This window comes from Micromonospora sonchi (assembly GCF_014646235.1).
Classification (GTDB): Bacteria; Actinomycetota; Actinomycetes; order Mycobacteriales; family Micromonosporaceae; genus Micromonospora; species Micromonospora sonchi.
On record NZ_BMNB01000009.1, the window covers coordinates 1 to 57,349 of the forward strand.

Genomic DNA, 57,349 nt, shown 5'->3' on the forward strand with positions numbered 1-57,349 from the left:
CCCGCGTTGATCATGAGGTTAGCGGCAGTTCAGGAGATCGACATCGCCGCTAACCTCATGATCAACGCGCTTCAGGGCGGGTGTGAGGTGGGGGGTGTGGGGGGTGGGTTAGAGGGTTTGGGCGACGTTTAGCCAGCGGGAGAGGGTGCGGGCGGCGGCGCCGGAGTCGATCGACTCGGCGGCGCGGTCGAGGCCGGCCCGCAGGGCGGTGGTCAGGTCGCCGTCCAGTGGGCCCTGGGTGGCCAGGGCAGCGGCGGCGTTGACCAGCACGGCGTCGCGTACCGGGCCGGGCTCGCCGGCGAGCAGGCGCCGGGCCACGTCGGCGTTGTACGCGGCGTCACCGCCCCGCAGGTCGTCGAGGGTGGACCGGGGTACCCCGAGGTCGACCGCGTCCACCACGGTCTCCCGGACGGTGCCGCCCGCGGCGATCCAGAACCGGGTCGGGGCCGCGGTGGTGAACTCGTCCAGCCCGTCCTCGCCGCGCATCACCAGCACCGAGTCGCCCCGAGCGGCGAAGACGGCGGCCATCACCGGCGCCATCGTCGCGTCGAAGCAGCCCACCGCGCCGGCCGGCGGGCGGGCCGGGTTGGTCAGTGGGCCGAGGAAGTTGAACGCCGTCGGCACGCCCAGCTCCCGGCGGACCGGGCCGGCGTGCCGCATTCCGGGGTGGAACCGGGCCGCGAAGCAGAAGCCGATGCCGGCCTCGGCCACGCACCGGGCCACCTGGTCGGGCTCGAGGTCCAGCGGTACGCCGAGGAATTCCAGCAGGTCGGCGGTGCCGCAGGAGGAGGAGGCCGCCCGGTTGCCGTGCTTGACCACGCGCACCCCGGTGCCGGCGACGACCAGCGCGGTCATGGTGGAGATGTTGACCGTGTGGGCGAGGTCTCCGCCGGTGCCGACCACGTCCAGCGAGCTCGCGCGTACCTCCTCGGGCAGCGTCACCGGGACGGCCCGGCTGAGCATCGCCTCGACCAGCCCGCTCAGCTCGGCCGGGGTCTCGCCCTTGGCGCGCAGCGCCATCGCGAAGCCGGCGATGCGGGCCGGGGTCGCCGAGCCGGAGATGATCTCGCCCATGGCCCAGGCGGTGTCGGCGGTGGAGAGTTCCTCCCCGCGCAGCAGCGCGGTGAGCAGGTGCGGCCAGGTCCGTTCGCCCATGGCGGGCCTCCCGAGCGGAAGAGTACGGGTGGGACGGGACCGGCGCCGGCTCGCCCGGCGCCGTGGCGGTGCCGGAGTGGGACGTCAGGCGGGTGCGTCCGTCCGCAGCAGCTCGGCCACCGTGGCGGCGGTGGTCACCGGGTCGAGCGGATGCACCAGGGTGGCGTCGACCTCGGCGTAGGCGGCGAGCCATCGGTCGGCGGCGCGGGCGATCACCACGCAGGTCAGGGGCGGCTCGTCGAAGTCGTCCTTGATCTGGCGGGCGATGCCGATGCCGCCGCCGGGGCTGGCCTCACCGTCGAGCAGCAGCAGGTCGATCTCGTAGTCGTCGACCAGCCGGACGCACTCGTCGTAGCCGGACGCCTCGACGAACTCCAGGCGCAGGTCGGGCGCCGGCCGGGTGCCGACGGCGAGCCGCATCCGGTCCCGTACCTGCGGGTCGTCGCTGTAGAGCAGGACGGTGCACAGACGATCGCTCATGCCGACAACTCCGCTTCGCTTCCCTGCCGTTCGGGCCGGCCACCGCGGCGAGCCGGGGGCCCGTCCGCGGTTGGCTTCGAGACGGCTATCACCTCGTAGCTGCGCCGCCGATCGTACCGGTCGGCGTGGTTCGGGTGACACGCCGCCCCGTGCCCGCCGGGGCGCAGCTCAGGCGGGCGACTCCGTGGCGCGTTCGCGGGCCTCCTGGCGGTCCAGCTCGCGGTCGATCCGGCGGGCCTCCCGTTCGGCCTGGCGCATCCACTGCACCACCAGCACGGCGAGCATCGTCACGCTGACGAACTCGCCGCCGGCCCAGAGGATGCCGCCGGCGAGCACCTGGTCCTCCCGGGGGTCGGCCCAGCTCAGCCCGAGCGACGGGTACCAGTCGCCGCCGAAGAGGGTGCTGCTCTGCATGATGGTGAGCCCGAGCACGGTGTGGAAGGGCACCGACAGCAGCATCAGCAGTGCCCGGCCGGGGTAGGGCCAGCGGCCGGGCAGCGGGTCCAGGCCCAGCAGCGGCCAGAAGAACACGCAGCCGGTCAGGATGAAGTGGGCGTGCACCAGCTCGTGCGCCCAGACGTGCTCCAGGGTGTGGCGGTACAGGTCGGTGAAGTAGAGCGCGAACGGGTTGACCACGAAGATGGCGAACGCCACCAGCGGGAAGGTGTAGACCCGCGCGACCCGGCTGTGCACCACCGCGAGCAGGCGCTTGCGCGGGCCGACCGGCAGGGTACGCAGGGCCAGCGTCACCGGCGCGCCCAGCGCCAGGAAGATCGGCGAGATCATGGACAGCACCATGTGCTGCACCATGTGCACCGACAGCAGGGTGGTGTCGTAGGTGCCCACCCCGGTGACCGTGACCGCGGCGATGCCGCCCAGGCCGGGCCCGAGGAAGAAGATCATCCGGGCGACCGGCCAGCGGTCGCCGCGGACCCGCAGCCGATGCACCCCGTAGAGGTAGAGGCCGGCGGCGAGCACCAGGCTGACGGCGAGCCAGCTGTCCAGCCGGGCCTCGGTGACCACGGTGGTGATCGTGAACGGCGGCAGGGTGTCCCCGGCCGCGAGCGGCACCCCGCCGGCGGGTGGAATTGTGCCGGTAACGCCCCCGATGGGCGGCAGCGCGGCCGTGGTGGCCAGGGACATCGGATCGACGTGCAGCACGCCAATCAGCCTAGGTCAGGCGAACCGGACGGTACCGATCGGGCCATCTGTGCCCCCGGTTTGGGCCCCCGCTGATCGCCGGCCGTGGTCAGGGGCAATAATGACCGCGTGACTGCGGCCCCAGCCATTGACAAGAGCCGGATCCACTCTCTGACGCGTCCCAACATGGTCAGCGTCGGAACGATCGTGTGGCTCTCCAGTGAACTCATGTTCTTCGCGGCGCTGTTCGCGATGTACTTCTCGATCCGCGCTGCGGCACCCGAGCAGTGGGCGGAGCACACCCAGATCCTGAACGTCCCGTACGCGACGACGTTCACCACGATCCTGGTGCTCTCCTCCGTGACGTGCCAGATCGGCGTGTTCGCGGCCGAGCGGGGTGACGTGCACGCGCTGCGGCGCTGGTTCGCGATCACCTTCGTGATGGGCCTGATCTTCCTGCTCGGCCAGCTCAACGAGTACAAGGAGTTGGTGCACGAGGGCATCAAGATCAACGGAGACGGCTACGGGTCGATGTTCTACCTGACCACCGGCTTCCACGGCCTGCACGTGGCCGGCGGTCTGGTCGCCTTCATCATCTTCATGATCCGCACCACCATGGGCCGGTTCACCCCGGCGCAGGCCACCGCGGCGATCGTGGTGTCGTACTACTGGCACTTCGTGGACGTCGTGTGGGTCGGGCTCTACGCCATGATCTACTGGCTTCAGTGATCTTGGCGCGTCTCGTGCCGCGCCGCCGCACCACCCCCTGAGACAAGGTCCAACCGGTTAAGGACACAGGTCATGACTTCTGACAACGACCGCCGACGCGGTCTGCTCGCGCGGCTGCGCGGGCGGCCCGTGGCGCGCAGCAGGGGCCGCCGCCGGCTGGGTGCCGCGGTCCGGCTGGTCGCCGCGCTGATGCTGGCCGGCGGTGCCTACACCGTCCTCGCCCCCGGCGCGTCGGCACAGGAGAACCCGCCGCTGAGCTCCGCCGCCGCCGACGGCAAGGCGCTGTTCGACGTGAGCTGCGTGAGCTGCCACGGCCGCAACGCGCAGGGGATCGAGGGGCGCGGGCCGAGCCTCATCGGTGTCGGCGCGGCCTCGGTCGAGTTCCAGGTCGGCACGGGCCGGATGCCGATGGCCCGGCAGGAGGCCCAGGCGGCCCGCAAGCCCGTGGTGTTCAAGCCGGACCAGATCGACCAGCTGGCCGCGTACGTCCAGGAGCTGGGCGGCGGCCCGGTCGTGCCGGCGGGCGACAACCTGCAGGCCGGCGGCAACATCGCGATCGGCGGCGAGCTGTACCGGATCAACTGCTCGCAGTGCCACGCGTTCAGCGGCGGCGGCGGCGCCCTCTCCTCGGGCAAGTACGCGCCGAGCCTGGCGCCGGCCACCGACCGGCAGATCTACGCGGCGATGCTGAGCGGCCCGCAGAACATGCCGGTCTTCGGCGACAACCAGATCACGCCGGAGCAGAAGGCGGACATCATCGCCTACATCCAGCAGACCCTGAAGGAACAGGGCGACCCGGGCGGGTTCAACCTGGGCCGGTACGGGCCCTCCACCGAGGGGGTGGCGATCTTCCTGGTCGGCATCGTCGCGCTCGTCTTCGCCAGCCTGTGGATTGCGGGTAAGTCGTGACCGGGGGGAGCATGAGCATGCACACCGGGCAGCCGACCCGGCCGGGCCAGGAACCGATCGACGTCAACGATCCGGGGCTGAGCCGCTTCGACATCGTCCGGGAGGGTGCCCGCCGGGACGACATCGAAATCGTGCACTACGAGGAGCAGGTCGTCCCGGGCAGCCGGGCCGAGCGCCGGCTGGTCCGTACGGTGGCGGGGTTCTTCCTGATCACCGGCCTGGCGGCGACCGCGTTCCTGGCGATCTACATCTGGTGGCCGTGGGAGTACCAGCCGGGCCGCGGCGGTGACAAGATGTTCACCCCGCTGCTCGGGGCGACCCTCGGCATCGCGCTGCTGGGCGTCGGCTTCGGCATCCTGACCTGGGGCAAGAAGCTGCTGCCCAAGGAGGTCTCGATCCAGGACCGGCACGAGGGCGCGGTGCCCGCCGAGGATCGGGTCATCACCAGCCAGACCATGCTCTACATGGCCGACGAGTTGGGCGTGCGGCGCCGGCCGCTGCTCGGCATGTCGCTGCTGGCCGGTCTGGTGCCGGTCGGCGCGGTGGCCGCGGCGCCGCTGGTGGGTGGGCTCATCTCCGACCCGCACAAGAACAACCAGATGATGACCACCGGGTTCGCCCCGCAGGACGGCCGGAAGATCCGGCTGGTCCGCGAGGACGGGCGGCCGATCCGCCCGGCGGACATCAGCGCGGGCGGCCAGATCACCGTCTTCCCCGGCATCGAGCACGGCGTGAGCAACCGGCACGCCGACTCGCCGACCCTGCTGATCCACCTGCGGGACGCCGACGCCGAGGAGTCGCGCCGCAACAACGAGCGCCAGGGGCACGGCGGCTACATGTGGGGCAACTTCGCCGCCTACTCGAAGGTCTGCACCCACGCCGGCTGCCCGGCGAGCCTGTACGAGCAGCAGACCAACCGGCTGCTCTGCCCGTGCCACCAGTCACAGTTCCTGATCACCGACAACGCCAAGCCCATCTTCGGCCCGGCCAGCCGGCGGTTGCCGCAGCTGCCGATCGAGGTGGACGCCGAGGGCTACTTCGTGGCGAAGTCCGACTACACCGAAGCAGTCGGGCCCGACTTCTGGGAGCGGCCGTGAAGCGGCGAAAGTTTGACATGGCAGCGGTGCCGGGCAACACCGCTCGGGCGGTCGACGACCGCTTCCAGGTAGCCACCCCGCTGCGTCGGCTGCTGAACAAGGTCTTCCCCGACCACTGGTCGTTCCTGCTCGGCGAGATCGCGCTCTTCTCGTTCATCGTCCTGCTGCTGACCGGTGTCTTCCTGACCTTCTTCTTCGAGCCGACGATGACCGAGGTCATCTACAACGGCAGCTACGCCCCGCTGCGGGGCACGCCGATGTCGGCCGCGTACGCCTCGACCCTGGACATCTCGTTCGACGTCCGGGGCGGTCTGATCATGCGGCAGATGCACCACTGGGCCGCGCTGCTGTTCATGGCCGCGATCGTGGTGCACATGCTGCGGGTCTTCTTCACCGGCGCGTTCCGCAAGCCGCGGGAGACCAACTGGATCATCGGTTCGCTGCTGTTCTGGGTCGGCTTCCTGGCCGGCTTCACCGGCTACTCGCTGCCGGACGACGGCCTCTCCGGCACCGGCCTGCGGATCGCCTCGGCGATCATCCTCTCCATCCCGGTGATCGGTACCTGGGTGAGCGCGGCGGTCTTCAACGGTGAGTTCCCCGGCACGATCATCATCAGCCGGTTCTACATCGCGCACGTGCTGCTCGTCCCGGGTCTGCTGGTGGCGCTGATCTCCGCCCACCTGGGCCTGGTCTTCAAGCAGAAGCACACCCAGTGGCCGGGGCCGGGCCGGACCAACGCCAACGTGGTCGGCGAGCGGATGTTCCCGCGCTACGCGATCAAGCAGGGCGGCTTCTTCATGGTCGTCTTCGGCGTGATCGCACTGCTGGGCGGTCTGTTCCAGATCAACCCGCTCTGGCTGTTCGGCCCGTACGAGGCGTGGGTGGTCTCCGCCGCCAGCCAGCCCGACTGGTACGTCATGTTCCTGGACGGTTCGACCCGGTTGATGCCGGATTGGGAGATCCACCTCCCGATCGGCGACGGATATGTGATTCCGCCGCTGTTCTGGCCGACCGTGGTGCTACCCGGCATCCTCGTCGGGCTCTCCCTGTTCTATCCGTTCCTCGAGGCCCGCTACCTCAAGGACTACCGGAGCCACAACCTGCTCCAGCGTCCCCGCGACGTGCCGTTCCGCACCGGCCTGGGCGCCATGGCCGTCACGTTCTACGTGATCCTGACCCTCACCGGCGCGAACGACGTCATCGCCGACAAGTTCCACATCAGCCTGAACGCGATGACCTGGGCCGGCCGGATCGGGCTGCTGCTCCTGCCGCCGCTGGCGTACTACGTCACCTACCGGATCTGCCTCGGTCTGCAACAGCACGACCGGGAGGTGCTGGCCCACGGCGTGGAGACCGGCATCATCCGGCGCATGCCGGACGGCCGGTTCGTCGAGGTGCACCAGCCGCTCACCACGCCCGACGAGCACGGGCACGCCGAGCTGCCGTACGTCGGTTGGGTGGTGCCGAAGAAGATGAACCGGCTCGGGGCGCTCGGCCCGGCCGTCCGGGGCTTCTTCTTCCCGATCGAGAAGCCGGCCGAGGCGCCGGTCTCGCCGGGGCACCCGCCGGTCGAGCCGCGACCGGAGCGGGAGGAAGTCGGCAGCGGGGAGACCCGCCGCTGAGGTGACGCACAGCGTGACGTGGCGCCCGCCGGATCACTCCGGCGGGCCCCACGCCCGTTTCCGCCCTCCGGACCCTCGGCGGAGCTTCCCGCCCGTCACCGGATCGCAGGAATAACCCCGGCCAGCCGGGTATCCGTGCGGTCCAACGTCTCAACGGGGAGGAAGCATGTTGGGTATCAAACGCCTCGGCCTGCTGGCCGCGCTGGTGCTGGTGGGTATCGCACCCGCCGCCGCGGCGCAGGCGGCGGCGCAACCGTCGGAGCAGGACACGCAGTACCTGAAGGCGATCCACCAGGTCAACCTGTACGAGGTCCAGGCCGGCGAAATGGCCCAGAAGAAGGCCCAGAACCAGCAGGTCAAGGACCTGGCGCAGATGATCGTCACCGACCACCAGGAGCTGGACAAGTCGGTGAAGGACCTGGCCGGGAAGCTGAAGGTCCAGCTGCCGAACGAGCCCACTGCTGATCAGCGGACGGCTCTCGACCAGCTGAACAAGGCCAGCGGTGAGGAGTTCGACCGGCTCTGGGTGACCCAGGGTCTGGCCGGCCACCTGCAGGCCATCCAGGCCACCCAGACGGAGATCTCGCAGGGCTCCGAGACGCAGGTGATCCAGCTGGCGCAGACCGCGCTGCCGGTCCTGCAGGCGCACTACGACGCCCTGGTGCAGTTGGCCGAGCAGCTCGGCATCCCGGTCCCGGAGGCCAGCGCGAGCGGCTCGCCCAGCCCGGGTGGCACCGCGCCGGGCACCGAGCAACCGGCCCCGGGTGGCACCGCCACCGAGCAGGCCCCGGCTCCGGGTGGCACCGTCACCGAGACCCCGGCGCCGCAGCAGAGCTGACCCGACGGTACGAGTCGAGCCGGTCCACCCTCGTCCGGGGGTGGACCGGCTCGCCAGGGGATCAGTCGGTGCTGCCGAGGCCGATGGCGAAGGCCTCTTCCAGGTCGTGGCGGGAGTACGCGCGGAAGGCGATGTGCGACTCGGTGTTGAGCACGCCGGGAACCTTGGAGATGCTGCCCGCGATCACCTGGGCGATCTCGTCGAACTCGCGGACCCGGACCATGGCGATCAGGTCGACGTGCCCGGCAACCGAGTAGACCTCGCTGACCCCGGGCAGGTCGGCGAGGGCCGTGGCCACCTCCGGAATCGAATCGGTGGCGCAGTCGATCAGCACGATCGCGGTGATCACGGGAAGGCTCTCCGTTCGTTGGCGTCGTCGCTCATGCTAAGGCCTGCGTACCCTGGCCGCTCACGTTGCGCCGGCTCGGCCTGCCGGGACGGTGAGGTCGGCGCCGACCCGGATCACGTCGTGCAGGCGCTCGTCGCGGCCGACCGTGGCGCCGGGCCAGACGACGCAACGGGTCACCGTGCCGCGTACCGTGGCGCCGGCACCGACCACCGACCGCTGGCAGTGACCGGTGACCGTGGCGTCCGCGTCGACGAGACAGCCCTCGCCGGCGGCGTGCAGGTTAGCGGCGAGGTAGTCGGCCGGGGTGCCGGTGTCGTAGAAGGTGCCCCGGTAGGGCACGACGGTCAGCCGGCCGGCGGCCTCGGCCGGGCGCCACACCGCGCGTACCAGGTCACCGAAGGTCGCGGGCAGGTCCCGGACGAACCGCCAGGGCAGCAGCGAGAAGCCGGTGAAGAGATGCCCGTCGAACGTGCCGGGGGCGGCCGGGTCGGGCGCGGGCCGACCCAGCAGGCGTACGCTCTCGCCGTCCCAGTCGGCCAGCAGCGCGGCGATGTCGGGCCCGGGCGGCGCCGCCGGGTCGGCGAGGTACGCGTCGGCGTTGCCGACCAGCACCCCCCGGCCGGCGATCCAGTCCCGCAGCCTGCCCACGCCACCGGCGGTGCCGAGCGGGGTGCCCGGTTCCACCGAGAGGTGGGCGCGCGCCCCGACCCGCTCGACGATCTGGTCGCCGAGGTAGCAGGCGTTGACGGCGACCGCCTCCGGTCCGCTCAGCCCGAGCCCGGCGAGCCGGGCCAGCGCCCGGTCCAGCAGCGGCACGTTGCCCACCGGGCAGAGCGCCTTGGGCAGCCGCTCGGTCAGCGGGCGCAGCCGGGTGCCCTCCCCGGCGGCGAGCACCACCGCGCAGATCCCGGCGGCCGGGGTCGACGGCCACCGGCCCACGGCGTCGGCAGACCCGGTCACGGCAGGGTGTCCGGCAGCGGGGGCGGGAACTGCCCGGCCAGCGGACCGATGTCGTAGTAGGCGAGCAGGCGTGCGGTGGACCAGCTCAGCTTCGGCAGGTCGTCCAGCGGGTGCCAGGCCGCCTCGAAGACCTCCGCCCCGTCGACCGTGAGCTCGGTGCCCGATGCCGGGACCTCGGCGGTGAACACCACGTCCACCCACCCCTTGGCGTGCACGATCGCGTTGGGCGTCGCCGGGTTCAGCCGGGTCGGAGACAGCCGTACGCCCGTCTCCTCGTGCAACTCCCGGGCCGCGCCCACCGCCGGGTTCTCGCCGCGTTGCAGCAGCCCGGCGGGGAGCGTCCAGCCGCGGCCGGGCGGTTGGCGCAGTAGCAGCAGTCGGCCCGCTCCGTCGGCCTCGCTGTCGCGGAGCAGGGTGACGGCGCCGACGATGTACTTCGGCACGGCCAGTCGCACCAGCCGACGCCGCACCGGCAACGGCAACCGGTAGAAGACCTGGTACGCGACGGCGCGGCCGGTGCGGCGCGAGCGGAGGATCATGGGTCAAGGCTAGTGGTCGTGCACACCGGTCGCGGCCGGGGACCATAGTGAACCCTCCTCAACCTCCCTGCACGGTCCGACGGACCGCAGGGCCGGACGTGGCGCGTGAGCGCCGCGTGGTCCAGGTCGAAAAGGGTTCAGTGGATCACTGACGGTGGTCGACCAGGTCGATGAGTTGGCGTACCACGGCGTCCGGCTCGATCGCCCGGTCGAAGACCGCGACCAGCAGGGTCTCCAGGTCGGGATAGCCGAGTTCCTCCGACAGCCGTAGCAGCGGCAGGTCGCTGGCCAGCCCGCGGTTGTGCTGGCGCAGCGCCAGCCCGATGGTGGCCCGGCCGAGCCGGACCTTGTCGCTGATCGAGATGCCCGGTTCACTGTGTTCGGCGAACCACCGGTTGATCTGCATCTGCGCGTGCGGCGACTTGACGAAGCCCAGCCATTCCCGGCGTGGGCCGCGCGGGGCGACCTCGGCGTCGAGGCTGCTCTCCTCGTCGGTCTCGGTGAAGATCTCCACCACGTCGCCCTCGTCCAGTTCGGAGGAGAGCGGGACCAGTCGGCCGTTGATCCGGGCGGCGAGACACCGGTCGCCGCGGTCGGTGCCCAGCTCGTACGCCAGGTCGACGGGCGTGGCCCCGGCCGGCAGGACGATCTGCCGTCCCTCGGCGACCACCTGGATCTGCGCCTCGGCCAGATCGCAGCGCAGTGACTGGAGGAACTGCGCCGGATCGGCGGCGTCCTGTTCCCAGTCCAGCACCCGCCGCAGCCAGTCGAGCTGCTCGGCGCGGGCCGCAGCCCCATTCGAGCGTGGGAAGCGGAAATCGGCGGCCACACCGTACTCGGCCGAGCGGTGCATCTCCGCGGTGCGGATCAGCACCTCCACCGTCCGGTTCTTCGGGCCGCAGACGCTGGTGTGCAGGGAGCGGTAGAGGTTGTTCTTCGGCGAGGCGATGAAGTCCTTGAACCGGCCGGGGACCGGCCGCCAGAGACAGTGGACCGCGCCGAGCGCCGCGTAGCAGTCGGTGGCCGGCCCGTCCACCACCACCATGATCCGGGGCAGGTCGTACGGGACGGTGTGCCCACCGGCCACGGTGTCTTTCCAGATCGAGTAGAGATGCCGGGGGCGGGGGGCCACCTCGGCATCGACCCGGCTGCGGCGCAGCGCCACCTTGGTCTGCGCCACCACGTCGGCAAGGTAGGCGTCCCAGCCGGGGCGGTCGTGCACGTGGCGCGCGATGCGGGAGTGCTCCTCCGGCTCCAGGTGCAGCAGCACCACGTCGTCCAGTTCCCGCTTGAGGTTCTGGATGCCCAGCCGGTCGCAGAGTGGTACCAGCACCTCCTGGGTCTTGCGGGCGATCCGCTCCCGGGAGGCAGCCGAGCGTACGCCGAGGGTGCGCATGTTGTGCAGCCGGTCGGCCAACTTGATGATCAGCACGCGGACGTCCTTGCCGGCCGCGATGATCATCTTGCGGATGGTCTCCGCCTCGGCGGCCTTGCCGTAGAACGCCTTGTCGAACTTGGTCACCCCGTCGACCAGGTGGGCCACCTCGTGGCCGAAGTCCTCGGCCAGGGCCTGCAGCGTGTAGCGGGTGTCCTCCACCGTGTCGTGCAGCAGCGCGGCGACCAGGGTCGTGGTGTCCATGCCCAGCTCGGCGCAGATCTGGGCGACCGCCAGCGGGTGCGTGATGTACGGCTCACCGCTCTTGCGGAACTGGCCCCGGTGCATGTTCTCCGCGATCGTGTACGCCCGGCGCAGCACCGCGGGATCGGTCCCCGCGTGGATGGCGCGGTGCGCGCGAACCAACTGACCGACCGGTTCGTTGTCGGCTGCGGGCCAGCTCAGCAGCGAGCGGAGCCGGCGGGTCAGCGGCAGCTCGCCCGGCTGTGCCGGGAGGGCGCCCCCCAGGGCGCCGCCGCGTCCGGCGTCGACGTCCACCCGGGACACCCCCTCACCCCCGCCCCATGATCACCGAAAACCCGGCAACCGGGAGCAGACCCTCGAAACGGGCAGGACTGCACTTCCTTAACAGACTAAGTGAGCGGAGGTAGTCCGATCGGACAGTTGCTCATGAGCGTTCGGACCAGAGTTGGTGAGACCCGGCGCTCTCGGCCTTGATCAGCAGGTCCCGGAACCGGGCTGCGCCGGCTACCGGGGTGGCCCAGCCGCCGGACATCTCGACCAACCTGGTTTCCGGCCGTTCCAACCAGGACAGGACCCGTTCCGACTCCTCGGCACTGGCCGCCGGGATCGGGCCATGGCCGGGCAGCACCGTCTCGGCGGTGGCCCGGATGACGGCCAGCGTGGGCCGGGGGTGGACCCCGGGCGGAGAGACCCCCGGCCAGCCGGCCGTACCGCACCAGCGTCAACTCCCAGCCACCGCCGGCGGCCGGCCGGGCGGCGGCCAGCTCGGCGATCCCGGTCAGCGCGGCCAGCCGCTGCATGCGTACGGCCGCCCGCAGCACCGCGGTCAGCCGGGACCGGAGCACGGCGGCCTCCTCGTACCGCTGATCGACCGCCAACGCTTCGATCCGGGCGAGCAGGGCGTCCACCACCGGACGGGGGTCGCCGGTGGTGGCGGTGGCGAACGGGGTCACCGCGCGGTCGGCGTACTCCCCGGGGGTGATCCGGTGCTTGCACGGTGCCGGGCAGCGACCCAGCTCGGCCAGCGCGCAGGCCGGCGTGACGGTGCGCAGCGACAGCCGGTGGGTGCACTGGCGCAGCGGCACCGCGTCGTGGAATCCGGCGGCGGCCAGCTCCGCCGCCCGCCGGGACGAGAAGGGGCCGAGGTAGGCGCGGTCGCTGGGGGAGATCTCCCGGACCACCGACAACCGGGGGTACGGCCCGTCGGTCAGCTTCAGCCAGACCACCCGCTCGGGGAACTTCGACCGCCGGTTGTACGGCGGCGCGTGCGCCCCGATCAGCCGCAGCTCGCGGACCTCCGCCTCCAGTGAGTGCGCGCACTCGATCGCCTCGACCCGCTCGGCGGCGGCCAGCATCTCCGAGATCCGGGCGCGCTTCTCCGCGGCGGTGAAGTAGCTGCGTACCCGGGTGGCGATGTCCCCGGAGGTGCCGACGTAGAGCGGCCGGTCGTCCGTGGCCCGGAAGATGTAGACCCCGGGGGAACGCGGCAGACCATCGGCCAGATGGCGTTTGCGGCGCTGGGTCGGGGTGACCGCGCGGGCGAACTCGATGGCTTCGCCGACGGAGTCCACCCGGTGGCCGCCGAGCCGCCCGATCAGCCCGTGCAGCACGTCGACGGTGGCCCGGGCGTCGTCCAGCGCCCGGTGGGTGGGCTGCGTGGCGGCGCGGAAGTAGGCGGCGAGGGTGCCGAGCTTGCGGTTGGGCACCTCGTCGCGGAGCAGCACCCGCCGGGCCAACGCGGCGGTGTCCAGCACCTTCGGGTTCGGCCAGCGGTAGCCGTGCCTGGCGCAGGCGGCCTTGAGGAAGCCGACGTCGTACGGGGCGTTGTGGGCCACCAGCACGGCGTCCGTGAGAAATTCCAGGAAGCTCGGCAGCACCTGTTCGATCGGCGGTGCCGGCAGCAGCATCGCCTGGGTGATGCCGGTCAGCACGGTGATGAACGGCGGGATCGGCACCCCGGGGTTGACCAGGGTGGCCAGCACCCCCAGTTCCTCGCCGCCGCGCACCTTGACCGCGCCGATCTCGGTGATGCCGCCGCCGTCCGGGGCGCCCCCGGTGGTCTCCAGGTCGACCACGACGAAGGTCGTGGCGTACAGCGGCAACGCCGGGTCGACCCCGTCGACGGCCGGGTCGAGCCCGGCCAGCGCCGGTTGGAGGTAGTCGTGTCCTGCCATCGGCGGCACGCTAACGGCCCGGTGAGACATTTGCGTCTCACCCGCCTCATTCGTTACCACCGGTCTAGGATGAGAGATCGGCTCACTCACCAGGCGGTGAGCCCGGTCGCGGTGGGAGACTTGCCACATGCCCCTCACCGAGCCGCCCGACGACAACCTCCAGCAGGAGGAGCAGGTCGTCGCCGTGCCGGCTGCCGATGAGGGCCCGGCCGGCCGCTCCGACCCGCCGGCCGATTCCGGCGATCCGGAGCGGGAGCCGAGCCTGCCCGAGGCGGTCCGGCAGCGGATCGTTTCGCTCACCGCCGCCGTGCTGCCCGGCCTGCCCGCCGACGAGGTGCCCGTGCCGCTGCGCCGGGTCGCCAAGTTCGCTCCCAACCGGCGAGCCCGGCTCGGTGCACCGGCGATCGCCGCTCAGCTCGCCGGTGACCCACTGTTCCGGCAGCGGGTCACCGCCCGGGTGCTGGCCGACGCCGGCGACCTGGGCACCGCCGTGGTCGAGGGAACAGCCCCGGCCGCCGCGGATCCGGTCGAGGTGGCGGCCCTGGCCTACCTGGCCCGGCCGCGCGGATGGCGGGATCTGATCGACGCCAGCGGTGCGGCGGTGCGCGCCGAGGCGGACAGCGCGGTGGTGGCCGAGCTGGTCCGCCAGGCCGAACAGCGGGCCACCCGGGCCGAGCACGACCGGGCGGTGGCCCGGGTCGAGGCCGACAAGCTGCGCGACGAACTCGCCCGGGTCCGCGAGGAGCTGGGCCAGCTGCGGGAGGAGAGCCGGCAGCTGACCCGTGCCCTGCGGGAGACGCAGGCCCGCGAGCGCAGGACGAGCGAGCTGCTGGCCACCGAGCGGGGGCGGGCGGCCCGCGCCGCTGCGGACGCGGACGCCGAGCTGCGCCGGATCCGCGCCCGGCTGGCCGAGGCGGAGGCGGCCGCGAGCATCGCCCGGGCCAGCACGAAGGAGGCCCGCTCGGTCGACGACGCGCGGCTGTGGCTGCTCCTGGAGACCATCGGCCAGGCGGCCGTCGGGCTCCGCCGCGAACTGGCGCTGGACCCGGTGGACCGGCTGCCCGCCGACTTCGTCGCGGAGGCCTTCGCCGACTCCACGACGGCCACCGCGGCCGGTGCCGCCACCCGGGCCCGGGACACCGACGACCCGGCTCGGCTCGACCAGCTGCTCGCCCTGCCCCGGGCCCACCTGGTGGTCGACGGCTACAACGTCACCAAGCGGGGTTTTGGCGAGATGTCGCTGGAACAGCAGCGCAAGCGGTTGATCACCGGCCTCGGCGGGATCGCCGCCCAGACCGGGGACGAGATCACCGTGGTCTTCGACGGCGCCGAACGCATCCACGGGCTGCCGCCCACCCCGCGCGGGGTCCGGGTGCTGTTCTCCCGCAAGGGGGAGACCGCCGACGAGCTGATCCGCCGCCTGGTCCGCGCCGAGCCGCCAGGCCGCCCGGTGGTGGTGATCTCCTCCGACCGCGAGGTCGCCGACGGGGTACGCCGGCACGGCGCCTACCCCTTGGGCGCCGACTCGCTGCTGCGCCGGCTGTCCCGCTCCTGACCGGTCATCCCCCCGATCGTTGACGGCTGAGCGAGACGACACGCCGGGGACAACTACAGCTGAGCCGCCAACGATCATGGGCGGCGCGGCGCGGCGCGGCGGTTGGCGGCGAGGTGCGGTGCGGTGCGGGGCGGTGCGGGGCGGTGCGGTGCGGGGCGGTGCGGTGCGGGGCGGCCCGGCGCGGGGCGGGGTGGGGTGGGGTGGGGTGGGGTGGCCCGGGGGCGGGGCGAGGCGGACAACTAGGATGGGCCCGCGCGGGCGGGAGGAGCGGCGGCATGGCGGGGCAACGGCGCGGCGAGGTGACTCGGTGAGCCCGCGCGGCTGGGCGCTGCTCACCCTGGCGGGCCTCGGCCTCGCCCTGGTGATGGCCGCTCTGGTGCTGATTCCGTGGAGCCGACCGCCGGCGCCCCGGGCCGACCAGCTCGCCGCGCTGCGCGAGCTGCCCGCCGATCAGGTGGAGCGGGCCCGGCAGTTCCGTTCCGCGCTGCGCCCCGGCGGCTGGGCGGCGCTCGGCGTGGGGCTGTTGGTGGCGCTGGCACTGGGGTTGACCCCGCTGGGCGGCCGGCTGATCGAGCTGGTGGGGCGCCCCTTCGGCGACCACTGGATCGCCCAGGCGGTCCTCGGCGGGCTCGCCGTGGTGCTGGTAGCCGACCTGGTGACGCTGCCGTTCGCCGCCTGGCGTCACACCGTGCTCACCCGCTACGGGCTGGCCACCAACGGTTGGAGCGGCTGGGCGCTGGACCTGCTCAAGTCGTACGCGGTCAGCGCGGTCATCGGGGCGGTGGCGCTGCTCGGCTTCTACGCCGTCGTCCGGCTGGCGCCCCGCTGGTGGTGGGCGTTCGGCGCGGCCGGCGCGGCGACCCTGGTGGTGCTGCTCTCCTTCGTGCTGCCGGTGCTGGTCGAGCCGGTGTTCAACCGGTTCAGCCCGATGGAGCCGGGACCGCTGCGGACCCAGCTGATGGAGTTGGCCGCCCGCGACGGGGTACCGGTGCGCGACGTGCTGGTCGCCGACGCCTCGCGGCGTACCCGGGCGGTCAACGCGTACGTCTCCGGGCTCGGCCCGACCCGCCGCGTCGTGGTCTACGACAATTTGCTGCGCGAGGCGACGCCGGCCGAGGTGACCGCGGTCGTGGCACACGAACTCGGCCACGCCAAGGACCGGGACGTACCGGTCGGCACCCTCACCGGCGCGCTGGGCGCCGCCGCCGCGGTGGTCGCGCTCTATCTGATCGGCTCCTGGCCGCCGCTGCTGCGGCTGGCCGGGGTCGACTCGGTGGCCCAACCGAAGGCGTTCCCGCTGCTGCTGGCACTGGTCACGGTGGCCGGGCTGGTCGTCACACCGGTGCAGGCGCTGATGTCGCGGCGGGTCGAGGCGCGCGCCGACGCGCACGCGCTGGCCCTGACCGGCGACCCCGCCACCTACGAGTCGATGCAGCGTCGGCTCGCCGCGGTCAACCTCGCCGACCCGGACCCGCCCCGCTGGGAGTACCTCTACTCCGCCTCGCACCCGTCCACCGTGGAGCGGATCGCCGCCGCCCGCGCGTACGCCAGAAAGGCCGGCCCATGAGCGAGCAGAGCGGAGTGCCGGCATGAGCCGCACGTTGCTGGTCACGAACGACTTTCCACCCCGACCCGGCGGCATCCAGTCGTTCGTGCACAACCTCGCGGTACGCCAGCCGACCGGCTCGGTGGTGGTCTACGCGTCGAGCTGGCACGACGCCGACAAGTTCGACGCCGACCAGCCGTTCGAGGTGGTCCGCGAGCGGACCCGGATGCTGCTGCCCACGCCGCTGGTGGCCCGCCGCGCCGCGCGACTGGCCCGCGCGTACGACTGCGACGCGGTCTGGTTCGGCGCGGCGGCCCCGCTCGGCCTGCTCGCCACCGGGCTGCGCCGCCGGGCCGGGATCCGGCGGGTGGTCGCCCTGACCCACGGGCACGAGGTGGGGTGGGCGGCGCTGCCGGTGGCCCGCGCCGCGTTGCGGCGCATCGGTCGGGGCACGGACGTGGTCACCTACCTGGGGGAGTACACCCGCACCCGGCTGGCGCGGGCGCTGGACGGGGTGACCGAGCTACGTCGGCTCGCGCCCGGCGTGGACACCGATCTCTACCACCCGGGCGTCGACGGCGCAGCCGTGCGGCACCGGCTGGGGCTGGCCGATCGCCCGGTGGTGGTCTGCGTGTCCCGCCTGGTGCCGCGCAAGGGCCAGGACATGCTGATCCGGGCGCTGCCGCTGATCCGCCGCCGGGTTCCCGACGCCGCGCTGCTGGTGGTCGGCGGCGGCCCGTACCGGGCCACCCTGGCCCGGCTGGCCCGGCAGTCCGGCGTGGAACGGGACGTGGTCTTCACCGGCTCGGTACCGTCGGCCGAGTTGCCCGCCCACTACGCGGCCGGTGACGTGTACGCGATGCCGTGCCGGACCCGCAACCGGGGCCTGGACGTCGAGGGGCTCGGCATCGTCTACCTGGAGGCGTCGGCGACCGGCCTGCCGGTGGTGGCCGGCAACTCCGGCGGCGCCCCCGACGCGGTGCGGGAGGGGGAGACCGGGTACGTGGTGAACGGCCGGGACCTCGGCCAGCTCGCCGACCGGGTGGCCACCCTGCTCGCCGATCGGGACCTGGCCCGGCAGTTCGGCGCGGCCGGCCGCGCCTGGGTGGAGCGGGAGTGGCGCTGGGAGACCCAGGCGCAGCGGCTGGCCGCCCTCCTGGCCGGCTGAACCACCGTACGCCCCCGCCCCCGGTCCACCGCACGCCCCGCCCCGGCCCACTGCCCGCCACCGCACCACTGCCCGTCGTCGCCCCGCCCGGCGGCAGGCGTTGTTAAAAAGGGGCCCTTCCTATACACCAGGCGTTAACAGGGGGCCCTTCCTTTCACCCGGGCGAGGATGTTTTCGGCGGGGGCGGGGCGGCCGAAGTGCCAGCCCTGGCCGGCGTCGCAGCCGATCGCGCGCAGCCGGTCGGCCTGCCCGCCGGTCTCCACCCCCTCGGCGGTGACGGTCAGGTTCAGGGCGTGGGCCAGGGAGACCAGCGAGGCGAGGATCCGTTCGTCGGGGGCCTCCGGGGCGCGCAGGCCGCGGACGAACTCGCCGGCCACCTTCAGCTCGGTCACCGGCAGGTCCCGCAGGTACGCCAGGTTGCTGTAGCCGGTGCCGAAGTCGTCGATGGCGATGCGGACGCCCAGGTCGGCCAGGGTCCGCAGGGCGCGCACCGGCTCCTCGGCGCCGCTCATCATGGTGCTCTCGGTGATTTCCAGCTGGAGCCGGTCCGGTGGCAGGCCGGTGCGCCGCAGCAGCGCGCGTACCTCCTGCACCAGGCCGGGCCGGCGGACCTGGCGGACCGCGAGGTTGACGCTGACGTACGGCGGTTGCGCCGTGGCGGCCGTCCAGCCGACCGCCTCCCGGCACGCCTCGGCGAGCACCCAGCCGCCCAACGGCACGATCAGCCCGGTCTCCTCGGCCAGCCCGATGAAGGTGTCGGGACGCAGCACACCCAGCTGCGGGTGACGCCAGCGCACCAGCGCCTCGACCCCGAGCAGCGAACCGTCGTGCAGCGACGCCAGCGGCTGGTAGTCGAGAAAGAACTCGCCGCGCTCCAGGCCCGTGGGGATCGCCGCGCTCAACGCCTGGCGGGCCTGTTCCCGGTCGTCGCGTTCGGCGTCGTACAGGGCCCACCGGGCGCCGCCGGCGGTCTTGGCCCAGTTCAGCGTGCTGCCGGCGGCTCGCATCAGGTCGTCCGGTGAGCTGTCGGCGGCCCGACGTTCCACGATGCCGACGCTCCCGGTGATCGTGACGTCGTGCCCGTCGACCAGCACCGGCTCGGCGAGGGCGGCCAGCGCCGCCTCGGCGACGGCGACCACGTCCCCGGTGCCGGTGGACCGTTCGACCAGGATCACGAAGGCGTCCCCACCCAGCCGGGCCACCAGGTGCGGCTCCACGGCCCGGCTCACCCGTCGCGCCGCCGCGACCAGCGCCCGATCACCGATCTGGTGACCGTACGAGTCGTTGATCCGCTTGAACCGGTCCAGGTCGAGGAAGCACAGGCCGACCCGGCGGCCACTGCCCGCCGCGGCGTCCACGGCCGCCGCGAGCCGCTCGGCGAAGAGCGTGCGGTTGGGCAGGTCGGTGAGCGGGTCGTGGGTGGCCTGGTGCCGGAAACGGGCCTCGCTGGCGCGCAGCGCCCGTTCCGCCTCGGCCCGGGCGGTCATCGCGGCCCGCCGAATCGACTCCTGCTCGTCCAGCGTGCGGTCGCGCAGCGCCCGGGCGTATCCGGTGGCGACGGCCGCCATCAGCCGGGCCATCCGGTCGGCGATGTCGTCGGCTGCCAGGTCGAGATCGCGGATCAGCCGGAGCTGGATCACCTCCAGGGTGCGGCCGAGCGCCTCGGCGGAGGCGATGTGCGCGGCGACGAGCTCGGTGGCCACCCGGTGCCCCACCCGCAGGTCGAGCGGCTCGGCCCGCAGCGTCTGCGCCAGCAGGTCGGTGAGCCGACGCAGCAGCGCCTCCAGTTGGGCCTGGGTCATCGGCAGGTAGCTGGTGCCCCAGAGCGCCTTGGCCCAGGCCCGGGCGAACGCCCCGCCGGACGCGGCGTCCGGGGACTCACCCACCGAGCCGCCCGACGCCGCCCAGGAACACCGCCCGCTCGGCGTCCTCGGCGCTCTCCGGGCTCTCCGGGCGCCACTGCGGCACCCACACCACCCCGGGCTCGACCAGCTCGAAACCGTCGAAGAAGGCGGTCAGCTCGGCCCGGCTGCGAACCCAGAGCGGATTGTCGGTGCGCCGGTAGACCTGCTCGGCCTCGGCCCGCTCGGCCTCGCCGCGACCATCGTCGCTGGCCTGGGAGAGCACCAGGTAGCTGCCCGGGGCCAGCGCCGCGCGCAGGGTGCGCAGCACCTCGGCCGGCCGGTCGTCGTCGGCGACGAAGTGCAGCACCGCCACCACCAGGACGGCGACCGGCTGGGAAAAGTCGATCATCGAGCGTACGTCCGGATGGGCGAGGATCCGTTCGGGCCGGCGCAGGTCCTCCTGCACGACCGTGGCGCCGTCGTTGCCGGCCAGGATCTCCCGGCTGTGCGCCACCGCGACCGGGTCCACGTCGACGTAGACCACCCGGGAGTCGGGGGCGTGTCGCTGGGCGATCTCGTGAACGTTGCCGACCGTGGGAATGCCCGAGCCGATGTCCAGGAACTGCCGGATGCCGGCGTCGGTCAGGTGCTGCACGGCCCGGCGCAGGAAGGCGCGGTTGGCCTGGGCCATCAGCGGTGCCTCCGGCACCGCGGCCACCATCTTCTGGGCCGCCGCGCGGTCCACCGCGAAGTTGTGCGAACCGCCGAGGTAGTAGTCGTACATGCGAGCGACACTGGGCCGCTCGACGTCGATGGTCTCGGGTGCCCAGTCCGGCCGCTGCAACGCTCTCCCACCCCTTCGCGTACCTTCCGGGGCGTCCGTGCCCCGGCGCGTATTCTGCCCCGCTTCCGCCCGCGAGGCCATAGCGCGCAGGGCGCGATCGGAGATCTTCACGGAAGATCCGTGCCCGCGTGGGTCCCGGGCACGGATCTTCTGTCGGCGGTTACGCCGGGTGGCGTCAGAACTTCGGCGCGTCGGGGGCCTCGAGCAGACCGAGCCGCAGCGCGGTCATCAGTGCCTGGGCCCGGTTGGCGGCGCCCAGCTTCTCGTAGAGCTTGGAGATGTGGGTCTTGGCGGTCGACTCGCTGACGAACAGCTGCTTGGCGATGCCGGCGACGCTCATCCCGTCGGCGAGCAGCCGCAGCACCTGACCCTCGCGGGGGGAGAGCTGGGGTCCGGACGGGGCGAGCCGGCGCTTCATCGCCTCGGCCAGGTCGGCGGCGGTGAAGGCGCTGGGGGAGGAGGCCGCGTGCCGGGCGGCGGCGACGACCTCGTCGGCCGGCGCGGTCTTCGGCACGAACGCGCTCGCCCCGGCCTCCAGCGCGCCGAAGAGCTGGTCGTCGCCGGCGTACATGGTGAGCACCACGATGCCCATCGACACGCTCGACTTGCGCAGCGCCCGGGTGGCCTCCAGGCCACTGCCGTCGGGCAGCCGCAAGTCCATGATCACCACGTCCGGCTGCAACGCGCCGGCCTGCCGTACGCCCTCCGCCGCGGTGGCCGCCTCGCCGACGACCTCGAACTGCCGGTCGCGCTCGAAGGCGTGCCGCAGGCCCTTACGGATCAAGTCGTGATCGTCGACCAGGAGGACCTTGGTGCGGGTGGCCGGTGTCGGACTTGTGGTCATCCTCGGGTTACTCCCCTTCTACAGCTGCGGCGGCGCTACCACGAACGTTATCGCGCCGGGGTGAGGAGCCGACCACCACCGCAACGGTCGTGCCGCTCGGCTGCCGCGGTCTGATCTCCAACCGGCCCCGGATACGTTCCGCTCTCTCGGCCATGATCGCAAGACCATAGTGCCCCTCCGAGCGCTGGTCACCTATGCCGTGACCGTCATCCGACACTTCGATCTGCGCGTACGGCGGATCGACCTCGCAGGTGACCCAGAGATTGGCTGCTCCGGCGTGCTTGCGCGCGTTGGTCACCGCCTCCTGGGCGATGCGCAGCAACTCGGCCTCGGTGGCGGCGGGGAGCCGGGCGGTGGACTCGTCCAGCGACAGGTGCACCCGCAGCCCGCCGGAGGCGCCGACCGTACGGGCGTACTCGGCGATCGCGGCGGCCAGGCCGCCGTGCCGGTCCACCTCGCTGCGCAGCTCGAACAGGCTCAACCGCAGCTCGGTGATCACCCGGGTGACCTCCTGCCGCAGCGTACGCAGCGCCTCGGCGGTCTCCTCGGCGTCGTCGTGCACGGTGGCCAGGGCGTTGTCGATCCCGTAGCCGACCATCACCAGTTCCTGGGCCACCCCGTCGTGGATCTCCCGGGCCAGCCGTTGCCGCTCCTCGTTGGTGGCCAGCGACCGCACCTCGTCGAAGAGCAGCGCGGCCTCCAGGCGCAGCGCCGCCGGGCCGGTCAGCGCGGTCACCTGGGCCACCACCGGTGACGGGTACGCCTGTGCGGCGTCCGCCTCCAGCACCACCAGACCGACCGTGCGCACCCCGGCGACCAACGGCACGATCAGCGCCGAGACCTCTCCACCGGAGTGCGAGCGGGACTGCGAGCGGGCGGCGGTCTGCGGCTGCTGGCTGGCCCAGGCGTCGGCGATGGCCGAGTCGGCGTCGAGCGTGGTCTCCCAGTCGACCCGGTCCGCGCCGAGCTGGGCGAGCACCACCAGCCGCCCGCCGCCGCTGGCGGAGAGCACCGCCCCGCGGTCGGTGCGGGCCACCGTGCGCAGCTCCTCCAGCAGGTGCTCGGAGATCCCGCCGGGGTCGAGGGTCGCGCCGGGCAGCTGCCGGGCCACCGTGCGTAGTTGGGTCAGCAGCCGGGTCGCCTCCGCGTACGGCTGGGGTTTGGCCTCGTGCCGGACGAGCATCACCTGGTGCAGGGTGCGCGCCGCGGACAGTCCGAGCGCGGCCAGGATCAGCCACTGGGCGCAGACCGCGAGGTAACCCGGCTGGCTCAGTTGCCGTACCCCGCCGACCTCGGTGAGCGCCCCGGCGACCAGCAGCGTGCCGGCGACGACCGCGATCAACACCGCGCCCTCGCGGAAGCGGCGCCGCAGCGCGGTGACGGTCACCGGGAGCACGAGGTACGGCAGCACCGCGAGGGCACCGAGCCCGCCGATGTGACCGCCGATGGTGGCGACCGCGGCGACCTGACTCGCCGCCAGGCCGAGCACGACCACCTCGGCCACCCGGCTGAGCGGGCCGATCAGCCGGTGCTGCGGTGCCAGCGCCGCGGGCAGCCCGGCGACCGCCAGCAGGACGATCCACCAGAGCTGGGCCAGGTCGTGGGTGGCGAGCAGGGTCAGTACGGCGATCAGCGCCAGCACGACCACCCGCGCCGCCGCGGCGAGCGGGTGAGAGCGGGCCAGGGCCGAAGTCGAGGCGGACACGTGACGGATGGTAGTCAGCCGCCGTAGATATCGGCGATTTCCGCCGCGTACGTCTTCTGCACGACCTGCCGTTTGACCTTCATCGACGGGGTCAGCTCGCCGGTGGCCTCGGTGAAGTCCCGGGGCAGGATCCGGAACACCTTGATCGCTTCGGCGTGGGAGACCAACGCGTTGGCGCGGTCGACGGCGGCCTGGATCTCCGCCCGCAGTCCCTCGTGCTCGCGCAGCGTCTCGACCCCGGTGTCGGCTGGCAGACCGGCCGCCGCCAGCCAGGCCGGGAGGGCCTCCTCGTCCAGGGTGACCAGCGCGGCGATGAACGGCTGCCGGTCGCCGACCACGACGCACTGGCTGACCATCTGGTGCGCCCGGACCTGGTCCTCCAGCACGGCCGGGGCGACGTTCTTGCCGGCGGCCGTCACGATGATCTCCTTCTTCCGGCCGGTGATGGTCAGGTACCCATCCCCGTCGAGCGAGCCGAGGTCACCGGTGCGGAACCAGCCGTCGGCGCTGATCGCCTCGGCGGTGGCCGCCTCGTTGCGCCAGTACCCCTGGAAGATGAGGTCGCCGGAGATGAGGACCTCGCCGTCGTCGGCGATCCGGATGGTGACGCCGGGCAGCGGCCGGCCGACCGTGCCGATCCGGATGAACTCCGGCAGGTTCGCCGAGGCGGCGGGGGAGGTCTCGGTGAGCCCGTACCCCTCGTAGACGGTCACCCCGATGCCGCGGAAGAAGTGCCCCAACCGGGCGCCGAGCGGCGCGCCACCGGAGATCGCGTCGCGGCACCGGCCGCCGAGCGCGGCCCGCAGCTTGCCGTAGACCAGCCGGTCGAAGAGCGCGTGCTGGGCGCGCAGGGCCAGGCCCGGCCCGGCGGAGGTCTCCAACGCCTCGCTGTAGGCGATGGCGACCGCCTCGGCGCGAGCGAAGATCTTGCCCTTGCCAGTGGCCTCGGCCTTCTGCTTGGCGCCGTTGTAGACCTTCTCGAAGACCCGGGGCACCGAGAGCACGAAGGTCGGCTTGACCTCCTGCAACTCGGCGATCAGCTGCTTGGGGTCGGGGCAGTGCGCCATGGTGGCCCGGGCCTGCACCACGCCGATCTGGATGAGCCGGGCGAAGGCGTGCGCCAGCGGCAGGAACAGCAGGGTCGACGCGTTCGGCCCGAACAGGTTGGGCAGCACCGGTACCGCGTTGGCGATGTCGGCGTACATGTTGCGGTGGGTCAGCACGCAACCCTTGGGCCGACCGGTGGTACCGCTGGTGTAGATGATGGTGGCGACATCCGACGAGCGCAGCGCCGCGCGCCGCCGCTCGATCTCGGCGGGCTCCACCGCCGCGCCGGCGGTCACGATCTCGTCGACCCCGCCCAGGTCGATCTGCCACAGGTGGGCCAGGTCGGGCAGCCGGTCGCGGACGCCGGCCACCAGGGCGGCGTGCGCGGTGCTCTCCACCACGGCGGCCACCGCGCCGGAGTCGGCCAGGATCCAGGCGGCCTGCTCGGCGCTGGAGGTCTCGTAGATGGGCACGGTGACCGCGCCGGCCGCCCAGATGGCGTAGTCGACCAGGGTCCACTCGTAGCGGGTCCGGCTCATCAGCGCGACCCGGTCACCCGGCCGCACGCCGGCGGCCACCAGGCCGCGGGCGACCGCCACCACCTCGTCGCGGAACTGCCGGCAGGTCACGTTCACCCAGCCGCCCGCCGCGTCCCGGCGGGTGAACTGCACCGCGTCCGGCGCGGCCTCGGCGTTCTCCCAGACCGGGTCGGTGAGGTTGGCCGAATCGCCGACGGTGACGATCGGTGGGACGGAGAACTCGCGCACCTGCACTCCCTCGTGCTCGCTCTGGCCGGGTCGCGGCCGCCTCTCCGGGCGGCTCCTGTCGAAACCTACCCGCCCCACCGGTCGAACGGCATTGCAGGTGGGCGGCGCGCAGCGCGGGCGCCCGCCAGACGGGTAGCCTCCCCCACATGGCGGACTCCTCCACCCAGTCGATCATCATCGGCGCGGCACCGGACCGGGTCGCGGCGGTCATCTGCGACTTCCCGAGCTACCCGGAGTGGACCGACGCGGTCCGCGCGGCCACGGTCGTCGAGGAGTACGAGGACGGCTATGCCAGCCAGGTTCGATTCGTCCTCGACGCCGGTGTACTGGCGGACGAGTACGTGCTGGCGTACTCCTACGCCGAGGACCTGACCCGCATCGAGTGGCACCTGGTGGCCCCCTCGAAGATGCAGAAGGCCCAGCGCGGCTCGTACGATCTGGCGGCCAATGCCGACGGCGGCACCACCGTGACCTACACCCTGGAGGTGGAGCTCGCGGTCGGGATGCTCGGAATGTTCCGCCGCAAGGCCGAAAAAATGATCATGGATGCCGCGCTGAAGCAGCTCAAGCGCCGGGTAGAAACACCCGATGCGGCGCAGTGACGGGTCCGGCGACCCGGTCGCCGGGGTAGAGGAGCCCAGCATGGGTGCAACGGATCCGGGCTCCGCCCGGGAAGAGGCGGAGCGGCTGGTCGCCACAGTGCTGGCCACCGTGCGACTGGCCGCCGCCGACCGCGACGCCGGCCCGTGGGGATCGCTCGGCCCGATGGTGACCGGTGTCCTCGGTCACGGCGGCGCCTCCGGGGCACCCACCGGCTCGTCGGGGGCCGGTTTCGCCACCGGCACGGCGGAGTGCTGTGTCTGCCCGGTGTGCCGGGGAATCGCCGCCCTGCGCGACCCGAGCCCGGAATTCGCCGAGCGACTGGCCACCGGCGCGGGCGATCTGGCCGCCGGACTCGCGAGCTTCCTGCGCGCCTTCGCCCCCGCCGAGCCCGCTGCGGAGGCCCCAGCCGGGCCCGCCGCACAGCACGCCGCCGAGCCCTCGACCGAGCCCTCGGGTGGCTCCGGCGCGGGTCCGGACAGCGACCACGTCTGGCGCGAGGCGACCCGCACCGGGCATGATTCTCAGCCGGCACCGGAGCGGGACGTCTGGTCGGCCGCGACCCGGTCGCCGGAGAACCCCGCCGCGCCCGTCGACGCCGCCGGGCCGGTCACGCCCGCCGGCCGCCAGGTGGTGCCCGCGGCACGGGTGCCCGACGGCGAGCCCGCACCGGAAAGAGAACCCGCGCCGGACGGGCCGACGCTGCCCGGCGCCGGGCAGCAGGGCGTACCAGGCGACGGAGCCTGACCACGGACGACCCGCCGCATCGGCCAGCGCCGGCGCGGGCGGGTGGCACAGCAGAGGGGAGTGGCAGCGGTGACGCTGACCATCGGAGTCGACGTGGGTGGCACGAAGGTGGCCGGCGGTGTCGTCGACGACACCGGCAGGGTTCTCGTGCAGGCCCGCCGGGACACCCCCGCCGAAGACGTGGGCAAGACCCGCGACGTCATCATCGAGCTGGTCACCGAACTGGCCACCGGGCACGAGATCCAGGCGGTCGGCATCGGCGCGGCGGGCTGGATCGACGCCAGCCGCTCCACGGTGCTCTTCGCGCCGAACCTGGCCTGGCGGGACGAGCCGCTGCGGGCGTACGTCAGCGCGGCCGTCGGGCTGCCGGTCATCGTCGAGAACGACGGCAACGTGGCCGCCTGGGCGGAGTTCCGCTACGGCGCCGCCCGGCACGCCGACGATTCGATGGTCATGTTCACCATCGGCACCGGCGTCGGCGGTGGCATCGTGCTCGGCGGCGAACTGGTCCGGGGAGCCAACGGCATCGCGGCCGAACTGGGCCACATGCTCACCGTCCCGGACGGGCACCAGTGCGGCTGCGGCCGGCTCGGCTGCATCGAGCAGTACGCCAGCGGCAGCGCCCTGGTCCGCTTCGCCCGCGCCGCCGCCCGACAGGAACCACACCGCGCCACGACGCTGCTGGCGTTGGCCGACGGCGAGGCCGAGGCGATCACCGGACCCATGGTGACGGCCGCGGCCAAGGATGGCGACCCGGTCTCCGGCGAGGCGTTCGCCCAGGTCGGGCGCTGGCTCGGCACCAGCCTGGCGGACATGGCGCAGATCCTGGACCCGCAGGTCCTGGTCGTCGGCGGTGGCGTCATCGACGCCGGTGACCTGCTGATGGGGCCGACCCGCCGGTCGTTCACCGAGGCGCTCGCCCAGCGCTGCCGGCTGCCGGTGGGCGAGATCCGCCCGGCCGAGCTGGGCAACTCCGCCGGAGTGATCGGCGCGGCCGACCTGGCCCAGCGGCTGTAGCGGTGACCCACCCCGGCGTGCCGTTGCGGGTGCTGTCCTACAACGTCCACGGCCAGCGCGACGACACCGCCGCGCTGGCCGAGGTGGTCCGTGGGGTCTCGCCGGACGTGGTGATCGTCCAGGAGGGGCCGCGTCGGTTCCGCTGGCGGACGAAGTCGGCCACGCTGGCCGCCTCCTTCGGCCTGGTCGTTGCCGCCGGTGGGCTGCCGTCGCTGGGCAACCTGCTGCTGACCAGCCTGCGGGTGCGGGTCACCGGCACCCGGTGCCGGCGCTTCCCGCTCACCCCCGGCCGGCACCTGCGCGGCGCCGCGTACGCCGACTGCGTGGTGGACGCCGCCGCGCGGTTCACGGTGGCCGGCTCGCACCTGTCCACCGATCCGGCCGAGCGGCCCGGCCAGGCCGAGCTGTTCAAACGCGACCTCGAAGCGGCGGCCCACCCGGTGATCGCCGCGGCCGACCTCAACGAGGAGCCGGGCGCAGCGGCCTGGACGGTCGTCGCCCGCCGGCTGACCGACGCGGCGGTGGCGGCCGACCGGGCCGACCGACTCACCTACTCCTGCGCGGATCCCCGGCGACGCATCGACGCGCTCTTCGTCGACCCGCGGATCACGGTCGTCGACTACGACGTGCTGGACACCCCGCTGACCCGCCGGGCCAGCGACCACTTCCCGGTCCTGGTCGACCTGCGGCTGCCCACCGACGCCTGACGACCCGCCGGCCACCGGGCTGGACATCCCGCGCCGTTGTCGGAAGGATTTCGCCCGACCCGGCACTCGTGCCGAGACGAAGGAGATCCCCGGTGCCCACCCCCACCGAGCACGGACGACCCGACCCGGAGACGACCGCGCTCGCCCACAGCCGCGACGGCCGCCCGGTCTCCGACCGGGGCGACACCATCTGTGTCATCGGCGCCGGAGCCAGCGGCCTGACCGCGATCAAGAACCTCGTCGAGCACGGCTTCGGTGTCGACTGCTACGAGCGGGAGACCGGCGTCGGCGGCGCCTGGAACTGGCGGCACGACCGCAGCCCGGTCTACGCCAGCACCCACCTGATCTCGTCGCGGCCGTTTACCCAGTTCCCCGACTTCCCGATGCCCGACGACTGGCCGGACTACCCGCACCACAGCCAGCTGCTCTCCTATTTCGAGCGGTACGCCGACCACTTCGACCTGCGCCGGCACATCTGGTTCGGCACCGAGGTGGTGCGCGTCGAGCCGGTCGCCGACGACCGGTGGGACGTGACCACCCGCAGCACCGGCGGCTACGGCCCCGAACGCACCTCCCGGTACGCCGCCGTGCTGATCGCCAACGGGCACAACTGGTCGCCGAAGCTGCCCCGCTACGAGGGGCTGGAGCAGTTCCGGGGCGAGGTCATGCACGCCTCCTCCTACAAGGACCCGGCGCAGCTGCGCGGCAAGCGGGTGCTGGTGGTGGGGGCCGGCAACACCGGTTGCGACATCGCGGTGGAGGCCGCGCAGCAGGCCTCCCGCTGCTGGCACTCCACCCGTCGGGGCTACTGGTACGCCCCGAAGTACGTGCTCGGTCGCCCGGCCGACCAGGTCAACGACACCCTGCTGGCGTTGCGGGTGCCGCTGCGGCTGCGGCAGTGGCTCTACCACCGCACGCTGCGGCTGACCGTCGGCGACCTGACCCGCTTCGGCCTGCCCAAGCCCGACCACCGGGTGTACGAGACGCACCCGATCGCCAACAGCCAGCTCGTCTACCACGTCGGGCACGGTGCGATCACCCCGGTGCCGGACGTCGCGCGCTTCGAGTCCCACTCGGTGGAGCTGGCCGACGGCCGGCGGATCGACCCGGAGCTGGTCGTCTTCGCCACCGGCTACCTGCCGCGCTTCGAGTTCCTCGAGGCGAAGGTCCTCGGCGACGACGAGGGTGTGGGCCGGCCCCGGCTGTGGCTCAACGCCTTCGTGCCGGAGCATCCCACGCTCGCGGTGGCCGGCCTGCTCCAGCCGGACTCGGGCCTGTTCCCCCTGGTGCACTGGCAGGCCGTGCTCTTCGCCCGGCTGCTGCGGCTGCGCGCCACCCGGCCGGAGCGGGCCGCCGCCTTCGCCGCCCGGGTCCGCTCCGGCGCCGGCGAGCGCTACTCGGGGCCGGTCAAGGACTCGACCCGGCACTGGTTCGAGGTCGGCCACGCCGACTACCTGCGCGCGCTGGAGCGTGCGCTGCACGACCTGGAGGGCGCCAAGTGAACGGTGAGCGGGTGCGAATGCTCCGGGGCTGGGAGTGGGCCCGGCCGGTCCGCCCGGTCCGGCGCGAGGTGCTCAGCGTCCTGCCCGAGCTGGAGGAGGGGCAGCCGCCGCTGCTGTTCGTACCCGGCTTCGGGCACGGTGCCTGGGCGTACGCCGAACACTGGCTCGGGCACACGGCCGCCCGGGGTTTCCCGGCGTACGCGGTGAGCCTGCGCGGGCACGGCGGCAGTGAGCCGGCGCCGGAGGCGACGTTGCGGGCGTACGCGCACGACGTGGTCCAGGTGGCGGCGGGCCTGCCGCGCCAGGCGGTGCTGGTGGGGCACGGCGCCGGGGCCCTGGTGGTCGCGCACGCCCTGGCCCGCTACCCGGCCCGGGCGGCGGTGCTGGTCGCGCCGGTGCTCGGCGGCTGGGCGACGTTCGGCGCCGCGCTGCGCCGCAACCCGCTCGGCACCCTGCCGGCGGTGTTCGGCGGCGGGCTGCGCCTGAGCCGCCGGCAGCTGTTCAGCCGCGAGACGCCCGACGCCGACGCCCGTCGGCACGCGGCCCGGCTCGGCCGGGCCGCCCGGCGGGCCCAGTGGCAGCTGCTCACCGGCGCCGACCCGGAGCCGGCGGTGGGCCGGCCGCCGGTGCTGGTGCTGGGCAGCCCGGACGACCGGGTGGTGCCCGCGTCGGCGCTGACCCGCGCGGCCCGGCGGTACGGTTCGGCGCCGCTGCTCTTTCCCGGCATGGGGCACGACCTGATGCTCGACGCCCGATGGCGGGAGCCGATCGACGCCATCCTCGACTGGCTGGTCAAGGACCCGACCCGCGGCGAGGTGCCCTGATCCGCGGCGAGGCGTCCTGATCCGCGGCGAGGTGCCCTGATCCGATCCGGATCGCCGTGACCCGGCCCGCGGCGAGGCGTTGCGACCCGGCCGGTGGTCGTCAGCCGCCGAGCCGGGTGAGCAGGGAACCGCCCTGGTCCAGCGCGGACAGGTAGGAGCGGGCCCAGGCGTGGATGTCGTGCTCGCGCAGCTGCTCGCGCATGGCCCGCATCCGCGCCCGCACGTCGGCCGGTTCGGCCCGCAACGCGGCGAGCAGCCCCTGCTTGAGCCCTTCCAGGTCGTGCGGGTTGACCAGGTACGCCTGCGGCAGCTCGGCGGCGGCGCCGGCGAACTCGCTGAGCAGCAGCGCGCCGTCGTCGTCCACCCGGGCGGCGACATACTCCTTGGCGACCAGGTTCATCCCGTCGCGCAGCGGCGTCACCGCCATCACGTCGGCGACCCGGTAGAGGGCGGCCAGCTCGGCGCGGTCGAAGGGCTGGGTGAGGTAGTGGATCGCCGGCTCGCCGACCCGGCCGAACTCCCCGTTGATCCGCCCGACCTCCCGCTCGACCCGGTCCCGCAGGATCTGGTACTGGCCGACCCGCTCCCGGCTGGGCACCGCCACCTGCACCAGCACCGTGTCGCGGACCTTGACGTGCCCGCCTTCGAGCAGCTCGCTGTAGGCCTTGAGGCGCTGCTCGATGCCCTTGGTGTAATCCATCCGGTCGACGCTGAGGATCACCTGGTCGGGGCTGCCGAGATCGTGGCGCAGCCGGCGGGCCCGCTCGACCACGTCCGCCCGGCCGGCCAACGCGGACATCTCGGCGGTGTCGATGGAGACCGGGAACGCCCCGATGCGCACCATCCGGTCGCCGATCGCGATCCGCCGGTCGGTGGCCGGCAGCCCCAGCACCTTCGTCACCAACTGGGCGAAGTTGTGCGCGGCCTGGGCCCGCTGGAAACCGACCAGGTCCGCGCCGAGCATCCCGCGCAGCAGCTCGGCCCGGCGGGGCAGCTGCATGAACAGCTCCGGCGGCGGGAACGGCACGTGCAGGAAGAACCCGATGCGCAGGTCGGGGCGCAGCTCGCGGAGCAGCCCCGGCACCAACTGCAGGTGGTAGTCCTGCACCCAGACCACCGCGCCGGCCTCGGCCACCTGCGCGGTCGCCTCGGCGAACCGCTGGTTGACCCGCTGGTACGCGTCCCACCAGCGCCGGTGGTGCTGCGGTTGCTCGACGGCGTCGTGATAGATCGGCCAGAGCGTCGCGTTGGCGAAGCCCTCGTAGTGGTCGCGCAGGTCGTCGCAGCTGAGGGGCACGCTGCGCATCCGGACGCCGTCGACGTCGGGCAGGTCGGGTGCCGGACCCGTCCCGCCGGCCCAGCCGACCCAGGTCGCCGGGGTGTGCCGCAGCAGGGGATGCAGCGCGCTCACCAGCCCACCGGGACTGCGGCGCCACTCGCAGGCGCCGTCCGGCGCCACACTGTCGTCGATGGGTAGGCGGTTCGCCACCACCACGAGGGAACTTTCTCGCATCTCGGGCATTCCGATCAGCAGGGGTGTGACCGCCGCGAGGAAGGAACAACCGGGCAGTCGACGGCGGACGTGACGTGCTGCGCTATTCCTACTGACAGTAAGTTACACCACTGTTACGTTCGCCCGTGCGGGCGGGTCCCGTCCCGGTATCCGGGCGGCTACCCCGCGCGGTGGCTCAGACGACCGCCCCGTCGTCGGGGTCGCGCTCCTCGTCGCCGGGGCGCAGCCGCCACACCAGCGTCACGAAGCCGGCGAGGATGCCGGTGAAGCCGAGCAGCGTCACCACGCCCCGGTCCGCGGGAAGCAGCCCGGGGAAGAGGAACAGCACGAACCCGACCACCACGGCGAGCACGCCGGCCACCGCGTACTTCGACACCCGGGGCAGCGGTGGGGGCGGCGGTGGGACGTACCGCTCCTCCGCGTCGGGGTCGTCGGGCAGGTCGGTGCCGAAGGTGTCCAGGCCGTCCAGCAGCGACGGCCCGTCACCGTCGCGGGGACCGCGCCCCACCGACACGCCGGAGATGTCGGCCGCGTACGGCAGGCGGCGCACATCGGTCGCGGTCGGCCCGGCCGGCTCGTCCCCGCTCGGGCGGGGGCATCGGCGCCCGGCCGGACAGCGGTGGCCGTGCCGCCGCCCCGGTCGACCGGGTCGTCCACGTCCTCCGCCGCCGGCCAGGGATGCTCGCCCGGCCCGGGCGAGGCGTGGAAACCGGCGACGATCCGGGCCCACTCGGCATCGATGTCCGGTTCCTCGACGGCTCGCCCGGAATCCGTCTCGTCGGCCAGCTGGCTGAGGTAGTCGCGGGCGGTGCTCAGGTGCGAACGATCCACGTAGAGCCGGTCGACCGGACGGGCCGGCACGGTGGTGGTGCGGGTGACCGGGTTCAGGTCCGCCGAGGGTTGCAGATAGGCGGCGATGCCGCCGGCGGCCAGCACGTCGAGCAGATGCTCGCCGACCCGCGGATCGACATCGCCGGCGACGGCGTACTCGCTCGCGTCGAGCCCGTTGTCCCGCCGTCCCCGGCGGGCCCCACCCGCTGACACCGGACCACCCTCCTCATCGCGCCGCTGGCGGCGCGCCCCGCGTCCAGCCCCGTCGACGCGCCCCCGCACGCCGTGCTCTGAATCGTGACACGTCCGAGGCAGGTTCGGGGAGTGCCTTGTGGCGCGGCGTACGCCGAGGCGCCCGGTCGCCGCCCGCCGCGCCGGCCGTTGGTCAGGTGAGCAGGTTGGCCACGGCGACGCGGATGGGGTCGGGGTTGGCCCAGCTCCAGTTGGGGTGGGCGCGGTTGCTGAGCAGGACCAGGACCAGCTTGCGGGTGGGGTGGACGAGTAGCGAGGTGCCGGTGAAGCCGGTGTGTCCGAAGGTGCTTTTGGTGGCGAGTTTGCCCATGAACCAGGGTTGGTTGAGGACGACGCCGAAAGTGGCGCCAATTTTTGATTAAGAGAGTCCGGCAGTAGGTGGTGGTAGCGAGGTTGGGGTTCAAGGCCTGGTGACGCAGTGCTTGGTGGGCGGCGCGAGTTGCGGTATGTCGGGGTATTCGGGCCCGCTGTGGCCGCGAGTTGCGGCATCTCGTGCGCAGACCACGAGTTGCGGCATCCTGCGCGACGGTGCCGGGTAAGAACCTCTCAGGCTGATCGGCCGGTCGCCTCGCGGTGGCCGGCGTGGATAGATGAACCGCACACAAGATCATCGGTAGTCATCGCCGCTATGCGGACTCTTGATGCTCATTGGGCACGTGCCCTGGACAAGATCTGGGAGCCTGGTGCCTGCTCATCCTGTAGGGAGAGGTTCGAGTGCGCCCAGCTTGATTGGGCTATCGAAGTTGTCGCCGATTTGGTGTCTGTGATGTTCCAGAAGCGATGACCTACGGACCGCCAAGATCAATCATGGCTGACCCTCTTGTTGTGTCCGTCAGCCGGCGAGGCGTTGGGTGTCGTCGGTGACTGGATGGGCCAGGGCGAGCAGGCCGGGGGCGGCGTTGCGGTGGGCGAAGGCGCGTACCTCGGCCAGCAGCGCGTCGGCCCGGGACGGATCACCGGCCGAGTCCTGCTCCCGGGCCGCGAGGGCCAGCGCCAGCATCCGGTCGGTCAGGGAGGGGATCCCGGCGTACGTCTCGGCGGCGGTCAGGAACAGGTCGGCAGCGTGGCGGTGGTCGCCGCCGGCACCGGTCAGCGCGCCGGTCACGGTCCGCAGCGCCGCCTCCGACCAGGGCGTACGGTGGCCGACCTGGTCGAGCATGGCGCGGACCCGGGCGGCCGGTTTGCGCCCGGCGAGGGTGGCCGCCCAACTGGCGGCGGCGATCCACTCGCCGCTGGCCAGTGCCGGCACCGCGCTCCACGCTTCGGCCAGTTCGTCGATCAGGGCGGCGGCCTCGTCGGTGTGCCCCTGCAGGGCCCGGCAGAGCGCGCCGATCGCCAGCATGGTCCAGTGCACCCGGTGGAAGCCGCTGCGCCGGGCGGTGTCCAGTGCGTCGGCCACGTCGTCGCTCGGCGGCGGAACGCCGGCCTCCATGGCAGCAGACGGAGTCCCGGCCGACGGGACCGGTTGGCCGCGCAGCAGCAGCAGGACCGCGCGCAGGCCGCGTACCTGCATGTCCCAGCTGCCGGACGGAGTGTCCACGAACGCGTCGGCGGCGGCCAGGAAGCGGCCGAACTCGCCCGCGAACCAGGACCGCAGCGCCTCGGCGGAGTAGCCGGTGGTCAACGTCTGCCCACTCGCGGCGCGGGCCGGGGCAGCCGACAGCAGGGCGTCGGCGCGCAGCGAGTCGCCCTCCTCGCAGATCGCGTACGACAGGTTCTGGATCGCCCGGGGCAGCGCGAGCAGCTGTCGGGCCCGGGCGAATTCGACGATGCGGTACAGCTCGTCCAGACCGGACCGGTCGCCGGCCTGGTAGCGGGCGGTCGCCGCGGTGATCCGGGCGTTGGTCCCGGTCTCGGTCAACCCCAGCCGCTCGGCGATCTCCACGGCCGTATCCGCCGCCGCCACCGCCGGATCCCGCTCGTAGTTGAGCATGTGCAACCGGCCCAGCTCGGCGTAGGCGTCCGCCTTCTGCGCGCTGTCCGGCAGCGGCTCGAACAGCTGCACGGCGCGATCCAGGCAGGCGAGCGCGGCCTGCCGGTCGGCCCGCAGCCACGCCGCCTGGCCGAGCAGCGTCCAGGCCCGCGCCGCACACGCCTCGTCGCCGTACGCCAGCAGCCGGTCGGCCAGCGCCCGCAGCTGCTCCGACCCGCCACCGGAGAGAAACGCGTTGCCGTCGCGGTGGAACGAGATCTCCGTGCTGAGCAGCTCCAACTGGAGCCGGCCCACCGGGTCGCTCTCGTCGGCCAGGCCGAGCGCCCGGGCGGCGTGACCGGCGGCGGCGTCCAGCCCGTGCAGCGCGTACGCCCGGCGGGCCGCCCGGTGCAGCGCGGCGCGTGCCGGCCCGGCGTAGCGGCCGGTCGCCATGCCCAGCGACCGGGCGATCTCGTGCGCCGCCCAGCGGTGGTGCGCCAGCACCTCGGCCAGGTCGGTGTCCCGGCTCTGCGAGAGCGTGTCCAGCCAGTCGGCCGTCCGCTCGTGCCGGGCCACCCGCTCGGTACGCGGCAGCCGCTGGTAGCACACGTCGCGCACCAGCACGTGCCGGAACCGGTACTCCGGCTGCCCGGCCATGCTGGAGGCGCCCTGTTCGTGGACGAAGTCCCGTTGCTCCAACCGGCGCAGGGCCCGCTCCACCGACTCGACCGGTTGCCCGACCGCGGCGGCCACCGCACCGGGCCAGAACTGCACCCCGACCACCGCCGCGGCCAGCAGCACCGCCCGGTCCTTCGCGTCGAGCAGGTCGACCCGGTTGGCGATGACCGCGTGCACGCTCTCCGGCATCGGCAGGTCCAGCTGCTTCTCCAGCGACCAGCCCCGCCCGGACTGGCGCAGCGCACCCTGCTCGATCAGCATCCGGACGTACTCGTGGGCGTAGAGCGGGTTGCCGCCGGCCACCTCGATCAGCGGGGTCAACAGGTCGGCGGCGAACGCGGCCTGGCCGAACATGTGCGCGTAGAGGGCGGCGATGCCGGTGTCCCGCAGCGGGGGCAGCGTTATGGTCACCGAACCGGTTATGGTGCCGGCCCAGCTCGGATCCCGCTCGACCAGCTCGGGACGCGCGGTGCACAGCAACAGCAGCGGTACGTCCCGGGCCGCCGCGCCGAGCAGCTCCACGAATCGCAGCATCGCGTCGTCGGCCCAGTGCAGGTCCTCGAAGGCCAGCACGGTGGGGCGGCGGGCCGCCAGCGCCAGCAGGAACCGGCGCCAGGCCGACTCCGCCTCCTCGGCGGGCAACGGCGTGCCGGGCAGGCCGACCAGCGGACGCAGGGCGTCGGTCACCCGGTCCCGCTCGGCGGGGCCGACCAACTCGCCGACGGCCGTGGTGAGCCGCTGCGCGGCGCTGGCGGCCGGGTCGGTGTCCAGGATGCCCGCCTCGGCCTTCACGATGTCGGCCAGCGCGGCGAACGTGACGTTCTCACCGAACGGCGGGCACCGTCCGGTGCGCCAGGTCAGCGGCTCGTCGACCAGCCGGCCGGTGTGCCGGTGCAGCTCGCGGATCAGCCGGCTCTTGCCGATGCCGGCCCGGCCGAAGACGGTCACCACCTGCGGCCGGCGGTCGCGCAGGCAGCGGTGCAGGGCGTTGACCAGCATGCCCAGCTCGTGCTCGCGGTCGATCAGCGGGGTGGCGTCCGGCTCCCGGTCGGTGGGCTGCTGGCGTACCGCGGACAGGGCCAGCCACACCTCGGTCGGCGCCGAACGGCCGCGCAGGGTGACCGGGGGCTGCTCGTCGTACCGGATGGTGTCCCGGGTCAGCGCGTGCGTGGCGCCGTCGACCAGCACCCCGCCGGGCGGCGCCACGGACTGCAACCGGGAGGCGGTGTTCACCACGTCGCCGGCGACGATCGCCTGCCCGCCGTCGCGCGCGGCGGCCACGTCCACCAGCGCCTCCCCGGTGGCCACGCCGACCCGGAAACGCAGCCCGTCGGTGCCGGTCGGGGTGAACCGGGTCAACACCCGCTGCAGCTCCAGCCCGGCCCGCACGCAGCGCAGCGCGTCGGTCTCGGTGGCCACCGGCGCGCCGAACAACGCCATCACCGCGTCGCCGATGTACTTCTCGACCACCCCGCCGTACTGCCCGACCACCCGCCGGGCCGCCGAGAAGAAGCCGGTCTGCATGCCCCGGACCAGCTCCGGGTCGGCCCGCTCGACGTACGGGGTGAAGTCGATCAGGTCGACGAAGAGCACACTGACCCGGCGGCGGTCCTCCTGGGGGGTGGCCGCCGGTCGGCCGCTGCCCGGTCGGGCAGCGCCGCAGGCGGTGCAGAAGGCCACGTCCGCGGCGAGCGGCCGCAGGCAGTGCGGGCAGACCGAGCTGAGCTCCGCCCCGCAGCCACCGCAAAAGCGGTCGCCGTCGGCGGCGGTGCGTCCACAGCGGTCACATCGCGCGGCGATGACACCCTCCACTGGCCGGGCCCCACGCCCACAGGCGCCCGAGGCGAGTATCCCTGACCAGCACAGTGTCGGGTACTGGGCTGTTGGCTTGTGGACACTGCACCAGCCTCCACCGATCCCGCGATAACGGCTAGATTCAGGCGGCCATTCGTCGATTACTGATCAGGGGGACAGTTTCATGGTCTACGTCATGCTGCAGAAGGAGTGGACCGACGGCAGCGGGGTCACCCACCTGGCCGGTGACTCCGTCGACGTCGACGCCGCCACGCTGGCCGCCCTCCAGGCGCAGGGCATCGTCAGCGAACAGGCCGGCTCCGGTGGTGGTGGCGGCAAGGACGGCAGCGAGTGGGTCGGACCGGGCGGCACCGAATGGGTCGGACCGGGCAGCACCAAGCCCTGACCACGGCGTACCAGGCGGGGGTCGAGGCGCGCCAGCGCCCCGGCCCCCGCGCGGCTTGTCAGCGTTCGTTCATCCCGGCGCGGCGGCGCAGCGCCGGCACGTCGGTGACCACGATCCGGCGGCCCTCGGTACGCAGCCAACCCCGGTTGGCGAACGACCCGATCGCCTGGTTGACGCTCTGCCGGGAACCACCGGCCATCTCGGCGAGCTGGCTCTGGTTCAGCTCGATGGTGATCATCGGGGCCTGGCTCTCGCCGGCGAGCCGGACCAGCGTCTTGGCCACCCGGCCGGGTAGGTCGAGGAAGACGTGGTCGGCGTTCTGCTCGGTCAGCCGGCGGATGAGCGCGCCGAGCGAGCGCATCACCGCGTCGAGGATGCGCGGATTTGAGTGCACCAGCTCCATGAAGGCGCCCCGGGACAGGGCGAGGGCGGTGCAGTCCTCGATCGCCTCGGCCGAGGCGGACCGGGTGGAGGCGTCCAGCAGGGAGACCTCGCCGAGCACATCGGGCGGGCGGATCACCGACAACACCGCCCGCTCGCCGGTCGGCGCGGTGCGGAACACCGCCACCGCGCCGCGCCGCAGCACGATCAACGATTCGCCCGGGTCGTTCTCCACGAACAGCAACTGACCCTTACGGTACGTCCGAGGCACCGCGGCGGCGATCACCCGCTGGCGGACCTCGGGCTCCAACCCGGCGAACATCTCGACACCCGTGAGCGCGTCGCCCGGCTCCGGCAGGCGCATCTCCACGGCCCCACCCCTCCCCGGTCTAGGACCCCAACTCGCTCACCGGGTGAGCCTGACGGCCCCTGACGAGGTGATCTGACATCCGTTCGGCGTCCGGCAGCGTACACATCAGATCATGACGCTCCGGTCGCGTGCTGTACACCCCTCAAATCGCTTCCGTGACCACTTCAGCTGCGAACGCCACCCGGACGGGCGCACTGGAAGCGCTCCCGGCCACCATGCCCCGCCCGTTCCGCCCACCTCGGCGTGGGCGAGGATGGCGGAGATGGCCTACCGCTACTTCTACGACTGCGAGTTCATCGAGGACGGCCGGACCGTCGAGCTGGTGTCGATCGGCGTCGTCGACGAGCACGGCCGCGAGTTCTACGCGGTCTCCACCGAGTTCGACGCGACCCGGGCGGTGCCCTGGGTGCGCCGGAACGTGCTGGACAAGCTGCCCTCGCCGGCCGACCGCGCCTGGCGGTCCCGGGAGCGCATCCGCGACGAGCTGTACGACTTCCTGGTCGAGCCGATCCGGGACCGGCCCGGCGAGGAACTGGAGCTGTGGGCCTGGTACGCGGCGTACGACCATGTGGCGTTGGCGCAGCTGTGGGGCGCTATGCCGGCGCTGCCCCGGGAGATCCCCCGGTTCACCAAGGAGCTGCGGCAGCTGTGGGATGACCGGGGCCGTCCGCGGCTGCCCAACGCCGCCTCGGCCCGGCACGACGCCCTGGTCGACGCCCGACACAACCTCGCCCGCTGGCGCGCCCTCACCGCCGGGTGAAAGGAAGGGCCCCCTTTTAACGCCTGCGGTAGAGGAAGGGCCCCCTATTAACAAGATCGGTGCGGGCGGCGAGCGCGGGCATCGGTGCGGGCGGCGGCGCGGGCGCGGGCGGCGGCGGGCGCGGGTCGGGTGGTGCCGGAGGCGCAGCGTCGGTGCGCGGGGAGCGGGGGTCGGCTACTGGCGGGTAGAGGTGGGGCGCGGTGTCGGGCATCCGACGGCGCCGACTACAGTCGCAGTGGCGGCCCGCCCCGGGCCGGCAACGGCGCCGATGGTCTGACCTGACACGTATCCTGGGGCTTGATCGGGCTTGACCAGATGCTCCCCAGGAGGATGAGCGAATCATGCGTATCGGCGTGCTCACCGGCGGCGGCGACTGCCCGGGTCTCAACGCGGTCATCCGGGCGGTGGTCCGCAAGGGCGTCGCCAACTACGGCCATGAGTTCGTGGGGTTCCGAGAGGGCTGGAAGGGGCCGCTGGAGGGGATCTCCCGCCCGCTGGGCATCCCGGAGGTCCGGGGAATCCTGCCGCGCGGCGGCACGATTCTCGGCTCCTCCCGGACCAACCCCTTCAAGATCGAGAACGGCGTCGAGCGGATCAAGGAGAACCTGGCCGCGCAGGGCGTCGACGCGCTCATCGCGATCGGCGGTGAGGACACCCTCGGCGTCGCCACCAAGCTGCACGAGCTGGACGTCAAGGTCGTCGGCGTGCCGAAGACCATCGACAACGACCTCGGCGCCACCGACTACACCTTCGGCTTCGACACCGCGGTCAACATCGCCATGGAGGCGATCGACCGGCTGCACACCACCGCCGAGAGCCACCATCGCACCCTGGTGGTCGAGGTGATGGGCCGGCACGCCGGCTGGATCGCCCTGCACGCCGGCCTGGCCGGCGGCGCCAACGTGATCCTGCTGCCCGAGCGGAAGTTCGACATCGAGCAGGTGGCTGGCTACGTCGAGAAGCGCTTCCAGCACCAGTACGCCCCGATCGTCGTGGTCGCCGAGGGCGCCCACCCGCTCGACGGGCAGATGGTCCTGCAGAACCAGGAGGTCGACTCGTTCGGTCACGTCCGCCTCGGCGGCATCGGCCAGTGGCTGGCCGAGCAGTTGGAGGCCAAGACCGGCAAGGAGGCCCGCACGGTCGTGCTCGGGCACATCCAGCGCGGCGGCACCCCGAGCGCCTTCGACCGGGTGCTCGCCACCCGGCTCGGCCTGCAGGCGATCGACGCCGCGCACGAGGGCGACTGGGGCAAGATGGTCGCGATGCAGAGCACCGACATCGTCCGGGTTCCACTCGCCGACGCCACCCGCGAGCTGAAGACCGTTCCGCTGGAGCGCTACGCCGAGGCCGAGGTCTTCTTCGGCAGCTGACCCGCACCGCTCCTGCCGCGCCCGCGCCATCCGCTCCGCTCCCGCCGGGTCCAGGTCACAGCGTCGCTGACGGATCTCCGATCGCGACGATGTCCCTGGACCCGGCGCGGTGCGAGTGGTGCGGGCCTGGTGGGGCGTGCAGGAGTGAGAGGAGTTCGCGGCATGGTGAGCGGTGGGCACACGGTCGCGGTGATCGGCGCGGGCAAGATCGGGGAGCTGATGCTCTCCGGGCTGTTGCGCTCGGGCTGGCCGGTGGACCGGCTGCTGGCCACCGCCCGCCGGCCGGCGCGGGCCGCGGAGTTGACCGCCCGGTACGGCGTACGGGTGGTGGACAATCTGACCGCGGTCGGCGAGGCCGAGGTGCTGGCCGTCGCGGTCAAGCCGCAGGACGCGGCGGCGCTGCTCGACGAGATCGGCCCGAAGGTGCCGGCCGACAAGCTGGTGATCTCGCTCTGCGCCGGTCTGCCCAGCAACTTCTTCAGCCGCCGGCTGCCGGAGGGCACCCCGGTGGTCCGCGTCATGACCAACACCCCCGCCCTGGTGGACCAGGCGATGACCGCCATCTCCGCCGGGGTGCACGCCACTGGCGAGCACCTGGCGTTGGCCGAGGAGTTGTTCAAGCCGCTGGGCGCGACGATCCGGGTGCCGGAGAGCCAGCAGGACGCGGTGACCGCGCTCTCCGGCTCCGGCCCGGCCTACTTCTACCTCCTGGTCGAGGCGATGACCGACGCGGGCATCCTGCTCGGCCTGCCCCGCCAGGTGGCGCACGACCTGATCGTGCAGACCGCGATCGGCTCGGCGGTGATGCTGCGCGACTCCGGCGAACATCCGGTGAAGCTGCGCGAGGCGGTCACCTCGCCCGCCGGTACCACCATCTCCGCCATCCGCGAGCTGGAGAATCACGGCGTACGCGCGGCGTTGCTGGCCGCCCTGGAAGCGGCCCGCGACCGGGCCCGGGAGCTGGCCGCCCAGGCGGAGTGAGGCCGGCCCGGTGCCATACTGACGCGGTGTTCACACTCGCCCAGGCCCGACACCTGGTGGCTACCCTGCGCCCTCGCGTCGACGAGCTGATCCGGGTCCGGGCCGACCTGGCCGAGTTGCAGACCGACCTGGCCGCCCACGGTGTCAGCGCGCTAGGGGGCCGGCCCGAGGTCAAGGGCCTGGAGGCCCGGCTGTACGCGATCCTCGACGAGCTGCGGCAGCACGGCATCGAGGTCAAGGGCGTGGCGCCGGTGCTGCTCGACTTCCCCGGCGAGCGCGAGGGCCGGCCGGTCCTCTGGTGCTGGCTGGAGGGGGACACCGACGTGCGCTGGTACCACCGCGCCGACTGCGGCTTCGCCGGCCGCCGCCCGACCTGACCCTCGTCACCGGGCTATCGTTGCTGACCGCGGTGGTGGGAGTTGAGCTATCCGCGTCGCCTGGTCTCGAGAGGCCACTCCAGGCTCACTGTCTCGTCGCGGCCCTGCCGGTCGAAAAAGGCCTGGAGTTCACGCTTCTGCTCGGCGTACCACTTGATCTGCGCCTGATGCAGAGCGTCAGGGCGCAGTCGGGCGATCCGTTCATGACGAGCCGCGATCGATACCGCCATGTCGACCGCCGCGCGCGCGTCACTCGAAGCGTCATGAGCGTTTGTCAGCTCGACTTCGTAGTACGTGCACAGGTCGCCCAGCTGCCGGCTGTCGTACCAGCGGGGCTCGACCTCCCCGTGCAGGATCGAGGGGTCGATGATGGCGGCGCGGTCCCAGTCGACGGCCGGGAGACCGTGGCGTGCCAGCTTCGGTGTGCAGCGCCGTGACGTCGTAGGGGCGAACTATCGTTTCTTTCGTTTTGGCGGGTATGCTGGAAGCGGGACACGGCCTGGCTGGAGGATCTTGTGACGGTGGTGCCTTCGGGAGGGCTGGAGCCCGACGGTGAGGAGCTGAGGCTTTTCGCTCGGCGGCCGCTCCGTGGGCGGCGACTGCAACTCATCGTCGACGGGGCGGAGCCGGTCGAAGTGCCGCCGGTGGTGGGTGAGGCTCTCGCCGAAGTCGTGTCGATCCTCGGTCGCGGGCGGCCGGTCCGGGTCATGGCGGAGAACGTCGAACTATCGACCGGAGAAGCTGCCGCGATTCTCGGCGTGACCAGGCCGACGGTGGTCAAGCTGATGAACGACGGGATGTTGCCCTACACCCGGCCAAACTCCAGTCGTCGGGTCGCACTGCATGACGTGCTTGCATACAAGGAGCGGCGGTCGAGGGCGCGCCGCGAGGCGCTGGACGAGTTGACCGCAGACGCGATCGACATGGGCGTCTACGACGAAGCGATCAGGCGTGGCCGCCAACCGTCAGATGATCAGCTCGGCGCGTGAACGGAATCTGATGATCGTAGCGGTGCTGGACGCCTGCGTTCTCGTGCCCAGTGTGCTTGCCGACACCCTGCTGCGCTGTGCTGAGCAGGACCTGTATCGCCCCGTTTGGTCACGCGCCATCCTTGACGAGGTGCGGCGGAACCTTCCGCCCTCGGTTCGCGCTGGCAAGGCCGATCGCCGCATCGAGGTCATGCGGGAGCACTTCCCGAAGGCGATGGTCTCGGGATATGAGCAGCTGATCACCGAGATGGCCAACGATCCGAAGGATCGCCATGTGCTCGCTGCCGCTGTCGCGGCCGACGCGGAGGCGATCGTCACGGCCAATCTTCGTGACTTTCCGGACCACGCCGTCGCACCATATGCGATCGAGGTGTTGCATCCGGACGACTTCCTCTGCGGACTGCTGGACGCGGAGCCGGAACTGCTCGTGAGCATCATCGTGCAGCAGGCAGAAGCGACAGGGAAGGCGGGCGCCCCAGGCTCGGGGTCGAGGACATCCTGAGTGGTCTCGCCGGATGCCGGGTGATGCCGGGTTGCCCGATTCGCCCATCTGGTCTCTGCGGAACTGACGAACGGCCGGTAGCGCTGTCCCTTGGCTATCGGCTGATCCGGAAGCTTCTTGAACGGCGAGTATCGGATGAAGCACTTGGTCCTTGAACGCTACGACGCCATGACCGAGGCTGTTCTCATGGGACGATCGTGTCTACCGGTTCTCGACTCGCCACCCGACCGCGCAGCACCGCGCGGTGTTCGGGCAGGGTGTCGGCGACCAGATCCCGATAGCGGAACAGGAACCGCAGAGCCGAAGTGTTAGGCGAAGACAATCCGTCGCTCATACCAGCGAGCCTCCGAGAGGGGCGGGACGTCCGGGCAACGTGAGCGCCGCTCCGGAGAACCCTCTGTATACCGGAGCGCGACCACAAGCGACATCCTTTGTCCACGCTGGCCGCTCGGAAGCCGACGGTAGCTCCGTCTTGTTCGAGGGGGTCCGGTACGGGCTGCTGGTACGCACCTGTCTGGAGGTGTTATGCGACGCCGGTGACGGGGCTCGGGCCCCGCCACCGGCGCAGCTGATCGCTCAGGGGGCGGTCAGGAGGTGGCGCTCAGCGTGCCGGCGAAGTCCGGGTTGGCCTTGAGCCACTCCTCGACGGCCTTCTCCTCGTTGTCCTTGTGCACGTTGAACATCAGGTCCTCGAGCGAGCCGAGCTGCTGGTCGTCCATCTTGAACTTCTTCAGCATCTCGGTGACCTCGGGGAAGTCCGCGCTGAAGCCCTTACGGCCCAGCGTGTTGATCTCCTCGGCCCCACCGAGCGTGCCCTTCGGGTCCGCCAGGTCCTTCAGCGGGTACTTCGCGTAGGCCCAGTGCGGGTGCCACAGAGTCACCACGATCGGCTTCTGGCCCTTGATCGCGCCGTCCAGCGCGGCCAGCATGGCCGGGGTCGACGACGTCGTCAGCTTCAGCTTGCCGGTCAGGCCGTACTCCGGGATGACCTTGTCCTGGGTGGCGGCGGTCAGGCCGGCGCCGGCCTCGATGCCGATGATCTCGCCGTTGAAGGTGCCGGCGTTCGCGGCCAGGTCCTCCAGCGAGTCGATGCCGGTCACGTAGTCCGGGACGGCGATGCTCAGGCTGGCGTTGTCGTACCAGACGCCGAGCTTCTCGATCTTGTCGCCGTACCGCTTCATGTAGTCGGCGTGGGTCTGCGGCAGCCAGCTGTCGAGGAAGAGGTCGATGTCACCCGTCGACAGGCCCTGGTAGACGACCCCCGCCTCGACGTTCTTGAGTTCGACGTCGTAGCCCTTCTCCTCCAGCAGGTTCTTCCAGAGGTAGGAGGTGGCGATGGCCTCGTCCCAGGCCATGTAGCCGATGCTGATCTTCTTGCTGTCGCCGGCGGAGCCGCCGGAGTTGCCGTCGCCGCAGGCGGCGACGCCGGTCAGCGCCAGGGCGGCGGTGGCCGCCAGCGCGACCCGGCGCACAAATTTACTGCTCCACATGTGGAGTTTCCTTCCCTCGTTGCTGTGCACCGGCGGAACTCGTGGTGAACGAGGCAGGGCGCCGGCATCGGTGACTTCCCTGCATGGGTCAGGTCAGTGGATCAGGCTTGTTGCATGGCGCGTTGCGCCTTCGCCGCTGCGGTACGCGCGCCGATCGAGTCGGTGAGGCGGTCGAGCACCACTGCCAGGATCACCACGGCAACGCCGCCCTCGAAGCCCGCGCCGACCTGAGCCCGGAAGAGTGCCGTCGTGATCACCTCACCGAGACCACCGGCACCGACCATCCCGGCGATGACGACCATCGACAACGCCAGCATGATGACCTGGTTGACGCCGGTCATGATGGTGGGCAGAGCCAGGGGCAGTTTGGTGCGCAGCAGGATCTTCCACGGCGAGGCACCGAACGCCTCGCCGGCCTCGACGACCTCGCGGTCGACCTGACGCAGGCCCAATTCGGTCAGGCGTACCCCGGGCGGCATGCTGAACACCACGGTGGCCAGCGCGCCGGGCACGACGCCGACACCGAAGAAGAAGATGGCCGGGATCAGGTAGACGAAGGCAGGCATCGTCTGCATCAGGTCCAGCACCGGTCGGACGACTGCCGAGGCGCGGGGATTCTCCGCGATGAAGATGCCCACCGGTATGGCGAGCAGCAGGGCGAGCCCACTGGAGACCAGGACCAGCGCCAGTGTGCTCATGGTTTGTTCCCAGATCGGCATCCCGGCGACCAGGCCGAGTCCGAGCGCGGTGCCCAGGCCGAACTTCCAGCCCCGTAGCCACCAGCCGAGGCCGGCGAAGATCAGCACCATGACGATCGCCGGGGGCGCGGTCAGCAGGCTCGCCAGCGGTTCGACCAGCGAGTCGACGGCGGCGGCGATGCCGTCGAAGAGGGCGGAGAGATGCTCCCTCGACCAGTCGACGCCGGCCTGGAACGCGTCGCCGACCCGCACGTACGGCAGTAGGTCGTTGAGACCGTCGGCGCTGTTCATGCGGGCCCTCCCGTCAGGCGGACCGGAGCCTGGGCATTCACCTGGACCGGTACCTCCGGTGCGGCCGTGACGTTTGCGGCCGGTGCCGCGCCGGTCACGTCGGCGGGTTCGGGCGTGGCGGTGTTCTCGCTGATGTCGGTGCTGAGGCTGCCCAGGGCGCTGAGCAGCGTGACCCGCGGAATCACCCCGGCGAGTCGCCCGGCTGCGTCGACCACGGCGACCGGGGCCGGGCTCTCCGCGCAGGCGGCGAAGATGTCGGCCACGGGTGTGTCGTCGGCGACCGTGCGGACGTACTCGGTCGACACGATCTCCTGGAGGTTCTGTTTTCCGTCCCGGACGGCCTGTGCGGCCTCGTCGGCGGTCACCGTGCCGACGAACCGCTTGTCCCGGCCGGTGATGTAGACGGCGGACGTCTGGGTCTCGCGCAGCACGCGGGCGGCCACCCGGGGGCCGGAGTTCACGTCCACGACGCCGAGCGGTCGTTCCATGACCGCCGACGCGGTGAGGATCCTGGTCCGGTCGACGTCGGCGACGAACTGGGCGACGTAGTCGTTGGACGGGTCGGTGAGGATCTCCTCGGCGGTGCCGATCTGGACGATCCGACCGGCCCGCATGACCGCGATGCGGTCGCCGAGGCGCATCGCCTCGTTGAGGTCGTGCGTGATGAACACGATCGTCTTGCCGAGCTCGGCCTGTAGTTCGAGCAGTTGGTCCTGCACCTCGCGGCGGATGAGCGGGTCGAGCGCGGAGAACGCCTCGTCCATGAGCATGATGTCGGTGCCGGCGGCGAGCGCGCGGGCCAGGCCGACCCGCTGGCGCATGCCGCCGGAGAGTTCCTGCGGCAGCTTGTCCGCCCAGCCGTCCAGGCCGACCATGCGTAGCGCCTGCAGTGCCTTCTCCCGGCGCTCGTCGCGGGGCAGGCCCGCCACCTCCAGCGCGTAGCCGGCGTTGTCCAGGACCGACCGGTGCGGCTGGAGCGCGAAGTGCTGGAAGACCATGCTGATCTTCTCGCGGCGCAGCTTGCGCAGCGCGGCCGGCTTGAGCTTGGTGATGTCGACGCCGTCGACCTCCACCGTGCCGTGCGTGGGTGCGAGCAGGCCGTTGAGCATCCGGATCAGGGTGGACTTACCCGAGCCGGACAGGCCCATGACCACGAAGATCTCACCGCGCTTGACCTCGAAGTTCGCGTCGACGACCGCGGCCGTGACCGGTAGCCCTGCCAGCTTCTCGTCCTGGTGTGCGCCGTCTCTGAGGAGTTCCATCGCCTTGTCGGCGCGGTTTCCGTAGACCTTGTACAGCGACTTGACTCTGAGTGCGGACACGGTCTCCATTCCAAGGGGCATACGGTACGACGACCATTTCAGGTGACGTACGCAGTCGCGTATCTACGACAATCTCTGTGTCGTAGGGCTGCCAGATTCAGGACAGCCCCAGGGTGGGCGCCTCGACCCTACCCGACGGCTGTCAGCGCACGACGACCCTCTTTGCCGCTCCGTCGCATGGGCCACTGTCATTGGATCGCGTCGTGACGCCGAGCTATTTGTGTGCAGCACTGGTCGACGGAAGCGCAATTCAGGTATGGAGAATCGCAAAGCCAGTAGGACCTCCGATGGCTGGAATTTCCAGGGCATTCCAGCCGATAGGGGGCAGCGTCCGTTGCGGCAGGTGGCGCTGCCATCACGCCGTGTTCCCGTGCGGGGTGGCCGATCCGCGACCTCCGAGGCCGGTGGTGCCGGGTTTTCTGCCGGCGGGGGCCGGTGCGCCGTTTATCGGGGGAGTTCGCGGATGTCGGTCAAACCGCCTGTCCGGGGCCGGGCCGAAAATTCGACCGGCGCGGATATTTCATGGAATCTACATGGTTCCTACATGAAAATGAGACAGGATCTACATGGTGTCTATGCGATTCCGTCGGCGTCCGAATTCCGGCGGCCGGCACCGGGGTCGTGGACCGATTGATCCATGGCCCTGATTCCTCGCGGATCTGACGTTGGTCGATGACCGACAGTATTCATATCGGTGATGACGGATGGGTGGCCTGCTTGCGGCCGACCGAGGTAGGGGTCAAGCGACGGGTAGGTGTTTCTCGATGGTGCTGCGCAGGGCGGCGTCGCCGGGGGTGACGGTGGGGGCGAACCGAGCGGCGACCGTGCCGTCTGGAGCGACCAGGAACTTTTCGAAGTTCCACCGTACGTCGCCGGTGTGGCCCTCGGCGTCGGCGGTGTCCACCAGGGCGGCGTAGAGCGGGTGTCGGCCGGGGCCGTTCACCTCGACCTTCTCCGTGAGTGGAAACGTCACCCCGTAGTTGACCTGGCAGAATTCGCTGATCTCCGCGGCGGTGCCCGGCTCCTGGCCGGCGAACTGGTTGCACGGCACGCCGAGCATCACCAGTCCGCGCTCGGCGTACTCGTCCTGAAGGGCCTGGAGGCCGGCGTACTGCGGGGTGAGCCCGCACCGGGACGCGACGTTGACCACCAGCAGGGCGCGTCCGCGGTAGCGCGCCAGGTCGGCCGGGCCGCCGCCGAGCGCACCGATCGGAAGGTCGAAGACTGTCATGACCCGAGGCTACGTGGTGGTGTGGCTCCTCGCGCCAATCGATACATGTGCATCTTGACGAAGTGGTGGCGTGTGAGTAGCGTCTCCTCATCCTTTTGGAAAGTTTCCTAACTGTTTGGAGGCGCCACATGAAGAGATCGCTCCGCCGGGCCCTCTGGGTCGGCGCCGTGGTCGCGGTGACCGTCGCCACGGTCCCGATGGCCTCGGCGTTCGGCGCCGGAAGCGTGACCACCTCCTTCGCCCGGGTGACGGACTGGGGGACCGGTCACGAAACGAGGGTCACCATCACCAACGGTTCGAACGCCAGCATCAGCACCTGGCGCATCGATTTCGAGCTGCCCTCGGGCACCAGCATCAGCAGCTTCTGGGACGCCGACGTCACCCGCGACGGCAACCGTTACGTGGCGGTCAAGAAGAGCTGGGCCGGTGCGTTGGCCCCGGGTGCCTCCTTCAGCTGGGGCTACAACGGCACCGGTGCGTACCGGGCGCCGCTCAACTGCACCATCAACGGCGTCTCCTGCGGCGGTGGCACGCCGCCGCCGACCACCGCACCGCCGACCACCACCCCGCCCACGACCACCCCGCCGACCACGGCGCCCCCCACCACCGCGCCGCCGCCCACCCCGCCGCCCAGCGGGGACCGCAAGGTCGTCGGCTACTTCGCCCAGTGGGGTGTCTACGGCCGCAACTACCACGTCAGGAACATCCACACCAGCGGCTCGGCGGCCAAGCTGACCCACATCCTGTACGCCTTCGGCAACACCACCGGCGGCCGGTGCACCATCGGTGACAGCTACGCCGACTACGAGAAGGCGTACACCGCGGCGGAGAGCGTCGACGGCGTCGCCGACACCTGGGATCAGCCGCTGCGCGGCAGCTTCAACCAACTGCGCAAGCTCAAGCGGATGTACCCGCACCTCAAGGTGATCTGGTCCTTCGGCGGCTGGACCTGGTCCGGCGGCTTCACCCAGGCCGCGCAGAACCCCACCGCCTTCGCCCAGAGCTGCTACAACCTGGTCGAGGACCCGCGCTGGGCGGACGTCTTCGACGGCATCGACATCGACTGGGAATACCCGAACGCCTGCGGCCTCACCTGCGACGCCAGCGGCCCGAACGCGTTCAAGAACGTGGTCAGCGCGCTGCGGAGCCGGTTCGGCTCGTCGGCGCTGGTCACCGCCGCGATCACCGCGGACGGCAGCAACGGCGGCAAGATCGACGCGACCGACTACGCCGGTGCGGCGGCGAACCTCAACTGGATCATGCCGATGACGTACGACTACTTCGGCGCCTTCAACGCGCAGGGCCCGACGGCCCCGCACTCACCGCTCCACTCGTACACCGGCATCCCGCAGCAGGGCTTCTGGTCGGACGCCGCCATCCAGAAGCTCAAGAGCAAGGGGATCCCGGCCAACAAGCTGCTGCTCGGCATCGGCTTCTACGGCCGGGGCTGGACCGGGGTGACCCAGACCACGCCGGGTGGCACCGCGACCGGGCCCGCTCCGGGCACCTACGAGCAGGGCATCGAGGATTACAAGGTGCTCAAGAACAGCTGCCCGGCCACCGGCACCATCGGCGGCACGGCGTACGCCAAGTGCGGCAGCAACTGGTGGAGCTACGACACCCCGTCGACCATCAACGGCAAGATGACGTACGCGAAGAACCAGGGCCTCGGTGGCGCCTTCTTCTGGGAACTCTCCGGTGACACCAGCAACGGTGAGCTGATCAGCGCCGTCAGGGGCGGCCTCAACTGAGGGTGAAGGCGAGGAAGGGTACCTTTTTGACGCCTGCGGTAGAGCAAAGGCGATAGGAAGGTGCCCTTCCTTGCACCCAGGGGTGGTGTGACAGACTCGGCGCCTCGGACGTCGTGGGAGGTGGCGATGCAGGTGAGATTCGGGCGCTGGGCCGTCCTGCTCACGGCCGTGCCGCTCGCGCTGGGCGGCTGCGGTCTCATCGCGGGGGAAAACGAGGCGGAGGAGCCCGGACGGGCACCGGCCGAGGAGGCCCTGACGAAGTCCCGGGAACGGGCGCAGGCGTACCTCGACGCGATCACGGCCAAGGATGTCGAAGCCGGGCGCAGCCAACTCTGTGCCGTGCTGCACGAGGCGTTCGACGGGGCCGCCACCGGGCCGAACGGCGACTTCGCCGACCATTTCAAGGTCTCGAAGGCCGAGATCGTCGACATCCGCCCCGGCCCGTCCGGGCAGGAGGTCAGCGCCGCGGTGACGGTTGCTGTCGGCAAGCGTACGGCCACTCGGCCGTTGCTGTTCACGGTCACCCAGGACGGGCTCGACTGGTGCATCTCGGACGAACGGCCCGGCGGGCACAGTCCCGCCCCGGCGCCGACGCCCTGACCCGCGCCGACCCCACCCCCACGACCCCGCCACCCGTCGTAGCCGTCCATCTGCCGGAACCTGGCCCCTCGCTGGTCGGCCGGCCCGCCGGTCGCCGTACGCTTTCTGTCATGCGCCATGAGTGGCATCAGTTGAGTCATCCGGCGGTGGGCAGCCCGGTGCTGCAGACCAGCCGCCCGACCGTCGACTCCGCCGAGGACGAGGCCCTCGGCCTGGACCGCTGGCGGGAACTGCCCCGCGCCCAGATCCCACCCTGGCCGGACCAGGCCCAGGTCGCCGAGGTCTGCAAGGTGCTCGACACGGTCCCGTCGGTGGTGGCCCCGTACGAGGTCGACCAGTTGCGCCAGCGCCTCGCGCTGGTCTGCGAGGGCAAGGCATTCCTGTTGCAGGGCGGCGACTGCGCGGAGACCTTCGCCGACAACACCGAGAGCCATCTGCTGGCCAACGCCCGCACGCTGCTGCAGATGGCGATCGTGCTCACCTACGGCGCGTCGCTGCCGGTGGTCAAGGTGGCCCGGGTCGCCGGGCAGTACACCAAACCCCGGTCGCTGCCGACCGACGCCCGGGGGCTGCCGGCCTACCGCGGCGACATGATCAACTCGCTGGAGGCGACGCCGGAGGCGCGGGTCGCCGACCCGCAGCGCATGATCCGGGCGTACGCCAACTCGGCCGCCGCGATGAACATGCTCCGCGCCTACCTCGCCGGCGGCCTGGCCGACCTGCACGCGGTGCACGACTGGAACAAGGGCTTCGTGCGCAACTCGCCGGCCGGCGAGCGGTACGAGGCGATCGCCCGGGAGATCGACCGGGCGCTGGCGTTCATCCGGGCCTGCGGGATGACCGACGACGAGGCCCTGCGTACGGTCACCCTCTACTGCTCCCACGAGGCCCTGGCGCTGGAGTACGACCGGGCGCTGACCCGGGTCTCCGGCAATCGGGCGTACGGGCTGTCCGGGCACTTCCTGTGGATCGGCGAGCGCACTCGGCAGCTCGACGGGGCGCACATCGACTTCATCTCCCGCATCGCCAACCCGATCGGGGTCAAGCTCGGCCCGACCACCACCCCGGACCAGGCGATCGAGCTGTGCGAGAAGCTGAACCCGGACAACATCCCCGGCCGGCTCACGTTGATCAGCCGGATGGGCAACCACAAGGTACGCGACGTGCTGCCGCCGATCGTGGCCAAGGTGACCGCCGCCGGGGCGAAGGTGGTGTGGCAGTGCGACCCGATGCACGGCAACACCCACGAGTCGTCCAACGGCTACAAGACCCGCCACTTCGACCGGATCGTGGACGAGGTGCTGGGCTACTTCGAGGTGCACCGGGGCCTGGAGACCCATCCCGGCGGCCTGCACGTCGAACTGACCGGCGAGGACGTCACCGAGTGCCTGGGCGGCGCGCAGGGCATCGCCGACCTCGACCTGCCGGACCGGTACGAGACCGCCTGCGACCCGCGGCTGAACACGCAGCAGTCGCTGGAACTGGCGTTCCTGGTGGCGGAGATGCTGCGTGGCTGACCCGACGGTGCGAGGCATGCCGATCGACCTGCGTTCGGACACGGTGACCCGGCCCACCGCCGGGATGCGGGAGGCGATGGCCACCGCCGAGGTCGGCGACGACGTCTACGGCGAGGACCCGACGGTCAACGCCCTGGAGAGCGAGGTCGCGGCGCTGTTCGGGCATGAGGCGGCGCTGTTCTGCCCGACCGGGTCGATGGCCAACCAGATCGCCCTCCAGGTGCTGGTGCCGCCCGGCGGCGAACTGCTCTGCGACGCCGACGCGCACGTGGTGACGTACGAGATGGGTGCGGCTGCCGCGTACGGCGGAATCACCTCGCGGACCTGGCCGGCGGTCGGCGCGGACATCGACCCCGACGGGGTGGCCGGCATGATCCGGCCCGACGGCTACTGGGCGGTGCCCACCCGGGCGATCGCGGTGGAGCAGACCCACAACCGCGGCGGTGGCGGGGTGATCCCCCTCGACACGTTGCGTGAGCTGCGTCGGGTCGCGGACGCCGCACAGTCGGCGCTGCACTGTGACGGCGCCCGGATCTGGCACGCCCACGTTGCCGACGGGGTGCCGCTGGCCACCTACGGCGCGCTCTTCGACACGCTCTCGGTCTGTCTCTCCAAGGGGCTCGGCGCGCCGGTCGGTTCGCTGGTCGTCGGCACCGCCGACAAGATCGAGCAAGCCCGGCTGGTGCGCAAGCGGATGGGCGGCGGGATGCGCCAGGCCGGCATCCTGGCCGCCGCGGGACGGTACGCCCTGACCCACCACGTCGACCGGCTCGCCGAGGACCACGCGAAGGCGGCCCGACTGGCCGAGGCGATCACACCGTACGGGGTGCTGGCCGCGCCGGTCCGCACCAACCTGGTCCCGCTGGACCTGACCAAGGCGCCGATGGACGCGCATGCCCTCGCCGCCGCCGCCCGCGCCGAGGGCGTACTCATCTCGGTGCTCGGCCCCCGCACCGCCCGCCTGGTCACCCACCTCGACGTCACCAACGCCGCGATCGACCGCGCCGCCACGATCCTCCCGCGCATCCTCAGAGCCTGACCCCCCACTCCCCACTCCCACTCCACGTCTGACCCCGAGTCCTCGCCGCTGGCCCCGAACCCCGTCGCCCGGCCCTCGAGCCCGCGATCTGATCGGTCCGCCTTGCCCTGATATGTCCTCGCCGCTTCGGTGGATCTTGGACCGGAGTGGCCCCTCTGGGCCGAAAGTGTCCAAGATCGCCTGTGCCCAGCAATAGATCGGAGCAGGTGTTGGTGTCGGTCTTCATGCCGGCGAGGCGTTCGGAGAGGCCGCGATCTTGCACTTTTGGTCGCCGCAAAAGCCCTGGAATGGGGCGTAAGGGTGGCGGAAAGTGCATGATCGCCGCAGCGGGGGCAGCGGGGGCAGCGGGGGCAGCGGGGGCAGCGGGGGCAGCGGGGGCAGCGGGGGCAGCGGGGGCAGCGGGGGCAGCGGGGGCAGCGGGGGCAGCGGGGGCAGCGGGGGCAGCGGGGGGCTTAGGGGGCTGCTAGGCGGCGGAGGGTGGTGATGTCGGCGGCGTGGCCCTCGTGGCGTTCGGTGGGGGTCTCCACCAGGATCGGGACGTTGGCGGTGGCCGGGTGGCGCATCAACTCGGCGAAGGCCGGCTCGCCGATGGCGCCCTTGCCGATGTTCTCGTGCCGGTCACGGGTCGAGCCGCACAGATCCTTCGAGTCGTTGGCGTGCACCAGCCGCAGCCGGTCCGCGCCGACGGTGGCCACCAGGGCGTCCAGCGTCTCGGTCATGCCGCCCTCGGCAGCCAGGTCGTGCCCGGCCGCCCAGGCGTGGCAGGTGTCGAAGCAGACGCCGAGCCACGGGTGCCGATCCACCGCGTCGAGGTAGGGCCCCAGATGCTCCACCCGGCAGGCCAGGGACCGGCCGCCACCGGCGCTCGGCTCGACCAGCAGCATCGGACCACCGGTGGCGGCGGCGGAGTCCAACAGTGGCAGCAGCGACTCGCGTACCTGCCGCATCGCCGCCTCGGCGTGCCCGGCGTCCACCGCGCTGCCGGCGTGGAAGACCACCCCGCGTGCCCCGATCTCGGCCCCGCGGCGCAGCGCGTGGGCCAGGGTCTGCACCGAGCGCTCGACCGTTGCGGCGGTCGGGGAGCCCAGATTGACCAGCAGCGACGCGTGGATGTAGACCGCTACCCCCCGCTCGGCGCAACCGTCGCGGAAGAGCGCGTCCTGGGCCGGGTTCCCGGCCGGCGTCGCCCACCCACGAGAGTTGCCGACGTAGACCTGTGCCACCTCCGAACCGGCGGCGTCGAGGTACGGCAGCGCCGCCTTCGCCAGCCCACCCGACGTGGGCGTGTGCGAGCCGACCGGCCGGTGGCCGGGATTCGTGGCGGGTGCCGGCTGGTGGCCGGGATTCGTGGCGGGCATCAGAAGCATCCGACGGTGATCTGGCTGCTCGGGGGCACCTGAGTGTTCTCGGGCGGGTTCTGGAACCGAGCGACCGCGTTCGGGTTGAACTGGAGCGTCACCTGGAAGCCCTGGCTCTCCAACGCCTGCTTGGCCTGCTGACACGGCAGGTCGACGACCCGGGGCACGGTAACCAGGGGCGGGCCTTCGCTGACCTCCAGCCGGACCTGGGCCCCCTTTTCCACACCGCTGCCGTCGGCCGGACTCTGCCCGAGCACCTCGTCGCGGGGCTTGTCGGACTGCTTGTACGTCGGCTCCACCAGCACCAGGCCGAGTTCAGCGATCCGCGCGCGGGCCTCGTTGATGTTCTTGCCGACCAGGTTCGGCACGGTGATCGGGGCCCGACCCTTACTGAGGATGACGGTGATCTTCTGGCCGGGCGTGACCTCCTTGCCCGCCTCCGGCTTGGTGGCCACCACCACACCCTCGGGCAGGCTGTCGTCGTAGCGGGCGGTGCCCTTGACGACTTTGAGTTCGGCGCTGACCAGATCCGCCTCGGCCAGTTCGAACTCCTTGCCCACCACGTCGGGCATCGGGAAGCGCTCCGGGCCGAGTGACAGGGTCAGGGTGATCGTGCCGCCCTTGACGATCCGGGCGGACGAGGCGGGGTCCTGCGCCAGCACACCGTCACGCGGGATCTGTTCGTCGTAGCGCGGGTCGGCGTAGTGCAGGGTGAAGCCACCCTGAGCCGCCGTCGCCTCCGCCTCGGCCTTGCCCATGCTCACCAACTGCGGCGTGGCGGTGTAGCGGCCCACGCCGTACCACCAGCCGCCAAGGGCGGCCACCACACCGAGCACCACCACGACAGCGGCGACGGCGAGCCGGCCGCTCGAGTCCCCCAGCAGCCGGGTCCGCAACGCCCCCAGCCGGGAACCCCGGTCCTGGCCGGCGTTCAGGTCCAGTGCCGCCCGGCGTCGACCCCGGGTGGGCGCCCCGCTGTCGGGCAGGCGGGCCCACGGCGGTCGTTCGGGCGGACGGACCGCGGCCACCACCATCGTCGGTTCGGACACCACCGGCTCGCTGAGCACGGAGGGCAGCATGGCGGTGTGGCTGTGCGAGCTGGCGAGATCATCCCGGGCCACCTGCACCTCGGCCAAGAGGCTGCCGGCGTCGGTGGGGCGGCCCGCCGGATCCCGCCGGGTGGCCCGGGCGACCAGGTCGTCGAGCGCCCTCGGTAGCCCGGGCACGAGCATCGACGGCGCTGGAACGTCCCGGTCGACGTGCTGCCAGGCGATGTCGATCGGCCGGTCGCCGTCGTACGGCACCCGACCGGTGAGCATCTCGAACAGCACGATGCCGGTCGCGTAGACGTCCGTCCGGGCGTCGGCGCGGCCCTCGGTGACCAACTCCGGGGCGACGTACGCCACCGTGGCCATCAGTTGGTTGCCGCTGTCGTGGTCGGTGCTCGCCTCGACGGCCCGGGCCAGTCCGAAGTCGGTGACCTTGACCACGCTGTCCACGAGGTTGGCCGGGCCGCCGCTGGGCGCCTCGGCGACGAGGACGTTCTCCGGCTTGATGTCGCGGTGCACCAGCCCGCCCCGGTGGGCGGCGGCGATCGCGGCGAGCATCTGCTCGGCGATGGCCAGCGCCTCGTCCGGGTTGAGGCGGCGGCGCTCGGTCAGCACCTCGCGCAGGGTGCGCCCGCGGACGTATTCCATGACCAGGTACGGCAGCCCGGCGTGGGTGCCCTGGTCGTAGACGGCCACCACGTTGGGGTGGGTGAGTCGGGCGATCGTCTTGGCCTCGTCGGTGAACCGGTCGACGAAGCCGCCCGGCCTGGCGCGGCCCGGCGCCCCCTGCGTCGAATGAATGATCTTGATCGCCACGGTGCGTTCGAGCCGCTCGTCGGTGGCGGTGTACACCGTCGCCATGCCGCCGCGGGCCACGCGACCGCGAATGCGGTAGCGCCCGTCGATCAGCGAACCCGGCAACGTGTCGGCGACCTGTGTGTCCATCGGCATGGAGTCTATGTGTCGGGAGGATGAAGGTTGAACCGGATGTTACCGCCGAGCCGGTGCCGATGGGATCACGCTGGCCGCGAGGTGTTCGATCCGGCCTGCTCAGCGTGCTGCCGACAGGCTGTTGACCCCGGGGAGGGGTGACGTGGCAGGGTGGTCGGGTGACCAACTCCCTACCCGCCGAGAGCACCGTGCCCGAGGCCGGCCCCACCGACCTGGCCGACTGGCTGACCTTGCCGGATGTCGCCGAACGGCTCGACCTGTCGATCAGCAAGGTCCACCAGATGATCCGGGACCGGGAGCTGATCGCGGTGCGCCGCGACGGTGTCCGCCGGATCCCGGTCGACCTGGTGGCCAACCGCACCATACGCAAGCACCTGCCCGGCGTGCTCACCCTGCTGGCCGACGCCGGCTACGACGACGAGGCGGCGCTGCGTTGGCTCTACGAGCCCGACGACAGCCTGCCCGGCCGTACCCCTGCCGCCGCCCTCGCCAGCGATCAGGCCCGCGAGATCAAGCGCCGCGCCCAGGCCCTCGGCTTCTGACCCACCCCTCGCCCCGCACCCTTCGGCGCCCTCGGCCCTCGGCCCT

The 57,349-nt window shown here is 72.0% G+C and carries 50 protein-coding genes and 2 pseudogenes; 27 read left to right on the forward strand and 25 right to left on the reverse strand.

The features are described 5' to 3' along the window. Nucleotides 1-108 precede the first annotated feature (108 nt). The 3 genes from trpD to IEY61_RS11435 all read right to left on the reverse strand — a co-directional run bounded on the left by trpD (nt 109) and on the right by IEY61_RS11435 (nt 2,796). Nucleotides 109-1,155, reverse strand: coding sequence for an anthranilate phosphoribosyltransferase (trpD, locus tag IEY61_RS11425; protein WP_189043363.1), 1,047 nt, complete (start codon nt 1,153-1,155; stop codon nt 109-111). Nucleotides 1,156-1,239: 84 nt separating this feature from the next. Continuing rightward, the gene (locus IEY61_RS11430) at nt 1,240-1,635 is read right to left on the reverse strand and encodes a hypothetical protein (protein ID WP_189043364.1); all 396 of its coding nucleotides are present in this window, start codon (nt 1,633-1,635) and stop codon (nt 1,240-1,242) included. Nucleotides 1,636-1,803: 168 nt separating this feature from the next. Beyond that, nucleotides 1,804-2,796 (reverse strand): cytochrome c oxidase assembly protein, encoded by a 993-nt coding sequence (locus IEY61_RS11435; protein ID WP_229705831.1) that lies wholly within the window; start codon nt 2,794-2,796, stop codon nt 1,804-1,806. A gap of 108 nt (nt 2,797-2,904) precedes the next feature. Here IEY61_RS11435 and ctaE point away from each other — a divergent pair, with 108 nt between their 5' ends. The 5 genes from ctaE (at nt 2,905) to IEY61_RS11460 (ending at nt 7,970) form a co-directional block, all read left to right on the forward strand. After that, nucleotides 2,905-3,504 carry an aa3-type cytochrome oxidase subunit III gene (gene ctaE, locus IEY61_RS11440; protein WP_189043365.1) on the forward strand — a complete coding sequence of 200 codons (600 nt, stop codon included), beginning with the start codon at nt 2,905-2,907 and terminating at the stop codon, nt 3,502-3,504. A gap of 72 nt (nt 3,505-3,576) precedes the next feature. Continuing rightward, nucleotides 3,577-4,413, forward strand: coding sequence for a cytochrome bc1 complex diheme cytochrome c subunit (gene qcrC / locus IEY61_RS11445; RefSeq protein WP_189043366.1), 837 nt, complete (start codon nt 3,577-3,579; stop codon nt 4,411-4,413). Nucleotides 4,414-4,424: 11 nt separating this feature from the next. Then, nucleotides 4,425-5,510, forward strand: coding sequence for a cytochrome bc1 complex Rieske iron-sulfur subunit (gene qcrA / locus IEY61_RS11450; protein WP_373293136.1), 1,086 nt, complete (start codon nt 4,425-4,427; stop codon nt 5,508-5,510). Further along, entirely contained in the window at nt 5,507-7,132 is a 1,626-nt protein-coding gene (qcrB, locus tag IEY61_RS11455; protein WP_189043368.1) for a cytochrome bc1 complex cytochrome b subunit, read from the forward strand. Before qcrA ends, qcrB begins: the two co-directional genes overlap by 4 nt. A 166-nt stretch (nt 7,133-7,298) precedes the next feature. After that, entirely contained in the window at nt 7,299-7,970 is a 672-nt protein-coding gene (locus tag IEY61_RS11460; RefSeq protein ID WP_189043369.1) for a DUF4142 domain-containing protein, read from the forward strand. A 61-nt stretch (nt 7,971-8,031) separates the two neighbouring features. Here IEY61_RS11460 and IEY61_RS11465 read toward each other — a convergent pair whose 3' ends face one another. The 5 genes and pseudogenes from IEY61_RS11465 to IEY61_RS11485 all read right to left on the reverse strand — a co-directional run bounded on the left by IEY61_RS11465 (nt 8,032) and on the right by IEY61_RS11485 (nt 13,631). Beyond that, nucleotides 8,032-8,319, reverse strand: coding sequence for an Lrp/AsnC family transcriptional regulator (locus IEY61_RS11465; protein ID WP_189043370.1), 288 nt, complete (start codon nt 8,317-8,319; stop codon nt 8,032-8,034). Between the two features lie 60 nt (nt 8,320-8,379). Beyond that, the gene (locus IEY61_RS11470; protein WP_229705832.1) at nt 8,380-9,279 is read right to left on the reverse strand and encodes a nucleotidyltransferase family protein; all 900 of its coding nucleotides are present in this window, start codon (nt 9,277-9,279) and stop codon (nt 8,380-8,382) included. After that, nucleotides 9,276-9,818 (reverse strand): NUDIX hydrolase, encoded by a 543-nt coding sequence (locus tag IEY61_RS11475; protein WP_189043371.1) that lies wholly within the window; start codon nt 9,816-9,818, stop codon nt 9,276-9,278. The genes IEY61_RS11470 and IEY61_RS11475 overlap by 4 nt, the downstream gene beginning before the upstream one ends. A gap of 145 nt (nt 9,819-9,963) precedes the next feature. Beyond that, entirely contained in the window at nt 9,964-11,751 is a 1,788-nt protein-coding gene (locus IEY61_RS11480) for a RelA/SpoT family protein (protein WP_189043697.1), read from the reverse strand. 130 nt (nt 11,752-11,881) lie between these two features. After that, nucleotides 11,882-13,631 (reverse strand): annotated as a pseudogene (locus IEY61_RS11485) (DEDD exonuclease domain-containing protein). Nucleotides 13,632-13,758: 127 nt separating this feature from the next. On the opposite strand from IEY61_RS11485, the gene IEY61_RS11490 reads away from it, so the two are divergent. From IEY61_RS11490 to IEY61_RS11500, 3 genes are all read left to right on the forward strand, one after another. Then, entirely contained in the window at nt 13,759-15,186 is a 1,428-nt protein-coding gene (locus IEY61_RS11490; protein ID WP_189043372.1) for an NYN domain-containing protein, read from the forward strand. A 307-nt stretch (nt 15,187-15,493) separates the two neighbouring features. After that, a complete protein-coding gene (locus IEY61_RS11495) occupies nt 15,494-16,753 on the forward strand; it encodes a M48 family metallopeptidase (protein WP_189043374.1) in 1,260 nt (419 codons plus the stop codon). Nucleotides 16,754-16,775: 22 nt separating this feature from the next. After that, nucleotides 16,776-17,900 (forward strand): glycosyltransferase family 4 protein, encoded by a 1,125-nt coding sequence (locus IEY61_RS11500; RefSeq protein ID WP_189043376.1) that lies wholly within the window; start codon nt 16,776-16,778, stop codon nt 17,898-17,900. Between the two features lie 134 nt (nt 17,901-18,034). Here IEY61_RS11500 and IEY61_RS11505 read toward each other — a convergent pair whose 3' ends face one another. The 5 genes from IEY61_RS11505 to IEY61_RS11525 form a co-directional block, all read right to left on the reverse strand. Then, nucleotides 18,035-19,702: a putative bifunctional diguanylate cyclase/phosphodiesterase gene (locus tag IEY61_RS11505; protein ID WP_229705848.1), complete on the reverse strand. Its 1,668-nt coding sequence runs from the start codon at nt 19,700-19,702 to the stop codon at nt 18,035-18,037. 76 nt (nt 19,703-19,778) lie between these two features. Further along, entirely contained in the window at nt 19,779-20,588 is an 810-nt protein-coding gene (locus IEY61_RS11510; RefSeq protein WP_189043380.1) for an SAM-dependent methyltransferase, read from the reverse strand. 175 nt (nt 20,589-20,763) lie between these two features. Beyond that, complete coding sequence (locus IEY61_RS11515; protein ID WP_092382321.1) at nt 20,764-21,432, reverse strand: response regulator transcription factor; 669 nt, start codon at nt 21,430-21,432, stop codon at nt 20,764-20,766. A 7-nt stretch (nt 21,433-21,439) separates the two neighbouring features. Further along, nucleotides 21,440-23,137 carry a sensor histidine kinase gene (locus IEY61_RS11520; RefSeq protein WP_189043382.1) on the reverse strand — a complete coding sequence of 566 codons (1,698 nt, stop codon included), beginning with the start codon at nt 23,135-23,137 and terminating at the stop codon, nt 21,440-21,442. 14 nt (nt 23,138-23,151) lie between these two features. Next, a complete protein-coding gene (locus tag IEY61_RS11525) occupies nt 23,152-24,951 on the reverse strand; it encodes an AMP-dependent synthetase/ligase (RefSeq protein WP_189043385.1) in 1,800 nt (599 codons plus the stop codon). Between the two features lie 146 nt (nt 24,952-25,097). On the opposite strand from IEY61_RS11525, the gene IEY61_RS11530 reads away from it, so the two are divergent. From IEY61_RS11530 to IEY61_RS11555, 6 genes are all read left to right on the forward strand, one after another. Beyond that, complete coding sequence (locus tag IEY61_RS11530) at nt 25,098-25,553, forward strand: SRPBCC family protein (protein ID WP_189043387.1); 456 nt, start codon at nt 25,098-25,100, stop codon at nt 25,551-25,553. A 40-nt stretch (nt 25,554-25,593) separates the two neighbouring features. Continuing rightward, nucleotides 25,594-26,298 (forward strand): hypothetical protein, encoded by a 705-nt coding sequence (locus tag IEY61_RS11535; protein ID WP_229705833.1) that lies wholly within the window; start codon nt 25,594-25,596, stop codon nt 26,296-26,298. 69 nt (nt 26,299-26,367) lie between these two features. Further along, nucleotides 26,368-27,315: an ROK family glucokinase gene (locus tag IEY61_RS11540; RefSeq protein WP_189043388.1), complete on the forward strand. Its 948-nt coding sequence runs from the start codon at nt 26,368-26,370 to the stop codon at nt 27,313-27,315. A gap of 2 nt (nt 27,316-27,317) precedes the next feature. Further along, nucleotides 27,318-28,022, forward strand: a complete 705-nt coding sequence (locus IEY61_RS11545; RefSeq protein WP_189043389.1) for an endonuclease/exonuclease/phosphatase family protein — start codon at nt 27,318-27,320, stop codon at nt 28,020-28,022. A gap of 92 nt (nt 28,023-28,114) precedes the next feature. Further along, nucleotides 28,115-29,524, forward strand: coding sequence for a flavin-containing monooxygenase (locus tag IEY61_RS11550; protein ID WP_189043390.1), 1,410 nt, complete (start codon nt 28,115-28,117; stop codon nt 29,522-29,524). A 17-nt stretch (nt 29,525-29,541) separates the two neighbouring features. Next, nucleotides 29,542-30,348, forward strand: coding sequence for an alpha/beta hydrolase (locus tag IEY61_RS11555; RefSeq protein ID WP_189043699.1), 807 nt, complete (start codon nt 29,542-29,544; stop codon nt 30,346-30,348). A gap of 100 nt (nt 30,349-30,448) precedes the next feature. Here the strand turns inward: IEY61_RS11555 and IEY61_RS11560 are convergent, their stop codons facing one another. Together IEY61_RS11560 and IEY61_RS11565 are read right to left on the reverse strand one after the other, a co-directional pair. After that, nucleotides 30,449-31,861 (reverse strand): alpha,alpha-trehalose-phosphate synthase (UDP-forming), encoded by a 1,413-nt coding sequence (locus IEY61_RS11560; RefSeq protein ID WP_189043391.1) that lies wholly within the window; start codon nt 31,859-31,861, stop codon nt 30,449-30,451. Between the two features lie 175 nt (nt 31,862-32,036). Further along, nucleotides 32,037-32,779, reverse strand: a pseudogene (locus tag IEY61_RS11565) (DUF308 domain-containing protein). On the opposite strand from IEY61_RS11565, the gene IEY61_RS31125 reads away from it, so the two are divergent. Beyond that, nucleotides 32,678-32,902 carry a hypothetical protein gene (locus IEY61_RS31125; protein WP_229705853.1) on the forward strand — a complete coding sequence of 75 codons (225 nt, stop codon included), beginning with the start codon at nt 32,678-32,680 and terminating at the stop codon, nt 32,900-32,902. The pseudogene IEY61_RS11565 and the gene IEY61_RS31125 overlap by 102 nt on opposite strands. 175 nt (nt 32,903-33,077) lie before the next feature. On the opposite strand, the gene IEY61_RS11570 is transcribed toward IEY61_RS31125, so the two are convergent. Together IEY61_RS11570 and IEY61_RS11575 are read right to left on the reverse strand one after the other, a co-directional pair. After that, nucleotides 33,078-33,296, reverse strand: a complete 219-nt coding sequence (locus IEY61_RS11570; protein ID WP_268240641.1) for a serine hydrolase — start codon at nt 33,294-33,296, stop codon at nt 33,078-33,080. 480 nt (nt 33,297-33,776) lie between these two features. Continuing rightward, complete coding sequence (locus IEY61_RS11575) at nt 33,777-37,346, reverse strand: ATP-binding protein (RefSeq protein WP_189043392.1); 3,570 nt, start codon at nt 37,344-37,346, stop codon at nt 33,777-33,779. A gap of 178 nt (nt 37,347-37,524) precedes the next feature. Here IEY61_RS11575 and IEY61_RS11580 point away from each other — a divergent pair, with 178 nt between their 5' ends. Next, a complete protein-coding gene (locus IEY61_RS11580) occupies nt 37,525-37,734 on the forward strand; it encodes a hypothetical protein (protein ID WP_229705835.1) in 210 nt (69 codons plus the stop codon). Nucleotides 37,735-37,792: 58 nt separating this feature from the next. Here the strand turns inward: IEY61_RS11580 and IEY61_RS11585 are convergent, their stop codons facing one another. Next, entirely contained in the window at nt 37,793-38,485 is a 693-nt protein-coding gene (locus tag IEY61_RS11585; RefSeq protein WP_111219701.1) for a Crp/Fnr family transcriptional regulator, read from the reverse strand. A gap of 262 nt (nt 38,486-38,747) precedes the next feature. Here IEY61_RS11585 and IEY61_RS11590 point away from each other — a divergent pair, with 262 nt between their 5' ends. From IEY61_RS11590 to IEY61_RS11615, 6 genes are all read left to right on the forward strand, one after another. Continuing rightward, nucleotides 38,748-39,245, forward strand: coding sequence for a polyadenylate-specific 3'-exoribonuclease AS (locus IEY61_RS11590; protein ID WP_189043396.1), 498 nt, complete (start codon nt 38,748-38,750; stop codon nt 39,243-39,245). 341 nt (nt 39,246-39,586) lie between these two features. Continuing rightward, complete coding sequence (locus IEY61_RS11595) at nt 39,587-40,615, forward strand: 6-phosphofructokinase (protein WP_189043398.1); 1,029 nt, start codon at nt 39,587-39,589, stop codon at nt 40,613-40,615. Between the two features lie 162 nt (nt 40,616-40,777). Beyond that, nucleotides 40,778-41,596 (forward strand): pyrroline-5-carboxylate reductase, encoded by an 819-nt coding sequence (gene proC / locus IEY61_RS11600; protein WP_189043400.1) that lies wholly within the window; start codon nt 40,778-40,780, stop codon nt 41,594-41,596. A 26-nt stretch (nt 41,597-41,622) separates the two neighbouring features. Then, nucleotides 41,623-41,973, forward strand: a complete 351-nt coding sequence (locus tag IEY61_RS11605) for a DUF2203 domain-containing protein (RefSeq protein WP_189043401.1) — start codon at nt 41,623-41,625, stop codon at nt 41,971-41,973. A 635-nt stretch (nt 41,974-42,608) separates the two neighbouring features. Beyond that, nucleotides 42,609-42,962: a helix-turn-helix domain-containing protein gene (locus IEY61_RS11610; RefSeq protein WP_189043403.1), complete on the forward strand. Its 354-nt coding sequence runs from the start codon at nt 42,609-42,611 to the stop codon at nt 42,960-42,962. Next, the gene (locus tag IEY61_RS11615; RefSeq protein WP_189043406.1) at nt 42,925-43,464 is read left to right on the forward strand and encodes a PIN domain-containing protein; all 540 of its coding nucleotides are present in this window, start codon (nt 42,925-42,927) and stop codon (nt 43,462-43,464) included. Before IEY61_RS11610 ends, IEY61_RS11615 begins: the two co-directional genes overlap by 38 nt. Nucleotides 43,465-43,648: 184 nt before the next feature. Here IEY61_RS11615 and IEY61_RS11620 read toward each other — a convergent pair whose 3' ends face one another. From IEY61_RS11620 to IEY61_RS11640, 5 genes are all read right to left on the reverse strand, one after another. Then, on the reverse strand, nt 43,649-43,798 hold the full coding sequence (locus tag IEY61_RS11620) for a hypothetical protein (RefSeq protein WP_189043733.1): 150 nt from the start codon (nt 43,796-43,798) through the stop codon (nt 43,649-43,651). Nucleotides 43,799-44,051: 253 nt separating this feature from the next. Beyond that, nucleotides 44,052-44,954 carry a glycine betaine ABC transporter substrate-binding protein gene (locus IEY61_RS11625; protein WP_189043408.1) on the reverse strand — a complete coding sequence of 301 codons (903 nt, stop codon included), beginning with the start codon at nt 44,952-44,954 and terminating at the stop codon, nt 44,052-44,054. A gap of 101 nt (nt 44,955-45,055) precedes the next feature. Continuing rightward, the gene (locus IEY61_RS11630) at nt 45,056-45,943 is read right to left on the reverse strand and encodes an ABC transporter permease (RefSeq protein ID WP_189043410.1); all 888 of its coding nucleotides are present in this window, start codon (nt 45,941-45,943) and stop codon (nt 45,056-45,058) included. Next, entirely contained in the window at nt 45,940-47,274 is a 1,335-nt protein-coding gene (locus tag IEY61_RS11635; RefSeq protein WP_189043412.1) for a quaternary amine ABC transporter ATP-binding protein, read from the reverse strand. The genes IEY61_RS11630 and IEY61_RS11635 overlap by 4 nt, the downstream gene beginning before the upstream one ends. Before the next feature lie 730 nt (nt 47,275-48,004). After that, nucleotides 48,005-48,496, reverse strand: coding sequence for a glutathione peroxidase (locus IEY61_RS11640; RefSeq protein ID WP_189043414.1), 492 nt, complete (start codon nt 48,494-48,496; stop codon nt 48,005-48,007). Between the two features lie 128 nt (nt 48,497-48,624). Between IEY61_RS11640 and IEY61_RS11645 the strand changes: the two genes are divergently transcribed. The 4 genes from IEY61_RS11645 to IEY61_RS11660 all read left to right on the forward strand — a co-directional run bounded on the left by IEY61_RS11645 (nt 48,625) and on the right by IEY61_RS11660 (nt 53,403). Then, nucleotides 48,625-50,247 (forward strand): glycosyl hydrolase family 18 protein, encoded by a 1,623-nt coding sequence (locus tag IEY61_RS11645; protein WP_189043416.1) that lies wholly within the window; start codon nt 48,625-48,627, stop codon nt 50,245-50,247. Between the two features lie 126 nt (nt 50,248-50,373). Beyond that, on the forward strand, nt 50,374-50,847 hold the full coding sequence (locus IEY61_RS11650; protein WP_189043418.1) for a hypothetical protein: 474 nt from the start codon (nt 50,374-50,376) through the stop codon (nt 50,845-50,847). A gap of 110 nt (nt 50,848-50,957) precedes the next feature. Continuing rightward, nucleotides 50,958-52,364, forward strand: coding sequence for a class II 3-deoxy-7-phosphoheptulonate synthase (locus tag IEY61_RS11655; protein WP_189043420.1), 1,407 nt, complete (start codon nt 50,958-50,960; stop codon nt 52,362-52,364). A gap of 16 nt (nt 52,365-52,380) precedes the next feature. Then, nucleotides 52,381-53,403, forward strand: a complete 1,023-nt coding sequence (locus IEY61_RS11660) for a threonine aldolase family protein (RefSeq protein WP_189043701.1) — start codon at nt 52,381-52,383, stop codon at nt 53,401-53,403. 452 nt (nt 53,404-53,855) lie between these two features. On the opposite strand, the gene IEY61_RS11670 is transcribed toward IEY61_RS11660, so the two are convergent. Both IEY61_RS11670 and pknB read right to left on the reverse strand, forming a co-directional pair. Next, entirely contained in the window at nt 53,856-54,761 is a 906-nt protein-coding gene (locus tag IEY61_RS11670) for a deoxyribonuclease IV (protein ID WP_189043422.1), read from the reverse strand. Further along, a complete protein-coding gene (gene pknB, locus IEY61_RS11675) occupies nt 54,761-56,755 on the reverse strand; it encodes a Stk1 family PASTA domain-containing Ser/Thr kinase (RefSeq protein ID WP_189043424.1) in 1,995 nt (664 codons plus the stop codon). The genes IEY61_RS11670 and pknB overlap by 1 nt, the downstream gene beginning before the upstream one ends. Nucleotides 56,756-56,919: 164 nt before the next feature. Between pknB and IEY61_RS11680 the strand changes: the two genes are divergently transcribed. Next, entirely contained in the window at nt 56,920-57,303 is a 384-nt protein-coding gene (locus IEY61_RS11680) for an Rv2175c family DNA-binding protein (protein WP_189043426.1), read from the forward strand. Nucleotides 57,304-57,349 lie beyond the last annotated feature (46 nt).

Bases quoted from the DNA above. Each gene is read 5' to 3' on its own strand.
- qcrC (WP_189043366.1), top strand. From the start codon at position 3,577: ATGACTTCTGACAACGACCGCCGACGCGGTCTGCTCGCGCGGCTGCGC.
- IEY61_RS11625 (WP_189043408.1), bottom strand. From the start codon at position 44,954: ATGTGGAGCAGTAAATTTGTGCGCCGGGTCGCGCTGGCGGCCACCGCC.
- IEY61_RS11645 (WP_189043416.1), top strand. From the start codon at position 48,625: ATGAAGAGATCGCTCCGCCGGGCCCTCTGGGTCGGCGCCGTGGTCGCG.
- IEY61_RS11620 (WP_189043733.1), bottom strand. From the start codon at position 43,798: ATGAGCGACGGATTGTCTTCGCCTAACACTTCGGCTCTGCGGTTCCTG.
- IEY61_RS11580 (WP_229705835.1), top strand. From the start codon at position 37,525: ATGCTGCAGAAGGAGTGGACCGACGGCAGCGGGGTCACCCACCTGGCC.
- IEY61_RS11460 (WP_189043369.1), top strand. From the start codon at position 7,299: ATGTTGGGTATCAAACGCCTCGGCCTGCTGGCCGCGCTGGTGCTGGTG.
- IEY61_RS11640 (WP_189043414.1), bottom strand. From the start codon at position 48,496: ATGACAGTCTTCGACCTTCCGATCGGTGCGCTCGGCGGCGGCCCGGCC.
- IEY61_RS11505 (WP_229705848.1), bottom strand. From the start codon at position 19,702: ATGACCCAGGCCCAACTGGAGGCGCTGCTGCGTCGGCTCACCGACCTG.
- proC (WP_189043400.1), top strand. From the start codon at position 40,778: ATGGTGAGCGGTGGGCACACGGTCGCGGTGATCGGCGCGGGCAAGATC.
- qcrA (WP_373293136.1), top strand. From the start codon at position 4,425: ATGAGCATGCACACCGGGCAGCCGACCCGGCCGGGCCAGGAACCGATC.
- IEY61_RS11595 (WP_189043398.1), top strand. From the start codon at position 39,587: ATGCGTATCGGCGTGCTCACCGGCGGCGGCGACTGCCCGGGTCTCAAC.
- IEY61_RS11530 (WP_189043387.1), top strand. From the start codon at position 25,098: ATGGCGGACTCCTCCACCCAGTCGATCATCATCGGCGCGGCACCGGAC.
- IEY61_RS11630 (WP_189043410.1), bottom strand. From the start codon at position 45,943: ATGAACAGCGCCGACGGTCTCAACGACCTACTGCCGTACGTGCGGGTC.
- trpD (WP_189043363.1), bottom strand. From the start codon at position 1,155: ATGGGCGAACGGACCTGGCCGCACCTGCTCACCGCGCTGCTGCGCGGG.
- IEY61_RS11650 (WP_189043418.1), top strand. From the start codon at position 50,374: ATGCAGGTGAGATTCGGGCGCTGGGCCGTCCTGCTCACGGCCGTGCCG.
- IEY61_RS11475 (WP_189043371.1), bottom strand. From the start codon at position 9,818: ATGATCCTCCGCTCGCGCCGCACCGGCCGCGCCGTCGCGTACCAGGTC.
- IEY61_RS11535 (WP_229705833.1), top strand. From the start codon at position 25,594: ATGGGTGCAACGGATCCGGGCTCCGCCCGGGAAGAGGCGGAGCGGCTG.
- IEY61_RS11670 (WP_189043422.1), bottom strand. From the start codon at position 54,761: ATGCCCGCCACGAATCCCGGCCACCAGCCGGCACCCGCCACGAATCCC.
- IEY61_RS11590 (WP_189043396.1), top strand. From the start codon at position 38,748: ATGGCCTACCGCTACTTCTACGACTGCGAGTTCATCGAGGACGGCCGG.
- IEY61_RS11430 (WP_189043364.1), bottom strand. From the start codon at position 1,635: ATGAGCGATCGTCTGTGCACCGTCCTGCTCTACAGCGACGACCCGCAG.
- IEY61_RS11515 (WP_092382321.1), bottom strand. From the start codon at position 21,432: ATGACCACAAGTCCGACACCGGCCACCCGCACCAAGGTCCTCCTGGTC.
- pknB (WP_189043424.1), bottom strand. From the start codon at position 56,755: ATGGACACACAGGTCGCCGACACGTTGCCGGGTTCGCTGATCGACGGG.
- IEY61_RS11555 (WP_189043699.1), top strand. From the start codon at position 29,542: ATGCTCCGGGGCTGGGAGTGGGCCCGGCCGGTCCGCCCGGTCCGGCGC.
- IEY61_RS11500 (WP_189043376.1), top strand. From the start codon at position 16,776: ATGAGCCGCACGTTGCTGGTCACGAACGACTTTCCACCCCGACCCGGC.
- IEY61_RS11660 (WP_189043701.1), top strand. From the start codon at position 52,381: ATGCCGATCGACCTGCGTTCGGACACGGTGACCCGGCCCACCGCCGGG.
- IEY61_RS11655 (WP_189043420.1), top strand. From the start codon at position 50,958: ATGCGCCATGAGTGGCATCAGTTGAGTCATCCGGCGGTGGGCAGCCCG.
- IEY61_RS11635 (WP_189043412.1), bottom strand. From the start codon at position 47,274: ATGGAGACCGTGTCCGCACTCAGAGTCAAGTCGCTGTACAAGGTCTAC.
- IEY61_RS11490 (WP_189043372.1), top strand. From the start codon at position 13,759: ATGCCCCTCACCGAGCCGCCCGACGACAACCTCCAGCAGGAGGAGCAG.
- IEY61_RS11560 (WP_189043391.1), bottom strand. From the start codon at position 31,861: ATGCGAGAAAGTTCCCTCGTGGTGGTGGCGAACCGCCTACCCATCGAC.